We start from the raw sequence: 57,671 nt of genomic DNA, 5'->3' as shown, positions 1-57,671 counted from the left end.
CGCCACATGGGCGAGAAGAACGGGCCGCCCGCGGCCCGATGTGATGCAGCAAGCCCGCGTTTTTAACCCCGGGGGCAGCGATGGCTGCAACGACCGCGGCTCACTAACGCGGGGCGGTCCCGCGGCTGCAACTGCCGCGGTTCCCTAACGGCCCGGCGCGGAGGTGGCCGCACTGTTACGGCATGACGCGGTTTCCGGGTCTGTTGCGGGCGGGGTATGGCGGCACTGGTACAATCAGGGCACGTGACTCAAACGCACCCAACCATGAGGAGGTCCGCATGTGCGGAATCGTGGGCTACACCGGGCGTGACCAGGCGGTTGGCTACCTGCTCGAAGGCCTCTCCACCCTCGAGTACCGCGGCTACGACTCCGCCGGCGTCGAGGTCGTAGGCGCAGACGGCGAGCTGCATGGCGTCAAGTGCGCAGGTCGCGTGGCCACGCTCGTCGAGCGCTGCGAGACCGCGAACCTCGTGGGGACCTGCGGCATCGCGCACACCCGCTGGGCCACGCACGGCGCCCCCACGGACAAGAACTCCCACCCGCACCGCGACTGCACGGGCCGCATCGCCATCGTGCACAACGGCATCATCGAGAACTTCCGCGAGCTGCGCGGCTATCTGCAGCGGATCGGCCACACGCTCGTCTCCGACACGGACTCCGAGGTGATCGCCCACCTCATCGAGGACGCGTGGGCGGGCCCCTGCAGGGGCGACCTCGTGACCGCCGTGCGCCACGCGTGCCGCCGGCTCAGGGGCTCGTGGGCGCTCGCCGTCGTGTGCGCCGACGCCCCCGGCGAGATCGTCTGCGTCCGCAACGGCTCGCCGCTCGTGGTGGCCTCGACGGAGCGGGGGGCCTACGCCGCCTCGGACGTGACCCCGCTCGCGGGCGTGACCTCCCACGTGATCCAGCTCGAGAACGGCCAGTTTGCCCGCCTCGAGCAGGGCGGCGCCGTGACCGTCTACGACGAGGAGGGCCTCGTAGTGGACGCCCCCACGACGGTGGACATTGACTGGGACGCCTCCGCGGCGACGCTCGGCGGCTATGCCGACTTCATGGCCAAGGAGATCGCCGAGCAGCCCGAGGCCATCGAGCGGCTGCTCTCCGGCCGCCTCGGCGAGAAGGGCATCGTGCTCGACGAGCTCTCCATGAGCGAGCGCGAGCTTGCGGCCATCGACCGCGTCTACCTCATCGCGTGCGGCACGTCCTATCACGTGAGCCTCATCGCGCGCACCCTCATCCAGACCTGGGCCAAGGTTCCCGTCATCTGCGACTACGCCTCCGAGTTCAACTACGAGCAGGACGTGCTCGTGACGCCGCACACCCTCTGCGTGATCATCACGCAGTCGGGCGAGACGGCGGACACCCTCACCGCGGCGCGGCGTATGAGGGGGATGGGCTGCAAGGTCTTTGCCGTGACCAACGTGCTCGGCTCCACGGCCGCGCGCGAGGCCGACGGCGTGCTCTACGTCCAGGCGGGGCCGGAGGTCTGCGTGGCGTCCACCAAGGCCTATACCGCGCAGATGGTGGCGAGCGCCCTTCTCGCCCTGCGCCTCGCCCAGGCCAAGCGGCAGATGGACCTGCCCGAGGTGGGGCGCCACTACCGCGACCTCTGCACCCTCCCGGACCTCATCCGCGAGGTCATCTCGCGCTCCTGGCAGGACAAGCGCGCTGCCGTGGTCTTCCGCCGCGCGCACTCGGCGCTCTTCCTCGGCCGCGGCGTCAACGCCACGACGGCCTACGAGGGGTCGCTCAAGCTCAAGGAGATCAGCTACCTGCACGCCGAGGCCTATCCGGCGGGCGAGATGAAGCACGGGCCCATCGCCCTGCTCGAGCCGGGCTTCCCGGTGGTCGCCATCGTGCCGGCCGACCGCGTGCACGACAAGACCGTCTCCAACATCCAGGAGGTCATCGCGCGCGGCGCCACGTGCGTGGCGGTTGCCACGGACGGCGACGAGGCGGTGGCCTCGCTCGTCGAGCACGTCCTGTGGATCCCGCCGGTGGCAGACGAGCTGCTCGTCCCCATCGTGGCGGTGGTGCACCTGCAGATCCTCGCGCGCTATGTGGCTCGGACGCGCGGCTGCGACGTGGACAAGCCGCGCAACCTCGCGAAGTCCGTGACCGTCGAGTAGGTGGCGCGGATGGCGACGGCAGGCATAGGGGTCGACATGCTCGAGATCTCGCGCATGGAGCGCGTGCTCGAGCGCCGTCCCAGCTTCGCGCGCCGCGTCTTCACGGACGAGGAGCGCGCCTACTGCGAGAAGAGCGCGCGTCCGGCGGAGCACTACGCCGCGCGCTTCGCCGCGCGCGAGGCCGTGCTCAAGGCGCTGGGCACGGGCTTTTCCGGGGGGATTGGCCTGCGTGACGTCTCGGTGACGCGCGATGAGGCGGGCCGGCCCCGCGTTCTTCTCGCCGGCCGGGCGGCCGAGGTCGCGCGCGAGAGGGGCGTGCGGGAGATCGCGCTCTCGATCTCGCACACGAGGGACGTGGCAGTGGCGAACGCGCTCGCGGTGACCGACGAGGTGCGCCCCGCCCCGCCCGAGCGCGATGACGCCGCGCGCCAGCTGGCCGCCTCCTTCAAGGAGGCCCGCGCGGTGCTCGACGAGCTCGAGCGCGTCCAGGAGGGCCTGCTCGACGACATGGCGCGGGGCGGCGCCCCTGGCGCGGGCGACCCCGAAGACCCGGTTGGACAACCTTCTCTCGAGGAGTGATTCATATGCAGCCTGTGCTTAACATCGAGGACGTGAAGCGCGTCGAGGTCGCCCTCACGCGAGAGGGCGTGAGCGTCTCCGAGCTCATGCACCGCGCCGGCTTTGCCGCGGCGCAGGAGGTCGTCGAGCTGGGGGACGTGGACAACGTCGTGGTGCTCGTGGGCCTGGGCAACAACGGCGGGGACGGCTGGGTGGCCGCCGAGGCGCTCCACTCGCGCGGCATCAACGTCAAGGTGGTCACCCCGATCGAGCCGGACGAGCTCGCGGGCGACCTCGCGCGGCAGGTTGCGCAGAGCGCCGTGAAGTCGGGCATCAGCCCCGTGGTGGGACCTTCCCGAGACGAGCTCGAGGGCCTGCTCGAGACGGCCGACGTCGTGCTCGACTGCATGCTCGGCACGGGCTTTCACGGCGAGGTGCGCGCCCCCTTTGACATCTGGATCGAGTGCGTGAACGCCTGTCCCGCGCGCGTGGTGGCGGTCGACGTGCCGAGCGGCCTCTCGGGGCAGACGGGCCATGCCGCGCGCTCCTGCGTGATCGCCGACATGACGGTCACGATGCTCGCCCTCAAGCCGGGCCTTCTCGCCGACGACGGGCGCGACGTCTGCGGCGCCATCGTCGTGGCGCCGCTCGCGGAGCAGACCGAGCGGCTCGTGATCGAGGCGGACCCGGTGGCGTGGCGCACGGACCTCGCCGACTACCTGGGCGTCCTCGCGCCGCAGACGCTCTCCGTGGACAAGTTCTCGCGCGGCTCGGTGCTCGTGGTGGGCGGCTCGCGCCGCTTCCCGGGCGCGGCGGTCATGGCCGCGCGCGCCGCGGCCCGCATGGGCGCGGGGTACGTGACGCTTGCCGTGCCCGCCTCCGCCGCACTCGCCGCGCAGGCGCACCTGCTCGAGATCCCCGTGGTGCCCCTGCCCGAGGATGCCGAGGGGACCATCTCCGCGGACGCCCAGGACGTCGTGCGCAAACTGGCCGAGGGCGCCTCGGCCGTGCTGGTGGGCCCGGGCATGCGCGTCTCGGGCGGAACGTCGTCGATCGTCTCCGCCCTTCTCGGCCTCGACGTGCCCCTCGTCATCGACGCGGACGGGCTCAACTGCCTCTCCCGCCTCACCAACGGGGCGCTCCCGGACTTCCCCGAGATCACGAGGCGCCGCGCGCCGCTCGTGCTCACCCCGCACCGGGCCGAGCTCGGCCGGCTCGTGGGGCAGGCCTCCAACCCGCCCGACTCCCTCGTGGGCCAGCTCGATGCGGCCCGCAAGATCGTGTGGGCGGACGGCGGCTCCGAGCTCGTGGTGGTGACGAAGGGCTGCGCCACGGGCTGCGTGAGCGTGGAGCAGGCCGTGCTGCCCAAGCCCGGCCCCGCGGCGCTCGCCACGGCGGGCTCGGGGGACGTGCTCGCGGGCATGATGGCCTCGGCCCTCGCCCAGCGCGCCGGCGAGGACGTCGACCTCGCGCTGCTCGCCGCGTACGTGTGCGAGATCCACGGCTACGCGGGGTCGCTTGCCGCGGAGCGCGTGGGCTCGCATGCCGTCATGGCATGCGACCTCATCGACGTGGTCGGCCTCGCCTCGGACGCGGTGGAGGAGCACGCCTCCTATCCTGACGGGCTGGCCGAGTAGGCCGCGGTGCGAGGGGAGATGGCCATGGGCAGGGATTCCGTGAAGAGCCCGGACACCAGGTGGTCCTGGGTCGAGGTGAACCTCGCGGCGCTGCGGCGCAACGTCACGGCGTTCCGGCGCCTGATCGGGCGCGGCACGCAGATGATGTGCGTCGTCAAGGCGGACGCCTACGGCCACGGCGCGGTGCCGTGCGCGCGCACCATGCACGCCGCGGGCGCCAACCAGTTTGCCGTCGCCACCGTGCGGGAGGGCATCGCGCTGCGCGAGGCCGGCATCGAGTGGCCCATCCTCATTCTCTCCGAGCCGCCTGTCGACTGCGTGCGCACGCTCGTGGAGTACGACCTCATGCCCGCGGTCTACACGGCGGACTTTGCCCTCGCCCTCGGGGAGGCGGCCGCCGCCGAGAACCGCGTGGCCCGCTACCACCTCGCCATCGACACGGGCATGACGCGCATCGGCGTGCGCCGTGCGGACGTGGTGGAGCTGCGCCGCACGATCGACTTCCACCGCGGGCTGGAGTGCGCGGGCACCTTCACGCACTTCGCCACCGCCGACGTGCTCGACGACTGGGACTTCGCCCTGCAGCTCAACCGCTTCCGCGAGGCCGTGGAGGCGCTGCGTGGCGCGGGGCTCGACACCGGGCTCGTCCACTGCGACAACACGCCGGGGACGATCCTTCACCCGGAGTGCCGCTTCGACATGTGCCGCGTGGGCGTGGGCCTCTACGGCCTGCACCCCGCCGAGACCACCTTCGGGCAGATCGATCTCGAGCCGGTCATGAGCGTGCGCGGCCGCATCGTCCGCGTGCTCTACCCGAGCGTGGGCGACGGCGTGGGCTACGGCCTCACGTATCGCGTTCCCAAGCAGAACATCCAGATCGCCACCGTTCCCATCGGCTACGCCGATGGCCTCGCGCGCGAGCTCTCCAACAACATGGACGTCCTCGTGGGCGGGTGCCGCTGCCGCCAGGTCGGCAACATCTGCATGGACCAGTTCATGTTCGCGGTGGACGTCAACGGCGCGCGCTCGTATCGCCCCACGCGGCCGGTCGAGTACGGCGACGTGGTCACCGTCATCGGCGCGGACGGCGACGAGCGCATCACCGCCGACGAGATGGCCGCGCTGCGCAACACCATCAACTACGAGGTGGTCTGCGACTTTGGCATGCGCCTGGAGAAGATCTATGCCTAGGCGCTCCGCAGCTGAGAGAAGGGGGCTCGACCTCATGGCCGTCATGCACATACCCGGGCACGAGCACCAGAAGCCGCGGGAGGTCACGCTGCAGGAGATCCGCGACCTCATGGGCAACTGCCAGCTCTGCCCGCTGGGCGCCACGCGCACCAACCTCGTCTTCGGCGTGGGCAACCCGCATGCCCGCGTGATGTTCATCGGCGAGGGCCCCGGCCGCAACGAGGACCTGCAGGGCGAGCCCTTCGTGGGCGCGGCCGGCCACAAGCTGGACGCCCTGCTCAGCTGCGCCGGCCTCACGCGCGACGAGATCTACATCGCCAACGTGGTCAAGTGCCGCCCGCCCGGAAACCGCAACCCCAGGCCGGAGGAGATCGAGGCCTGCGCGCCCTTCCTGCGCGAGCAGATCCGCTCGATCTGGCCGGACGTCATCGTGTGCCTGGGCAACTTCGCCTCGCAGTTCGTGCTGCGCACCAACGCCGGCGTGACCACGCTGCGCGGGAGGCTCCACCAGACCGGGCACTTCGTGGTGTGCCCCACGTTCCACCCGGCGGCCTGCATCTACCACGCAGAGTGGCAGCCGCTGCTCGAGGCCGACCTCACGATGGTGGGGGAGTGGCTCGCCGCCCACCCCGCCGAGAACCCCGCCGAGAGTGAGGCACGATGAGCGAGAAGAGCTTCCGCACGCGCTCGCGCGAGGAGACGATCGCGCTCGGCGAGCGGCTCGGCCGCGCGCTCGAGCCCGGTGACGTGCTCGTGCTGACGGGTGACCTCGGGGCGGGAAAGACCCAGCTCACCAAGGGCATCGCCGCGGGCATGGGCGTGACCGACGACGTCACGAGCCCCACCTTCACCATCGAGATGGTCTACGAGGGCGCCGAGATGCCGCTCTATCACTTTGACCTCTATCGCCTGGACGACCCGGACCAGCTGGAGGACACGGGCATCTTCGACGTGCTCGGTGCCGACGGCGTGTGCTCGATCGAGTGGGGCGAGCAGTTCGCGGACGAGATCGGCGACGCGCGCGTGGACGTCTTCGTGACGCGCCTCGACGACGAGGCCGCACCCGGAGAGGAGCCGCCGCGCGAGGTGCGCCTCGTCGCGCACGATGCGCGAGGCGAGGCTCTTCTCGCTGCCCTCTCATCCTGACAAAGGCGCCGGGGGCGTTTGTCAGGATCGGCTGCTGCTCCGCCGCCAGAGGTGCGTCCGGCGAGAAGAGCAATCGCGGGCCGCAGCGGCAGGCGATTCGCGACACCCGGCAGGTCGCTCAAAATAGGAAAGATTCTCAATTGAGATTTAGTCTCAATATGCTATAGTGTCCCTGTCACGAGGGGAGGGTGGACATGCCAACGAGAAACACCGTGCAGCGCTCGATTATCGAGGACGTGCTGCGGCGCCTGGCGGACCACCCTACCGCCGACGAGGTCTATGAGGCCGTTTGCGAGGAGCATCCCACGATCAGTCGGGCGACGGTTTACCGTACGCTCAACAAGCTCTCCGACGAGGGGGAGATCGGGCGGGTGCGCATCAACAACGGCGCGGACCGCTTTGACCATCGGTCGTTTCCGCACTACCACGTGCGCTGCGTGCGCTGCGGCAGGGTGGACGACGTGATGATCGGGCCGCTCGGCGAGGGCATCGACGAGGCGGCGGCCGTGGCGTCCGGCTATCGGATCTGTGGCCACAGCCTGCAGTTCGACGGCGTCTGCCCCGCGTGCCAGCAGGAGGCACCTACGGACCGGCCATAGGGCCCGGGACGTGTGCATAGGAGAGGACGGCGAGGTCGAGGGGACCTCGCCAACCTGAGAAAACGAGGAGGTTTTACGATGGACAAGTGGGTCTGCAAGGTCTGCGGTTACATCTACGAGGGCGCCGAGCCGCCGGCGGAGTGCCCGGTCTGCCACGCTCCGGCCAGCCAGTTCGAGAAGGTCGAGGGTGAGCTTAAGCTCGCCGCCGAGCACGAGTACGGCATCTACGGCAAGACCGTGAAGGACAACCCCGACATCTCCGACGAGGACAAGGCGTTCATCCTCGAGCAGCTCAAGGCCAACTTCACCGGCGAGTGCTCCGAGGTCGGCATGTACCTCTGCATGGCGCGCATCGCTCACCGCGAGGGCTACCCCGAGATCGGCCTCTACTGGGAGAAGGCCGCCTACGAGGAGGCCGAGCACGCCTCCAAGTTCGCCGAGCTGCTGGGCGAGGAGCTTGAGCCCAACATGAAGGCCTCCACCAAGGAGAACCTGGCCTGGCGCGTCGACTGCGAGTTTGGCGCCACCGCCGGCAAGGTGGAGCTGGCCACCTGCGCCAAGAAGAACAACCTCGACGCCATCCACGACACCGTCCACGAGATGGCGCGTGACGAGGCCCGTCACGGCAAGGCTCTCAAGGGCCTGCTCGAGCGCTACTTCGGCTAATGGCTGGCCGGCCCAAGAAGAGGGCCGCCGGATCGAAGAAGGTCAAGCCCTCGGGGCCCGCGGCATGCGCGGTGCTCTGGGGGCTTGACCCCTCTTCCGAGAAGGGCGCGGCGGTCCGGGCGGTGCTCAAGGAGATGGGCGTGGTGGCGCGCACGGCGCTGCCGGAGCGCCTGGGCGATGCGGCGGGCGCCTTCGCGCGGCTGCCGGGGTTCCGGCCGGTGCCGCTTCCCTATGCCGGTCCGGCGCCTGCGGCGGAGGAGTTCGTACTTCTGTGTGGCCTCGCCGACGCGCAGGTGGACGAGTTTCTCTCCCGCTCGCGCGAGGCGGGATGCGCGGTGGGCCCCAAGGCGCTGCTCACCAAGACCAACCGCGCCTGGCCGCTCGTGCGCCTGATTGACGCTGTCTCCGCCGAGCACGCAGCCAACGCGACCTGACAAAGGTGCCGGGGGCGTCTGTCAGAACATTTCCTGACAGACGCCCCCGGCACCTTTGTCAGGTTGTGGCGGAAACTGCGCCGGTTGTGCGGCGGCCTCGCGATTGCGCCCCCTGCGACTACACTTAAGCTGCCGTTAAGCTGTCCAAAGTCAGGGGGGCGAAGGGGTATGGGCGAGCTGCTGCAGGCCTTCACGACCACGCTCGCGGCGAGCGTCGAGTCGCTCTACAACCTTGCCTGGGCAGCGGCGCTCGTTCTTCTCCTCACCAAGTTCCACGGCGCCGGCAGGCGGCTGCTCTGGCTCCTGCCGCTGCGCCTCGCGATCGCGCTGCCCGTGGTGTGGCTGCTCGGCACCGTGAGCGACCTCATCTTTCCCAACTCCATCACGTGGACCGTCGCACCGGCCGTGGTCTGCGGGGCCATCTTCTGGGACCGCAAGACGCCGGCGCAGCTCGTGCGCATAGGGCTCGTCATCTGCGCATGGCTCTACTCGCTCTCCGTTGCCGACATGATCAACGCGGAGCTCCAGGGCGGTATCGAGCTCGCGTCGGTCACCTCGCTCGCGTACATGCTCCTGCTGCGCACGGCCCTCGTCGTGCTGGAGCGCCACAACTCGCTCGATGATGACAACGTCTCGCTCTCCTTTGTCATCCCGGTACTCATCGTCTGCGCGTCGGGCCTCGCCGAGCGCGCCATCCTCTACCTCCGCTCGGACTTCGGCCTCGTCTACTACTCGGCGAGCACGCTCGAGAGCTTCCTCACCTGCGTCAACGGCCAGCTTGCGGAGCTCGTGGTGTACTGGGCCGTCCTGCGGCTCGCGCGCGAGCTGCGCGAGAAGGAGCGCATCCAGGCGGAGCGCCACCTCATGGAAGGCCGCTACCAGGCGCTCGTCGCCTATCGCGAGAGCGGGGAGAGCCTGCGGCGCCTCCGCCACGAGGTGAAGAACCAGTACGCCTACATCCGCATGCTGCTCGAGCAGAAGGACTACGATCGCGCGGAGGAGTTCTTCGGAGAGATGTCGCTGCGCGCCAACCCCACGTTCTCCATGGTGGCCACCGGAAACGACCTTGTGGACGACATCGTGAACATAGAGATCGCCAAGGCCCGTTCCGCCGGCGTGGAGATCAGCGCGCGCATCGCGGTTCCGCCCGAGCTGCCCTACGAGGAGATTGACCTCTGCAGCCTGCTCATGAACCTGCTCGACAACGCCATCGAGGCCTGCGCGGAGAGCGGCGAGAAGAACGTGCGCCTGGGGATCGTGGCCGACCAGGGGGCGCTTGCGGTGACGGTGGTGAACCCCTCCTCGCACGAGCCCCGGCGCAGCGAGGCGGGAACGCTCGTGACCACGAAGAAGGACCCCGAGGGCCACGGGCACGGCACCTCGATCGTGCGGGCGGTCGCCGAGAAGTACGACGGTGCCGCCGACTTTGCGTACTACGACGGAGAGTTTGTGGCTAGGGTTATGCTTGCGCTGCCCACGTAGGCGGCGCGTGGGGCGGGAGGCCCCGGGGACGGGAGGGACATGCTTCAGTATCACGTTGCCGTCTGCGACGACGAGCGCTTCGCCGCGGACGCCATAGCCACGGCCGCCGAGCGCGAGCTCTCCCTTCGCGGCGCGCAGGCCGAGCTCGAGGTCTACACTGTGCTCGAGGACCTGGCCAAGCGGATGGACTCCGTGGGCTTTGACCTCGTTCTTCTCGACATCGAGATGCCGGGCATCGACGGCATCCAGTTTGGGCGCGCGCTGCGCGAGATCGGCTTTGGGACGGACATCATCTACGTGTCCAACAGCGAGGACCGGGTCTTCGAGTCGCTCTCCCTGCGGCCGATAGGCTTTGTGCGGAAGAGCCACTTCAACCAGGACATGGCGGAGGCCGTGGAGACCTTCGTCCGCGAGCGCCGCAAGACGAGCACCAACCGCACCATCACCCTCAAGATGGCGCATGCCATGGGGACGTTCTCCGTCGATGACATCGCCTACGTGGAGGCGCATCGGCGCGAGAAGGTCGTGCATCTGGCCAACGGGCGCACCGAGGAGGTCCTCACGACCCTCGACGAGATGGGGGAGAAGCTCGCGCCGTTTGGGTTCTACCGCGTCCACAAGGGCTACCTCGTCAACTTTGCGCACGTGCGACAGCTCACGCCGCAGGGCTTCGTGGTGGGGCGCGACCTCGTGCCCATCGGCCGCTCCAAGGTGGCCGACGCCCGCCGCGCCTACATGGACTACCTGAACGACAAGAACTCGATCATGCTGTGATGCCTAAAAGGGGACAGGCCCCTTTTAGGCGACCCCATTTTAGGCGCCGCTCACCGGTGATTTCAGACCGTCTGCGACCAGCGGTTTATTGCAGTTGGTAACGTAAATCGCGCCGTTGGTGACCTGAGGGAACTTTGGTGCGACACGCTCTGCAGTCTGGCGCGCGCTCCGCTTGGCCACCTTTCAGCTTCCTATCGTAGAGCTCGGAGGCTTCTGGCCTCTCCCTCCCTTCCCTGGCCGGCCCCTGGGAGAGGGGATGGGGTCACGTCCCGCCGCAGGGCGGGTGAAGGGCGCCCGAGAGGGCCATAGGAAGGGAAGCAAGATGAGAAGAACGTGGAAGGGAATCTCGCGCAGGGGCTTTGTCCTGGGCACCGCGGCGGCCGCCGTCATGGCGGGGCTGGCGGGCTGCCAGACGTCTGGCGGCGGGCAGGCTCCGGCAACAACCGAGGAGTCCGTCGCACCTACGCCGGTGACGGAGGGCGAAATCTACTACAAGAGTGATTACGACTACTCCTTGGAGGGGGAGCAGAAGCTCGCTGCTGACCAGGCGGACTTCTTTTACCGCACGGTTCACGAGGGCACCGTTCTGCTCAAGAACGAGGGCGTCGTGCTGCCTCTCTCCCCTGAGGACGGAAAGGTGACGGCGTTCGGAAACGCCGGTCCGCGTTTCATGACCGGTCTCGACGACGCCATGAAGGACGCGGGCTTCACCTTTGACGATGCTGCGTGGAAGTTCTTCGAAGAGGGCCCCCAGAACTCGAACAGCTGGGAGGTCAACGAGAACTCCTGGACGGACATCGAAACTGCACCGTTCTTCTCCGAGTTGGGCGGCGTTGCCATTGTCTTTCTCGGCAGGACCTGCCATGAGGGGTGTGACGCCCAGTGGTACGAGGACCATGACTACTTGGCGCTCTCGCAGGAGGAGAAGGACATGCTTAACGGGGTCGCGGAGCTCCGTCGCGGCGGCACCTTCTCCAAGATGATCGTCTCACTCTCGATGTCGAACATCGTGAGCTGGGAGGACGGCCCCTGGTCCGATGCCATCGATGCTATCCTCTGGGTGGGCAACGTTAGCTTCACCAACTACGAGAAGGCCCTCCCGCTCGGGGGCGCGGCTTTCGCCGAGGTCCTAAGCGGTGCGGCCAACCCCTCCGGTCGCATGCCGGACACCATCTACAAGAACAACCGCCTCAATCCTGTCATGGTCAACTTCGGTCGCATCGACGCCGATCTCTCCCAGGTCTCTGACGAGAAGATTGAGGAGGTTACCCGCACCTACGACGAGTGGAAGCCCGGCAACGACATCGGTCACTACTGGCGTCGCAACTACGTGTACGCTGAGGGAATTTACGTGGGCTATCGCTATCCCGAGACGCGCTATGAGGACAAGGTGCTCGGCCAAGGCAACGCCGGGGACTTCGACTATGACGCCTATGTGGCTTATCCGTTTGGCTATGGCCTCTCTTACACGACTTTCTCGTTCTCTGATCTCGCGCTCGAGGAGACAGATGACTCCTTCACGGTAAGCGTGACCGTGACCAACACGGGGAACGTGGCGGGCAAGGTCTCTGTGCCTGTGTATGTGCAAAGCCCCTATACCGATTATGACCGCGAGAATGGTGTGGAGAAGGCCTCCGTTGAGCTTAAGGGGTACGAGAAGACGCAGGACCTCGAGCCGGGCGCCTCGGAGCAGGTGAGCATTACCATTGCACGAAAGGAGCTCGCCTCCTTTGACGCCAACGGCGCGAAGACCTACATCCTCGATGCGGGTGACTACTACTTTACTGTGGCCAATTCCGCGCACGAGGCTATCAACAACATCCTTGCCGCCAAGGGAAAGACGGTTGCGGACGGCATGACCGCCGATGGCGACCAGGGCATGGTCATGGTGTGGTCCAATCCTGACTTCGACGCTGAGAGCTGCGCCGTCTCGGTCACGGGTAAGGAGATAACGACCCTTTTCGACGAATGGGACCCGAATAAGAACTCCATGGTCGGTGCCCTCAACAACGTCACGTGGCTCTCTCGCTCCGACTGGGAGGGAACGTTCCCAAAGCGGGCGTCGAGCGTTGTCTACACGGAGGAGCTCGCAGACCTGGCCCTCCCCTTCACGTACCAGGCGGGCTCCGGCGACGCCTCGTCCGTTCCTACCCACGAGTTCGGTAAGACTGAGAACGACGTGGTTCTCGTTGACATGCACGGTAAGGACTACGATGACCCCAACTGGGAGAAGCTCGTCTCCAAGCTCACGTACGAGGAAATGGCGAACTTCATTATCAACTCCGAGAACCCCACGCCCATCGTGGGCAAGCCGGGCACGGAGAGCCGCGACGGCTCGCTTGGGTGGGGTGGCTCGAGCGGCGATGCCTGCGTGGCGTCTGGCCTTACGATTGATCAGTGGCCGACTAAAGACGTTGTTGCCGCAACGTTCAGTACCGAGATTAATGAGGGCATCGGCAGGTTTGCCGGCGAGGACATGCTCCACTCTTCCACGCGCGACGTCCGTAACGTTTCCCTCCTTGGGTGGAGCTGCGGCACGCATCGCGCCCCGTACTCTGGTCGTAACCTCGAGTACTTCTCCGAGGACCCGTATCTGGGCGGTCGCTCCTGTGCCGAGGAAACACGCGGCGTTCAGGAGAAGGGTGGTCTTGTTTATCTCAAGCACGTCGTTGGCAATGACCAGGAGGAGTTCCGCCACGCCGTAACCTCATGGAGCAACGAGCAGGCCATGCGCGAGATCTATCTCCGTCAGTTTGAGAAAGCGGTCGTCGAGGGCAGCGCTACCGGTCTCATGACGAGCTTCAACCGCCTTGGCATGACGTGGGCCGGCGAGAGCCCCGAGCTGCTTCACGAGTTCCTTGAGGGTGAACTGGGCTATACGGGAACCACCATCACGGATAACTTTGAGGGTTCCTTCATGGATGCCATCGATGGTCTAATCAATGGCAACCACCTGTGGCTCTTCGCGGGCAACTACGAGCACAATGTTGTCTGCAACGACATTCTTCTCCAGGACGACTACAAGAATGACCCCGTCATTCAGGACGCCTTGTTCGAGGCTGTACACCGAGCGCTTTATAACTTCGCCAACTCCTCGGCGGTCAACGGGCTGACGCACGACTCCACGTTTGGGACGGATACCCCACTGCTCGTTTCCAACTCCGAGAACGGCCTTGCACCGACATCTTTCTATGCAGACAAGAACTTCGTAGCGGACTACAAGAAGCCTCGCGAGCGTATGCGCGGAACGTGGGACTACTCTGACGAGAAGGGTCTCACGCTGACCGCCTTGGACGGGACCACTCTTGAGGTGACGTCCGAGAACGGGCTCTTCACTTGGAGCGTGCCGATTGCCGGACAGGAGGTCGCCAATACTGTTTCTGCCTACGAACTTGCCACGGTGTGCAACGAGAGCCTCGGTGGGATGTTTGCGACAGGCGACCAGCCCGCATACACCCTTTCATTTGCCGCTGGGAACGACGCGGTCTCCGGTAACGACCCCGCCCGGGTGACCTTCAGCCGTGGCGTGGCGGTGACGCTGCCCGAATGCCCCTACTCCGGAGAGCATCTCGAGTTCCAGGGGTGGACAATCGACGGCGAGACCTATGAAGCTGGCGCTGAGTTCGTGCCTGACATGTACGCTGATGCTACGGCTGAGGGGGCGTGGGGCGTCAAGGTGCTCGCGACCGCAGAGACGCTCGATGACTACCGATACACCTACGTACAGGCTGCGGGCGTCCCACTCGTGCTCTATGCCGATGGAACGCTCGAGCTGGGTAAGAGCGGATCCGGCTTCTACGCGGGCTCTTGGGAGGTTGCGGGATCTGGCTCCGGTGTCGCTACCCTCACGCTGATGAACGAAGCCGGTGCGGCCGTTGACGCCAAGGGAGAGGATGGCAAGCTCGTCTACGCGCAGGAGGGCTTCATCAACGACTGGCACCAGCCCGATCGCGGCTATGGAAGCGGCGTCTTCAAGGCGGGCCTTACTCACCGGATTGACCTCTCTGAGTTCATCGATGCGTATAACGCAGAGTTTGGGACCTCGTATGACTCGGTTGATGTCAAGAGTGGATCCGCTGCGTTCGCGGAACAAGTGAGCGAAGACTAGAGCACAACTTGATGGGTCGAGCCGGGGCGAGGGGTCCTTCTCGCCCTGGCCCGGCCCCATGCGTCATGAACGGAGAATCACCCCATGTCAGACAGCAAGACTAAGAAGAAGGGCGGCGCGGGCCGCATCGTGCGCCGCGTGATAGGCGCGGTGCTCGCCGTGGTGTTTGTCGCCCTCATCGTGGCGGCCAACGCCATCCTTCCCAACTACACGCAGGTCATCAACTCGTATCTTGGCGTCGAGCAGGGCTGGGACAACTCCGGCGTCAACACGGAGGGCCTTGACCTGGAGTACAACAAGGCGGACTACAGCCGCGAGGACCTTGCCACGCACGAGCAGGAGCTCGACAAGCAGATCGCGGCCGAGGGCATCGTCATGCTCGAGAACCGCGACGGCGCGCTGCCGGTGGCCGAGGGCACCACGCTCTCCTTTGTCGGCGGCAACTCGCGCTCCCTCGGCGCGGGGTCGGCGGGCATCCTCGCGTCCACGATGGGCGTCGAGGGCGAGACCGTGGACGCCGTGACGCCCGCGATGGAGGCGGCCGGCCTCAAGGTCAACCAGACGCTTGTGGAGTTCTACGCTTCCGGCGAGGGCTCCGAGTACGTGATGGGCCCGGGCTCCGTGAGCTACGGCGACGACGAGGACTTCTCCATCAACGAGTGCCCGCTCTCCGTGATGCAGGACGCCGGCGTGCTCGACTCGCTCGAGGGCACCACGCCCGTCTTCGTGCTCAAGCGCGTGGCCGGCGAGGGCCGCGACATGCCGCGCTCCATGTACAACCACGCCTCGAACGCCGAGGACCAGGCGCGCACCTACCTGGAACCGGACTCCACAGAGCTCGAGATCCTGCAGTACCTGAACGACAACTTCGACAACACCGTTCTTCTCGTTACCTCAAACAATGCCCTTGAGCTGGACTGGCTCGAGCAGTTCCCCAACATCAAGTCTGTGCTCTACGCGCCGTCCTTTGGCACCTACGGCATCGAGTCCCTCGCGCGCGTGCTCGTCGGCGACGTGAACCCCTCCGGCCGCACCAAGGACACCTTCGCCGCCAACCCGCTTGCCGCCCCCGCGGCGCAGAACTTCGGCGACTACCAGTACCTTGACGAGTCGGGCGAGCTCACCAAGTACAACTACGTGTCCTACGAGGAGGGCATCTACGTCGGGTATCGCTACTACGAGACCCGCTACGAGGACGCCGTGCTCGGCCAGGGCAATGCCGGCAACTTCAACTACGACGCCGAGGTCTGCTATCCCCTGGGATATGGCCTCTCCTACACCACCTTCGAGTGGTCCGACTTCCAGACCAGCTGGGACGGCGACGAGTGCACCGCGCGCGTGACGGTGACCAACGCCGGCGACGTTGCCGGCAAGGACGTGGTGGAGCTCTACGCGCAGTCCCCGTACACGGACTACGACCGCGCCAACGGCGTGGAGAAAGCCGCCGTCACCCTGGTGGGCTTTGCCAAGACGCAGCTCCTGGAGCCCGGCGAGTCCCAGACCGTGGAGATCAGCTTTGACGAGTCCCAGCTGGCGTCCTACGACTACCAGGGCGCCAAGACGTGGGTCCTCGACGCGGGCACCTACTACGTGACCGCCGGCCGCAACGCGCACGACGCGGTGAACAACGTGCTCGCCGCCAAGGGCGCGGCCGTCGAGGGCAACGTTGCCATGGCGGCCACCTACGTGCCCGACAACGCCGAGGTGGACACCACCACCTACGCCACGGACACGCTCACCGGCGAGGAGGTCACCAACCGCCTGGACGACGCCGCGGGCGGCCTCACCTACCTCACCCGCTCCGACTGGACGGGCACCTTCCCCACGCACGACGGCGAGCCCACCTCGCAGGTCTCCACCTGGGGCAACGAGATCAACGGCGACGACGGCGTGAGTTACACCTACGGCAAGACCGCCTCTGCCGACCTCATCGCCCAGCTCGACTCCACCGACTCGGGCAACCCCGACGTCCAGGCGTGGGAGGGCGACCTCGTCTACGGCGCCAAGAACGGCCTCACGCTCATCCAGATGCGCGGCCTCGCCTATGACGACCCGGCCTGGGACGACCTGCTCGACCAGCTGACGCCCGAGGACTACGACGTCCTCATCACGCAGGCGGGCTACGGCACCGACTACATCGCCTCCGTGGAGAAGCCCGCCGGCACCGACGCTGACTCGACCTCCGGCTGGAGCTGGGGCGGCATCGGCATGACCTTCTGCAACCCCGCCATGGTCGCGCAGACCTGGAACGTTGAGCTTGCCTACGAGCTGGGCCTCTGCATCGGTAACGAGTCGCTGCACGGTGGTGCCACCGGCTGGTACGCGCCTGCCATGAACATCAACCGCACCGCCTTCTCCGGCCGCGCGGGCGAGTACTTCTCCGAGGACGGGTTCCTCTCTGGCGCGCTGGCCTCCCAGGAGGTCAAGGGCGCTGCCGAGAAGGGCGTCTACACGCTCATCAAGCACTTTGCCTTCAACGACCAGGAGAACCACCGCGGCGACCGCACCGGCCAGTTCTCCATGGCGACCTGGCTCAACGAGCAGTCCGCGCGCGAGCTCTACCTGCGTCCCTTTGAGATGTGCATGAAGGTGGGCGACGTCGAGGTCAGCTACGTGAAGGACAACGGTGACGGCGCCTACGAGAACGCCACCACCACGATGGCGGCCTGCCAGGGCCTCATGACCGCCTTCAACCGCGTTGGCGCCACGTGGGTCGGCGGCGACTACGACCTCATCACCGGCATCGTCCGCACCGAGTGGGGCTTTGACGGCTGGATCATCACGGACAACGCGGACACGGGCGTCTTCATGAACGCGGGCCAGATGATCGAGTCCGGCGCGGACTCCAAGCTCACCGCGAGCGACCCCACCGACACCTGGACCTTTGACGAGAGCGACGCCACGCAGTACCGCTACGCGCGCGACGCCGTGCACCACCTGCTCTACGTGATGGCCAACACGCACTGCATGAACGGCGCCATGCCCGGCAGCCACTACACCTCCGGCGTGGGCGGCATGCAGAAGGCCGACCAGATCCGCTGGGGCATCACCGGCGTTGCCGCCGTGGGCCTGGTGGTGATCGCGGGCCTCACCGTCCGCGGCATCCTCAAGTCCCGCAAGGCCACCCCCGTTTCCTGACAAAGGTGTCAGGGTCGTTTGTCAGGTTTTCATCGGGGCGGCGGTCCGCATGGGCCGTCGCCCCGCTTCGTGGGCGTCGGGCATGAAGGAGGCATGATGAGGCAGGTCAAGGGCATTGTGGCGTTGCTGGCAACCGTGGCCGCGGCCGTGGTACTCGGGCTGGCGGCGTGCGGCCTCTCCGGCCACTTCAGCGCCGAGGACGCGGCGGGCTATGAGGTGAGCGAGCTTGAGCTCCATAACGGTGACGCCACCATATACGGCCAGCTCTATAGGCCTTCCCGCCCGAGGGAGGGTACTCCGTTCGTTGTGGTCTCCCATGGCTTTGGGGGAACCTGCGACGGCACCGCCGCGTATGCCCGACGCTTCGCCGAGGCGGGCGTGGCCTGCTACGCGTTCGACTTCTGCGGCGGCTCTGCGCACAGCAGGAGCGACGGCGACATCCGGGACATGTCCGTGCTGACGGAGGCGGACGACCTCGAGGCCGTAATGGACGGCCTGGTGGACCAGGGGTATGCGAGCGCGGGCGGCATCTGCCTGATGGGGGAGAGCCAGGGCGGCCTGGTCTCCGCCCTCGTTGCCGCGCGCCGCCCCGAGGACGTTGCCGGCCTCGTCCTGTTCTACCCCGCGCTCAGCATTCCCGATGACGCGCGCGAGCGCTTCGGGGACGCCACGGCCGTCCCCGATGAGGTGGAGGGGATCTTTGGCATCACGGTGGGCGGGCGCTACTACGAGGACATCCTCGGCCTCGACCCCTTTGTGCAGATCGGGGCCTACGCGGGGCCGGTCACGATCTATCACGGCGACAAGGACGACGTGGTGCCGATTGGCTATTCCCAGCGTGCGGCCAAGACCTACGAGAACGCCGTGCTTCACGAGGTCAGCGGCGCCGCCCACGGCTTTAGCGACGGGCAGCTGGACAGGATCTGCGCGGAGGCGGCCGATTTCATGGCGGCGCTCTACCGTCCGCGGCCCGAGGTTCTTCTCGTCGGGGGCTTTGACCTGCTTGACCTTCGTTGACTTCGCTGATTACTTTGCCGGAGCTTGTTCTGGGCTCTCCGCGTTTGCGCGAGCAAACTCCGGGTCATGCGCGTACCGGGCGGAGCGGCTACACTGGATGGGTTGAAACACCGAGCGAGAAGAGCCGCAATGAGCGAGAAGAACCTCGAGACCGCCGAGAAGATCGTCCTGGCCATAGACACCTCTACGGACATGCTGGCCTGCGCCGTCGGGCGCGTGGGCGCGGACGGAGCCGTGACGGTGCTGGCCGCGCGCGACCATATGTGTCGCCGTCAGGCCAACGTGGAGCTGGTGACCACGGCGCAGCAGGCGCTCGCCGACGCGGGCCTTGCGATGGGCGACCTGGACGCCGTGCTCGTGGGGCGTGGCCCGGGCTCGTTCACGGGCGTGCGGATTGGCATTGCCACGGCCAAGGGCCTTGCGTGCGGCGCGGGGCTTCCGCTCTATGGCACCTCCGCGCTCGACGCGATGGCGTGGTCGGCGTGGTCCGCGGGCGCGCGCGGCGTGCTCGCCGTGGCGGGAGACGCCATGCGCGGCGAGGTCTATCCCGGCATCTACGAGCTTGACGAGGCCGGTGCGCACCGCACCTTCCCGGCCGAGACCGTGCTCAAGGCGGATGCCTGCGTGGCCGCGTGGGCGGAGCGGGCCGATGCCGCCGGGCTTACGCTCACGGGCAACGGCCTGGCCAAGTACCGCGCCCGCTTTGAGGCCGCGGGGCTCGCGTCCTTCTCGCCCGAGAGGGCGTGGTACCCCACGGGCGAGGGGCTCTTGCGGGCTGCCGTGGAGGCTGGGGTCTTTGACGAGCAGCCCGGCGACCCGGCGCTGGTCCTGCCCATCTACACGCGCCTCTCTGACGCCGAGGAGGCGGAGCGCACGCGCCTTGGCCTCAAGAAGCCGGCGTCCGTCGAGCTCACCGGCGTGGACGACGCGCTTGCGGGCATCCACCTGCAGCTGCGCCCCATGACGGTGAACGATACCGCCGCCGTGGCCGCGCTCGAGGCGGCCGCCTACGAGGGCGCGGCGCACACGCCGTGGACGGAGAAGATGTTCTACGAGGAGCTCTCCCAGCCCGGTCGCAGCTGGTGGGTCGCGCATGACCAGGGGACCGTCATCGGCTTTGCGGGCGGCGTGCTCGCCGGCGCCGACTTCGAGGTCGAGGAGGTTGTCGTGGACGCGGCGCGCCGGCGCGAGGGCATCGCCACACGCCTCGTGGCGCGCGTGGCCTACGACGCGCAGATGCTCGGCGCGCAGACGATCTCGCTTGAGGTTGACGACAAGAACGAGCCCGCCCGCGCGCTCTACGGTGCGCTTGGCCTTGTGGAGGAGGGCCGTCGCCCGGGCTACTACGGCGCCGGCCACGATGCGCTCATCCTGCGCGCGCCGCTGCCGCTCGCGGCGGACGCCGTCATCGCGACCGGTCGTCCGGAGCCCGCGCCCTCCATCCGCCCGTGGCCCATCGTGCCCGGCGAGCGCACGCCCGAGGCCGCGGCCGCGCTGGCGGCGGCTGGCCCGCTCATCCTTACGATCGAGTCCTCCTGCGACGAGACCGCCATGGCCGTGACCGACTCCCATGGCGTGGTGTGCGCGAGCGTCGTGGCCACGCAGATCGACTTCCACGCGCGCTTTGGCGGCGTGGTGCCCGAGATTGCCTCCCGCAAGCACACCGAGGCCATCGTGGGCGTCTTCGAGGAGACGCTCGCGCGCGCCGGAGAGCACTTCGGCGTGGACACGCTGGCGCCTTCGGACCTCGCGGCTGTGGGCGTGACGGCGGGGCCGGGCCTGGTGGGTGCGCTCGTGGTGGGCGTGGCCTTTGCCAAGGGCCTCTGCGCGGCCGCCGACTTGCCGCTCATTGCCGTGCACCATCTCGAGGGCCACCTCATGGCCAACCTCTTCGAGACGCCGGACCTCGAGCCGCCCTTCGTGGCGAGCATCGTCTCCGGCGGCAACACCATGCTCGTGCACGTGCGCGCCTGGGGCGACTACGTGCTCCTGGGCGCCACGATCGACGACGCGGTGGGCGAGGCCTTCGACAAGGTGGCCAAGGCGCTCGGCCTGGGATACCCCGGCGGCCCCGTGATCTCCAAGCTCTCCGCGCAGGGTAACCCGCGCGCCATCCACTTCCCGCGCGCGATGATGCACAGCGGGGACTACAGCTTCAGTCTCTCCGGCCTCAAGACCGCCGTTATCACCTACATCGAGGGCGAGAACCGCGCCGGCCGTGCGATCAACCTGCCCGACCTTGCGGCGAGCTTCGAGGCCGCGGTCATTGACGTGCAGGTGGCCAAGGCGGTGACCGCGGTGGAGGAGACCGGCGTGACGGACTTCTGCGTCGGCGGTGGCGTGGCGGCCAACCCGGGCCTGCGCGCGGCGTACAAGGCGGCGCTGGAGAAGCGCGGCGTGCGCGTGACCGTGCCGCCCATGCGCGCCTGCGGCGACAACGCGGCGATGATCGGCATCGCGGCGCTCAGAAGCTACAACGCCGGGTCCTTCTCGCCCCTCACGCTGGACGCGGACCCCAACGCGCCGCTCGGCACCTGGTCCACGCCCGACGCCCCCGTCCCGCCCGTGTGGACCGTGCAAAAGTGACAGGCACTTTTGCACGCTTGACGCCTTGCCGAGAAGAACCGACCAGAACTCGCACGTAGTTCCGGAGCGTGCTGGTTGTGGTCACTTTGACCAGAAGAACCGACCGCAACCTGCACGTAGTTTCGGACGTGCAGGTTGCGGACGTTCTGGCGAGATGAGCCTACCCCTCCAAGGCGTCGATAACCGTGCAAAAGCGCCTGTCCCCTTTGCACGGTCTGCGCGTCTAGCACGCGCCGGACCCGCACATGAGCTCGATGATCGTCCGGTCGGTCTCGCGCATGCCCTGGGCCGCCAGAACGCCCACGTTGCGGATCGTGTTCTCCACGCCCTTGACCACGATTCCGTCGCCGCCGTAGAACTGCTTGCCCTGGCTCTGCATCTGCATGCCCAGAAGGCCGGCCTCCACCGCGCTCGCGATCTTGGCCGCGCAGCTCGCCTTGGCGCCGTCGCAGACCATGCCGGAGTCGATGGCGATGGCGTTGACCACGGTGTGCGAGATCTCTTCCGCGCGACCGCCGTAGAGGTAGGTGATGCCGGCCGCCGCGCCCGCGCCCGCGCTCGTGGCGCCGCAGTAGGCGGAGAGGCGTCCGATGCCGGTCTTGAGGTGGATGGTCACGAGGTTGGAGACCACCAGCGCCCGCAGCAGCTTCTCGTGGGGGACGCCCAGCTCATGTGCGTAGACGATCACGGGCACGCTCGCCGTGAGGCCCTGGTTGCCGCTGCCGGAATTGATGACCACGGGCAGCTCGCAGCCGCCCATGCGCGCGTCGGATCCTGCGGCGGCCCAGGCCTTGGCGCGGTTGGCCACGCCGTCGCCGTATGCGGAGAGCAGCACGCTTCCGATGTTGGCGCCCCACTCGCCCTCCAGACCCTCGCGCGCGATGGCCATGTTGCAGGCGATCTGTCGGCCAAGCAGCTGCTTCACGTCATCCAGCTCCACCGCGCCAGCAAACTCGACGATCTTCTTGATGGAAAGGCAGCCGCGGTCCGTCCCGGCGTCCTTCTCGCCTGCGGACTCCTCGAAGGGCTCGCTGAGAAGAACCTTTCCGTCGCGCTCCACGTGGATGACGTTGGTGTGCGAACCGGCGATCTCGCAGAGCGCCTCGTGGCCGTCACCCGAGACGCGCACCTGGATGTCGAAGATCCACGGGCGCTCGCTCGGCGAGACGCTGACCTCGTGCGTGGCGAGAAAATCGCGCATCGTGGCGATCTCTTCCCCGGTCACTCCGGCAAGCACCTCGAGCTTGGCGTCCGCGTCGCCCGCGACCACGCCCGCCGCTGCGGCGGCCTCGATGCCGCGCGCGCCGCCCGTGTTGGGCACGACGACGCTCTTCACGTTCTTGATGATGTTTGCCGAGGCGGCAACGCTCACGCGCTCGGGCAGCGCCCCGAGCGTCTGGCGCGCGAGCGCGGCACAGTAGGCCACGGCGATGGGCTCGGTGCAGCCCATCGCACAGACGAGCTCCTCCTCGAGAATGGCGACGTAGGCGTCGTAGGTCTCCTGGTCCATGGCACTCCTCCCGTGCAAAGGGCGTGCAAAGGGGACAGGCACTTTTGCACGCCCCGGGACCGTGCAAAAGTGCCTGTCCCCTTTGCACGCCCACCCGTTACGACGGTGTTTCTCAGCATACTATCAGCTCGCGCGACGGTCGCCGGCGCGCTATCCTCCCATGCCGTGCGCGTAACTTTCTCGCATCGGGTGCGCCCGCTTGCAAGGGGGAGGGGAATGGGTCCCCTCCGGTTGCGTCGCGCGGAAGGGGATTTCACACAAAAGGGAAAGGAACCACCATGAAGGCCACCCCCACGCACGTGTACGTATCTGAAAGAGTCTCTCGCCGCGACTTTCTCAAGCTGTCGAGCCTCGTGGCGGGCATGGGAGGCGTGATGGTCCTTTCCGGCTGCGGCCCCGCCGCGCAGGACTCCACCACGGATACCACCGACGAGCCGGCCGACGACGCCGCGGACACCACCGAGGCCGCCACGCTCGGCGACGGCGAGACCCTCCGCGTTGGCATGGAGGCCGCCTACGCCCCGTACAACTGGCAGGTCTCCGAGGAGTCCGAGTTCACCATCCCCATCGAGAACGTCTCCGGCGCCTACGCCGACGGCTACGACGTGCAGGTCGCCAAGCGCATCGCCGAGGCCCTGGGCATGGAGCCCGTGGCCGTGAAGCTCGACTTCGCCGGCCTCATCGACGCCCTCAACAACGGCCAGATCGACATCGTCTGCGCCGGCATGTCCGTGGACCCGGACCGCGCGCAGTCCGCCGACTTCTCCGACTCCTACATAGACGACGACATCGTCATGATCACCACGCAGGACTCTCCCTACGCTGGCGCCACGACCTTCGCCGACCTCGCGGGCGCGTCGGTCATGGGGCAGGCGGCCACCATGTACGACACGGTCATCGACCAGATCCCCGACATCAACCACATGACGCCGGGCGAGACCGTGCCCATCGTCGTGGAGAGCCTCGCCTCCGGCACGAGCGACGTCATCACCTACTCCATGCTCTCGGTGCCCAAGCTGCTCGAGACCTACCCCAACTTCGTGGAGCTTGAGATGGAGGACAAGTTCGAGGGCTCTGTCATGCCGGACAACGCAGCCATCGCCAAGGGCCAGGAGACTGTCCTCGAGCAGATCAACGAGGTCATCAACGCCATCCCCGAGGACGAGCGCCAGCAGATGTGGAACGACTGCATGGATCGCCAGCCGGCGTAGCGTGCAAAAGGGACAGTCACTTTTGCACATCGCGTAAGATAGGGGCGCGCGCCGCAGATGAGGGCGCGCGCCCGCACGCATGAAATACGAAGGAGATACAAGATGAGCTCCGCTCCCTCCGGCGAGCAGACGGCGAGAAGGACGCGTGGTCGCGTCGCCTCGTTCTTCCTTGACGACCATCGCTACGTCCTTCTCGGCACGAGCGCGGTGGCGCTCGCGGGCATGCTGCTCTCGAGCTCGCCCCGTCCGGCGATGAGCTTCCTCGCCCACGCGTTCACCGTCGAGCTCGTGATGTACTACGTGCTCGTTGCGTGGCTCGTGGTGAGCGCCGTCGCGCTGCTGTTCAAGCTCACGCACTGGAAGACCTACGCCGAGACCGCGCCCTTCACCCGCCCGGGCGTCCGCCGCGCGCTGCGCCTCGCCTCGTACGTGATCTGGGCAATCGTGCTTGTGCTCTTCGTTGACCGTGTGGTCATGGGCGTGGCGTCGGCGTGGGACGTTGCCGTGCAGGCCGCAAACTCGGCGGACCCGCACCGTCCCGAACCCATGCTCGAGAGCATGTGCTACATCCTCTACCAGGGGCGTGACACGTTCTTCACCGGCCTTGTCACCACCGTCGAGCTGGCGGTCTTTGGCACCGTGATCGCGTTTTTCCTGGCGCTGCTGCTCGTCTTTGCGCGCATCCAGACCATCGACCGGCCGGACAACGACTTCGTGCGCTTCTGGAAGGTCGTTGGCTCGGGATTTGCCAAGCTCTACTCCACCGTGGTCCGCGGCACGCCGATGATGGTCCAGGCCATGATCATCTACTACGGCGTCTTTGGCATCCTGCGCGTGACCGCGCTCACCACCACCCAGATCAACGGCATCTGGACGACGTTTCTCGCAGGCCTCGTGACCATCACGCTCAACTCGACCGCCTACATGATGGAGGTGCTGCGCGGTGGTATCGAGTCGGTCGACAAGGGCCAGACCGAGGCGGCGCGCTCCCTGGGTCTCTCTCAGTGGCAGGCCATGGCTAAGGTCGTCTTCCCGCAGGGAATCAAGTACGCGATTCCCGGCCTCTCCAACGAGCTCGTCATCAACATCAAGGACTCGTCGGTGCTCTCGGTCATCGGCACCTTCGACCTGATGTTTGCAACTACGACCGTGGCTGGCATCTACTATCAGCAGTTCCAGACGGCGCTCATCTCCACGGTTGCCTACCTCATCCTCACGATGCTGGCCACGTGGCTGCTCGGGCGCTTTGCGCACCGCTTCAACGTGAGCGCCGAGGTCGTGGGCAGCACGTCTGACACGCCCGTCAAGACCGAAGAGGTCAGTGCTGCGCCCCCGCGGGATGGCAAGAAGCATCGTCGCGGCCGGGGCCAGGGGAGGTAGGACATCATGAGAAACGCTTCCGCATCGAGCGCCGCCGAGCCGATGGTCCGCATCGAGGGGCTGCGCAAGTCCTTCGGCGACCTCGAGGTCCTGCGCGACATCAACCTCGACGTCATGCCTGGCCAGGTGGTCACGATCATCGGTGCCTCGGGGTCGGGCAAGTCGACGCTTCTGCGCTGCATCAACCTGCTCGAGACGCCGGATGCCGGCCATGTGTGGTTCCACGGGGCGGACCTCGCCGCCGAGCACGTTGACGTGAACCGCCTGCGCGAGAAGATCGGCATGGTCTTCCAGGGCTTCAACCTGTTCAACAACATGAACGTGCTCGACAACTGCACGCTCGCGCCCGTGACCCTCAAGAAGATGAGCAAGGCCGAGGCCGAGCGCGTGGCGATGGGACATCTGGAGGCGGTGGGCCTCGCGGACTTTGCGCGGGCGGACGTCAACAACCTCTCGGGCGGTCAGAAGCAGCGCGTCGCAATCGCGCGCGCCCTCTGCATGCAGCCCGACCTCATGCTCTTCGACGAGCCCACCTCCGCGCTCGACCCCGAGATCGTGGGAGAGGTCCTCGAGGTCATGCGTCGCCTCGCCGCCGATGGCATGACGATGGTCGTGGTCACGCACGAGATGGCCTTCGCCAAGAACGTCTCCGACGAGGTCGTCTTCATGGACAAGGGCGTCATCGCCGAGAAGGGCGCGCCCTCGAAGCTCTTCTCGTCCCCCGAGCACCCGCGCACCCGCGAGTTCCTCGCCCGCTACCTCGAGGGGTAGCGTGCAAAAGGGACAGGCACTTTTGCACGCTTGTCGGAGGTTTGAAGGGGTATAACATCTCTCACCAACAAGGTGAGGGGAGGCGCTATGCCCAGATTACCGAGACGTGTCGCAGAATCTGGCTTTTACCACGTAGTTCTTTACGCAAACGGTCGGCAGAACCTCTTTGAGGACGACGCCGACCGTTTGGCGTTTCTTGACATGTTGCTGGCAGCTGCGCGCAAGCACGGCGCAAGCGTCCTGGCATGGTGCCTCATGTCAAATCACATTCACCTGCTTCTCGAAGATCCGGGCGATTGCCTAAGCGAGCTAATGCGCTCCCTCGCCACTCGCTACGCCCACCGCTTCAACACGCGAGGTGGTCACGTCGGGCATGTGTTCCAGGGACGGTTTTACAGCAGTCCCGTCGAGGTCGAATCCTATCTTCTTGAGGCCATGCGCTATATCCACAACAACCCTGCGAAAGCTGGCATCTGCGCGGCCGCGGACTATCCGTGGAGCAGCTACCATGAGTACGTCGGTGCTCCCGAGTACGCCGACACCGGGCTGTTGCTTGAGATGCTCGGCAGCCGCGAGGCGTTCGTCAGGTTCTCCAGCTCTCCCGAGCGCGTTCGCTACCGCCCTCCAGCACGGCCAAGGCTTGCTGACTCCATGGCGGGGGAAGTTGCGCGCGAGGTTTTGGGACCGCTGACGGCATCTGAGCTCAAGAGCCAGGAGAAGGCTCGGCGCAATGCGCTACTCTGTGAGTTGCGGGAGGCGGGGCTGTCCGTGAGGCAGGTCGAGAGGCTTACGGGCATTGGCCGCGGCACCATCACGAGAGCAACGACGTAGCGTGCAAAAGTGACTGTCCCTTTTGCACGGAGGAGGTTGGGATGAGGGACGGGTTCGTCAAGGTCGCGGCGGTGACGCCGGAGGTGCGGGTCGCGGACGTCGCCTTCAACGTGGAGGCCTGCGTGGCGTCGGCACGTCAGGCTGCCGAGAAGGACGGCGCTGTCGTCATCGTGCTTCCCGAGCTCGCGCTCACCGGCTACACCTGCGAGGACCTCTTCTGGCAGGAGTCGCTCGTCCGCGCCGCCGAGGCGGGCCTCGCCGAGTTTGCCGCCCGCACCGCCGACCTTCCCGCCCTCATCCTCGTGGGCGTGCCCGTGCGCGCCGGCGGCAAGCTCTACAACTGCGCCGCCGCGGTCTCTCGCGGCGAGGTCCTCGGCCTTGTGCCCAAGACGCACATCCCCACCTACAACGAGTTCTACGAGGGGCGCCACTTCGTTCCCGGCCCCGCCGAGGTCACGCTCGTCCTGTTTGCCGGCAACCGGGACACCCTCTTTGGCACGAACCTGCTCTTTACCTGCGAGGAGCTCCCCGAGCTCGTGGTGGCGGCAGAGATCTGCGAGGACCTCTGGGTTCCCGCGCCGCCCTCCACGGCCCACGCGCAGGCAGGAGCCACGCTGATCTGCAACCTCAGCGCGTCCAACGCCATCGTGGGCAAGGCGGACTATCGCCGCAGCCTCGTGTCCGGCCAGAGCGCCCGCCTCGTCTGCGGCTACGTCTACGCGAGCGCCGGCACCGGCGAGTCCACGCAGGACCTCGTCTTCTCCGGGCACGACCTCGTGGCCGAGAACGGCCGCCTGCTCGCGGAGGGCAGGACCTTCGGCGACGGTCGCGCCGTCTCGGAGGTTGACGTGCGCCTGCTCGCCCAGGAGCGCACGCGCATGTCCACCTTCGAGTGCGCATCCTCGCCCGAGGCCGCGGGCTATGCGGTCGCGTCGTTCTCGCTGGGCGCGGACGCGGCCACGCGCGAGACCGCGCTCACCCGCTACGTAGGCCCGCACCCCTTCGTGCCCACCGACCCCGCCCGCCGCGCGGAGCGCTGCGAGGATGTCTTTGCCATCCAGGCGCACGGTCTCGCTAAGCGCCTCGCGCACACGCGCTCGCGCCGCGCGGTGATTGGTCTCTCGGGCGGCTTGGACTCCACGCTCGCCCTGCTCGTGGCCGTGCGCGCCTTCGACCTGCTGGGGCTTCCGCGCGACGGCGTCATCGCAGTGACCATGCCGGGCTTCGGCACCACCGACCGCACCTACAACAACGCCTGCGAGCTCGCCCGCACCGTCGGCGCGGAGCTTCGCGAGATCGGCATCGCCGCCGCGGTGCGCCAGCACTTCGCGGACATCGGGCACGACGAGTCTGTCCACGACGTCACCTACGAGAACTCCCAGGCGCGCGAGCGCACGCAGATTCTCATGGACGTGGCCAACCAGGAGGGCGGCCTCGTCATCGGCACGGGCGACCTCTCAGAGCTGGCGCTCGGCTGGGCCACCTACAACGGCGACCACATGTCCATGTACGCGGTGAACGCCGGCGTGCCCAAGACGCTCGTGCGCCATCTGGTGCGCTACGTGGCCGACACCTGCGGGGACGCGGACGAGGCGCGCGTCCTTCTCGACGTGCTGGACACGCCCGTCTCGCCGGAGCTCCTGCCCGCCACCGGAGACGGCACGATCGCGCAGAGGACCGAGGACCTCGTGGGCCCCTACGAGCTGCACGACTTCTTCCTCTACGAGGTCCTTCGGCGCGGCACCAACCCGGCCAAGGTCTACCGCCTCGCCCGCTACGCCCTGGGCGAGAAGTACGATGACGAGACGATCCTCTCCTGGCTCAAGGTCTTCTACCGCCGCTACTTCGCCCAGCAGTTCAAGCGCAGCTGCCTGCCCGACGGCCCCAAGGTGGGCTCGGCGGCCGTGAGCCCGCGCGGCGACCTGCGCATGCCGTCGGACGCCTGCGCGGCGCTCTGGCTCGCCGAGCTCGAGGCGCTGTAGCGTGCAAAGGGGACAGTCACTTTTGCACGGTGAAGACGTACTCGGTGCGGTCGTTTCCTGAGAAGCCCTGCTCGTAGGTCGCGCTGATTGCATAGCGGCGCCCGGGCTCGACATCAAACGTGAGGACGCCGTCCTCGAAGCTCGAGGGGACCTCGTCGCCCACCGAGCCCGCCGCGTCAAGTAGCGTGCGGAGCCGCCAGAAAAGGGGTGGGTCCGCTATCGAGCCGGCGGCGAGCTCCTCCTCGTCCCAGCTCCGCGCGCATGCCCAGAGCGGCCTCTCGTCAAAGAGCACGGTGATGGTTGCTTCCTCGGCCACCGACACCTGGGCCAGCTCGTCGACGCGCCACCCCTGGGGGTCTTGGCGGAGCTCCTCGATGCGCCTCTCGCTGCCGTTCATGAAGCTCCAGGTGTAGTTGCCCAGGGTGAGCGCGACGGCGCCGTCCTCCCCGGATGCCAGGGCCCGCGCCCCGGGGACGTCGGCATGGGGGACCGCGCTCGCCGTCATGCGGGAGCGTCACGCAGGATGCGAAGGTGACAACGACGATGGCCAGAATCGCGGCGATCGCGATGCCGCGAGATGCCCTGGGCTTCATGTCCGTACCCCATTCCGCCAATACGAGCTAAGGGGGAAGCCGTGCAAAAGTGCCTGTCCCCTTTGCACGCTACGTGACGGTGAAGACGTAGCTGACCTGCCCGGCATCGAACGCGACGTCGACCCGATAGCGCCATCCGGGCTCAACGGCGAACTCGAGCGCTCCGCCAGAGAGCGTGACGTCCACCGCCTCGGCGCCCTTCTCGAGGTCGCTCTCGGGGTAGCGCGCCGCCTCGGGCCAGCGGGAGTCGTCCGACTCGACCGGCGGCAGGTCGAAGGTCATGGTGACCTCGACGGTCTCTCCGGCGGCGACCTCGGGGAGGTCGGTCGCATCGATCTGGTTGGCGGCGGGCGCGTCGTTGGAGGCCGTCACCGTATCGCCGTTCTGCTCGTAGGACCACGTCCAGGCGTTGGCGAGCGGAAGCAGCGAGACGGAGGCCTCCTCGGTGCGGTACTCGAGCGTGGCGATTGCCGGCTCGGAGGGGTCCTTGGGCTGCCAGAGCTGCGCGGCGAGCTCGGCGTACTTCTCGGCGTCCTCGGGCGAGCCCTCCTCGATGACCTCCACCTTGGTGATGCCGGGATACTGCCCGGGATAGCTCTCGAGCATGATGCCGTTGCCGGTCACGCGCACAATGTTGCCCGTCGCGAGCTCGGGAGCGTCATCCGGTAGGGTGGGGTAGTAGGGCGACTCGGTCTCCCGGTCTATGAAGAGCGGCTCTCCGTTGCCCAGGAGGACGACCATCGCCGTGCTCGTGAACTCCTCCTGTGCGGACCCGTCAGACACAACGTCGATGAGGTAGTCCGCGCTCCCGTCCTCGAACTGGGCGGAGACGGCGTAGCGCCAGCCGGGCTCGACCTCGAGGGTGACGCCGTCGCTGGTGATTCCGGACACGGCCACGGGCTCGCCCTCCTCGGCATCGGCCGAGTAGCGCGCGACGTCCACGTCCGTCGCGGCCTGCGAGAAGTACACGCGCACCGTCTCGGCCCCCTCGACCTCGAAGTGCGGGACGCCCTCACCCACATCCATGGGCGCCGCGGCGTCGGAGGCGCCGCCGTCCCACGTGTAGCCGGACACGAGCATGTTGATGCCAATCATGGAGGAGCCCCGCCACCCGCTCTGCATGGTGCCGGGAGGCGGCTCCCAGGCCTGGGGAGCGCATGCCGCCAGGGTGGCCGCGAGGGGCAGGGCGAGCACGCAGAAGACGAGCTCTCTCAGGGCTTTCACGACGCGAGTCCTCATGGCTCCGCCCTCCCGTCCGGGGTGTGGTGAGCTTATCGTACCCTGAATGCCGCGCGACGTACCCCCCGCCTCGCGTTCCTGTCCGCGTGCGGCGAAAAGCGCGGGCAAGCGGCGCGCCCGTTCCTCCTGCTCCGCTGCGCCTCAGAAAATCTAAGTGCGAGTTGGAAGATTTTTTTACGCGAGGTGGTATAAGTTCGCACGGCTGGGTATTATTCTGAACGTTGGACAGGGCGGTGCACGACGTCACCCGCACCGCAGAAACACGCCCGTTCGGGCGCAAGAAGGAGGTTCCTTACTATGACTCTGAAGCCGCTTGGTGATCGCGTTCTCGTGAAGCCCGCCCCCAAGGAGGAGAAGACCTCTACCGGTCTCTACATCTCCAGCGGCGCGCAGGAGAAGCCGCAGCGCGGCCAGGTCGTCGCCGTGGGCGCTGGCAAGATGAACGACAAGGGCGAGCGCATCGCCATCGACGTTAAGGTTGGCGACGAGGTCTACTACGGCAAGTTCGGCGGCAACGAGGTGAAGATCGACGGCGAGGACTTCCTGCTCCTGCGCGCCGACGACATCTACGCCGTCATCGAGGACTAGAAACCGTGCAAAAGTGACAGTCACTTTTGCACTTTCGGAAAGGATCAAGAGAAATGGCTAAGGACATTCTTTTCGGCACCGACGCTCGCGCCAAGCTCGCCAAGGGCGTGAACACCCTTGCCGACGCCGTGACCACCACCATGGGCCCCAAGGGCCGCTACGTCGCGCTCCAGCGCTCCTACGGCGCCCCCACCATCACCAACGACGGCGTCTCCGTTGCCAAGGAGATCGAGCTCAAGGACCCCATCGAGAACATGGGCGCCCAGCTCGTGAAGGAGGTCGCCACCAAGACCAACGACGCCGTGGGTGACGGCACCACCACCGCCACGCTCCTCGCCCAGGTCATCGTGAACGAGGGCCTGCGCAACGTCGCCGCCGGCGCCAACCCCATCGCCATCCGTCGCGGCGTCGACAAGGCCGTGAACGCCGTTGTCGACCAGATGCGCAGCACCGCGCAGGAGGTTTCCACCAAGAAGCAGATTGCCTCCGTCGGCACCATCTCCGCCTCCGACCCCGAGATTGGCGCCAAGATCTCCGACGCCATGGAGGTCGTGGGCAAGGACGGCGTCATCACCGTCGAGGAGTCCCAGACCTTCGGCATCGACATCGACACCGTCGAGGGCATGCAGTTCGACAAGGGCTACATCTCCCCGTACTTCTCCACCAACAACGAGACCATGACGGCCGAGCTTGACTCCCCGTACATTCTCATGACCGACCAGAAGGTCTCCAACATCCAGGACATCCTGCCGATTCTCGAGGCCGTCCAGAAGCAGGGCGCCCCGCTGCTCATCATCGCCGAGGACGTGGACGGTGAGGCCCTTGCCACGCTGATCCTCAACAAGCTCCGTGGCGTCCTCAACGTCTGCGCCGTCAAGGCCCCCGGCTACGGCGACCGTCGCAAGCGCATGCTCGAGGACATCGCCATCCTGACCGGCGGCCAGGTGGCCATGAAGGAGCTCGGCGTCCAGCTCACCGACGTCACCGCCGAGATGCTCGGCCGCGCCAAGTCCGTCAAGATTTCCAAGGACGACACCACCATCGTCGGCGGTGCCGGCTCCAAGGAGGCCATCGACGAGCGCATCGCCCAGATCAAGGCCGAGTACGACGTGACCACCTCCGACTTCGACAAGGAGAAGCTCCAGGAGCGCCTCGCCAAGCTGGCTGGCGGCGTGGCCGTCATCAAGGTCGGCGCTGCCACCGAGGTCGAGCTCAAGGAGATCAAGCACCGCATCGAGGACGCCCTGCAGGCGACCCGCGCGGCCGTTGAGGAGGGCATCGTCGCCGGTGGCGGCGTGGCGTTCCTCGAGGCCTCCAAGGTCCTCGACGGCGTCGAGACCGTCGACTCCGACGAGAAGATCGGCGTGGAGATTGTCCGCAAGGCCCTCGAGGCGCCCGTGAAGACCATCGCCAACAACGCCGGGTTCGAGGGCTCCGTCGTGGCCGAGAAGATCAAGGGCCTGCCTGCCGGCCAGGGCCTTGACTCCGCCACCGGCGAGTACGGCGACATGATCGAGATGGGCGTGCTCGACCCGGTCAAGGTCTGCCGCGTCACGCTGCAGAACGCCGCCTCCGTGGCGTCGCTGATTCTCATCACCGAGGCCACCGTCTCCGACGAGCCCAAGAACACCACCATCGAGGAGGCCATCTCCGCGGCGGCTGCCCAGGGCGGCCAGGGTGGCATGTACTAGGCTCACGGCCTAACACGCTCGGTCCGGGTCGCCCCGGATGTTCCTTCGAGAAGTGCGCTGCGCGAAACTTCTCTCCGGAACATCCGGGGCGACCCTTCTCGTGTTGAGGTCGCAAAGGGCCTCGACCCTCTGAGGACTTGCTGGATACGGCAATGGGGCTTGAAGAAGCTCGCCCCGTGGCGCAAAGAGCGGTACTACCCCCGCTTGCAGACGAAGGACATGAGCGGGGTGTTCATGAGGTCCGCTACGAGGGGGCACTTGGTCATGAGGAGGAAGTAGACGTCCTTGCGCCCACAGCCGTCGACAAGCACCTCAAAGTTGCCCATGCCCTTGCTGATGACAAGGTCAGCGTCAAAGAACGCGCTCCTAAACTCATCGGTGCTGGCCGAGAGCACGGTGGTGGGGGTTGCCACGCCGCTGGAGAGCACTCGAGCGACGTTCGCCATGCCCACCTGCTCGGCGTCATCGAGCGTGACGTCGTTGATGACGGGTCCCCCGCGCACGCCATAGGTCACCTGGACGGTGGGGTTCTCACGCAGGATCTGTTCGATCAAGAGCTTGTCCAGGACGATCTCACCGCAGTTGTCGGCGAGATACATGATGGAGCGGGCAGAGCGTACCGCGTCGAGAAGAACCCCGGAGTCGTCAATCGCAAACGCAATCTCGGGGGCCCGGTCGATCAGCGCCGTCACATCCTCGCGCGTGAAGGAGTTCTTCCCGCCAAAGTCAACGAGGTTCCCAGCTACCGCATAGCGCAGGGCAAGCTGGAAGGGCTCGTCCGCGGTCAGGATTCGGTCGGCGCAGTCCTTCTCGCGGTCTAGCAGCAGCTGATTGTACGCGCGCTTGATGTCACGATAGGGGTCGTCGGTCCCCAGGAGCGGTGCCACGCGGGAGAGAAGCTCGCCCATGCGGTCCGGACGGATGCGCTCGCCGCCCATGCCTGCGATGACTTCGTCCTTGATGGCAAGCATCTGCCCGAGCGTCGCACCGTCAAGCTGGCAGAGCGCGGCGAGCTCGTGCATCTGCTTGGCGTAGCACTCCCGGCAGTCGGCCTTCTTCAAGGTGGTTTCCATGGCGCCCCCCGCGCATCGGCTTTCCAAAACGATAGCATGTGCGCGGTTGGAGGGTCCCCGCCGGCTTCTTCATTCCCGCCATTTCTCTGTCGGGGAGACCGCTCGACAGAGGGTTCTGCTGACGAGACTAATTAGGCAATCCAATCGGGTCTCCTCCCCCAGTGGGGAGGAGACCGACGTGCCCTCTCGCCCGGCGCCCCCATCGCCGCCGCTCGACCAAGGAGGGCCCTCGGGCATACTTTCACGGTTCCTGCGAGGACAACCACTGGTTGTTCTCGCCGGTAAACAAGTAGAATCGTAACTCGTCAGATGGTTGGTGGAACTCAACCGAGGGGGATGGCACAGTGGGAGCCACACGCAGGAACCCAAGGAAAGGACCGACTATGGACGAGAAGGACGAGACGCTGGGACGTCGCATCGCGCGGCTGCGTCTGGAGTGCGGCATGACGCAGGAGCGCCTTGCCATGAAGATGGGCGTGACGGCGCAGGCGGTGAGCAAGTGGGAGAACGACCTCAGCGCACCCGACATCATGCTGCTGCCGGAGCTCGCGCGCACGCTCGGCGTGACCGTGGACGAGCTGCTGGAGGGTCGCAAGGGCCAGGAGATTGCGTCTGCGGAGCCCGCATCAGAGCCTCAGACTGCACCAGAGCCTCAGCCCGCACCAGAGCCTCAGCCCGCGCCGTCGCGTGCGGATGGGCCCAGGCCCAAGAAGCTCCACATCCAGGTGGACAGCAGCGACGGAGACGTGGTGAACATCAACGTCCCCTTGGGCATGGCGAGCGCCGTGCTCGGCGCCAGCTCCAAGCTTCCCGGTGCCGTCAACCTGAGCCTCAACAATGCTGACATTGACGCGGCGCTCATCGCGGAGGCGATCAAGCACGGCGAGAAGGGCACGCTCGTCGAGGTCGACGGGGATGACGGTGACCACGTGGTCATCTCGCTGGAGTAGCGTGTCCGGACCTAGGGAGGGGCGACGTTGGACGAGAGGCGATTCACGGGCATCGCGCGCCTTGACGAGGCCGTCGCGCGCATCGTTGATGCTGCGGTTGCCGACGGTCTGTGCGAGGCGGTCGTCCTCAAAGGCTCGATTGCCCGCGGCGATGCGGATGAGTTCTCCGACATCGATCTCTATCTCGTCGTCTCTCCTCAGAATCGCGATGCCGCGCTGGAGCGACGCGAGAGGTACCTGGCGGCGTACGGCGACATCGTCTTCATCGAGGACGTTGACTTTGGGCTGCCTCAGAAGCTTGCGATTTTCTCCGACGCCCTCCATGTGGACCTTTACGTGGCCGAGCCCCAGCAGGTCGGCAACCTTGATCCCGTCGTCGCGGCATACGATCCGGCGGGCATCTTCAAGGACGTGACGCCTATGCGCGCGGACGTGACGGACGAGGAGCTCTGCCGGTGCTTCTCGTCTGCGATCTACTGCCTTGTTGAGGCGAGCTCTGCGTACGCGCGCAGAAACGACGCCTGGGCTGCAAAGATCATGAGCGATGCGGTGGGCTGGCTCTCCGTGCTGGTTCGCAGCCAATACGACCGGCGCTACGCGTTTCTCGGCCTGAAGAAGATCAACGAGCTCATCCCCGCAGAAGACTACCAGCTTCTCGAGGACATCTATGCCCGCTTGGGGCGCGGAGATTGTCCGGAAGCCGCGCGGGCCATCCTCAGCGCTCTCGAAGCATTTCTCGCCAACGCGGAAGACGACCTTGCCGCAAAGCTTGACGCACGCTTTCTCTCATGGGCCAAGGATGGCATGGGCACCCTGCTCTTTGCCGAACGCAAGGGCGTGCTGATTGCCGACGCGCCCATCTCAAGCCGCGTATCGAGTGCGGGCAGGTTTCCGGAGATGGGTCAGGGAGTGCGGCCCACTTCTTGAGTTTTGTGCTCGAGTGCGGGCGTCGAGCGCGCTCTAGCCCGCACTCGATGTCGGGGCACCAAGCGCGGACCGCGAGCTCCCAAACCGGCAGACGCCCTTCGGCGGCTCCTGACGAGAAGAACCTCGCGACAGCAAAAGGCCCCGCCGGTTTTCTAAGCGGAAGTTGAAGTGCGCTTCCGCGTGAAAACCGGCGGGGCCGTCAGGTCGGAGGTTCTTCTCGCTACCCGACGAGCGTCCTCGTGATGGAGGCCGCCGCGGTCTTGCCGGCGCCCATGGCCAGGATGACCGTGGCCGCGCCGGTGACGATGTCGCCGCCGGCCCAGATGCGCGGGTCGGAGGTGCGGCCGTCCTCGTCGGCGATGATGTAGCCCCACTTGTTGAGCTTGATGTCGCCGATCATCTTGGCGAACGGGTTGGCGTTGGTGCCGATGGCGGAGATGGCCACGTCGCAGGGGATCTCCTCGATGGCGCCCTCGATGGGCACGGGGCGGCGACGACCGGAGGCATCGGGCTCGCCGAGCTCCATCTTCTGCACGCGAACGGCGCAGACGGCGCCATCCTCGCCCTTGACAAACTCGAGCGGCGCCACGAGCGGCATGACCTCGACGCCCTCGGCCTTGGCGTGGTGAAGCTCGGCGCGACGGGCGGGCATCTCGGCCTCGGTACGGCGGTAGGCGATGATCGCGCGCTCGGCGCCCAGGCGCTTGGCGGTGCGCACGGCGTCCATGGCCACGTTGCCGCCGCCAAAGACCACGACGTTCTTGCCGTGCTTGGTGGGCGTGTCGTACTCGGGGAACTTGTTCGCCTTCATGAGGTTCACGCGCGTGAGGTACTCGTTGGCGAAGAAGACGTTGGGCAGGTTCTCGCCGGGCACGTTGAGGAACTTGGGCAGGCCCGCGCCCGTGGCGATGTAGATGGCGTCAAAGCCCTCGGCGAAGAGCTCCTCGGCGTCCGTGATGCGGCCGACGACGGAGTTGTACTCAAACTTGACGCCCATCTCCTCCAGGCCGTCGATCTCGCGCTTGACGACGGCCTTGGGCAGACGGAACTCGGGGATGCCGTAGACGAGCACGCCGCCGCCGGTGAAGAAGGCCTCAAAGACGGTGACGTCAAAGCCGTTGCGGGCCAGCTCGCCGGCGCAGGTGATGCCGGACGGGCCGGAGCCAACCACGGCGACCTTCTTGCCGTTCTTGGGAGCCATCTTGGGCTGGGAGGCCAGCTCGGGCTGGTCGCCGAGGAAGCGCTCCAGCTGGCCGATGGCCACCGGGTCGCCCTTCTTGCCGCGGATGCACTTGCCCTCGCACTGGTTCTCCTGCGGGCACACGCGGCCGCAGATGGCGGGGAGCATCGAGTCCTCGCGGATGATGTCGAGCGCCTCGCCGAACTTCTCCTCGCGGATCTTCTCGATGAACTTGGGGATGTTGATGTTGACGGGGCAGCCCTCGACGCAGAACGGCTTCTTGCAGTCCATGCAGCGCTCGGCTTCCGCCAGCGCCATCTCCTTGGTGAAGCCCTTGTCGACGGGGCGGAAGTCGCACGCGCGCTCGGCTGCCGGCTCCTCGTTGTCCGGCGTGCGCGGGGACTTCATGTCCGGAACAAAGCGACCGTTTACCTGTGGCATGCGCAGTTCGCCTCCTCATAGGCCTTGAGGGACTGGCCCTCCTCGGTGAGATACGCGGCCTGACGGGCGCGCAGGTCGTTCCAGTCGACCTTGGTGGCGTCGAAGTCGGGGCCGTCGACGCAGGCGAACTTGGTCTGCCCGTCGACCTCCACGCGGCAGCAGCCGCACATGCCGGTGCCGTCGACCATGATGGGGTTCAGCGACGCCGTGATCGGCGTGTTGTACTTCTCAGCCGTGAGGGCGGAGAACTTCATCATCGGCACGGGACCGACGCAGAAGACCTGGCTGACGGCCTTCTCCTGGAGCAGGCGCTCGAGCGGTGCGGTGACCACGCCCTTCTCGCCGTAGGAGCCGTCGTCGGTGGTGATGTGGATGTGGTCGGCCGGCAGGAGCTCGCGGAACTGCTCCTCGAGGAGCAGCAGGTCCTTGGTGCGGGCGCCCATGATGGCGTGGACCTCGTGGCCGGTCTCCACCAGGTGCTTGGCCACCGGGTAGGCGATGGCAAGGCCAACGCCGCCGCCGATGACGGCGCAGGGGCCGTCGGCCATCTCGGTGGGCATGCCCAGCGGGCCGGTGACGTCCTGGATGGAGTCGCCCGCCTCGTAGGTGGACAGCATCTCCGTGGTCTTGCCGATCACCATGAAGATGAACTCGACCCAGCCCTCCTCGGCGTTCCAGCCCGCGAGCGTGAACGGGACGCGCTCGCCCGTCTCGTTGGCGCGCACCATCAGGAACTGGCCGGCGTGCGCGTGCTTGGCCATCCGGGGCGCCTCGATGCGGAACTTGAACACCTTCTCAGAGAACTGCGTCTTTTCGAGGATCTTGTACATTAACCGAACTCCTCTCCTGCATTCCCTCTAGTTTGGCGGCCCGAACAGGGCCTTTCCAACGTCCCTCATTGTACCCGAGTGCCGGCGCAATCAAGCCCGCCGGGCGAGAAGAACGGCGGGCGGGCGTGAGACGGGGGCGGCGGGTGAGACAAGGGGGACAGGTTCATTTGTCTCACCCGCCGCCTACAGCGTTTGCTCCACGAGGTCGGCCGCGCGCTCCACGGCGAGCTCGAAGTCCTCGAGGAAGTTCCCCTTGAGCTCGCGCAGGACGTAGTCGGCCACGGCCATGCGCCCGGGCGGGCGGCCGATGCCAAACTGCACGCGCGCGAAGTTGCGGCTGCCGAGCTTGTCGGCGATGGAGCGCAGGCCGTTGTGCGCGTTGAGGCCGCCTCCCAGCTTCAGCTTGACCTCGCCGGCGGGTAGGTCCACCTCGTCGTGGACCACGAGGATCTCCTCCGGCCGCACGCGGTGGGCGCGCGCCAGCTTGGAGAGCGGCCCGCCCGAGGTGTTCATGTAGCTCATGGGCTTGGCGAGAAGAACCTCGCGCTTCTCGCCGTTCTTCCCGGTCACCGTGATCGAGGCGACCTGCGCGCCCGCCTCGGACTTCCAGTAGCGGACGCCTTGGCGCGCGGCCACGGCGTCGATGGTGGCAAAGCCGGCGTTGTGCCGGGTGCGGGCGTACTCGGCGTCGGGGTTGCCGAGGCCGCAGACGATTCTGATGGCGGCGGGCTTGGCTGGGGCGGGCATGGGACTCCTTGCGTTGGGACGGCCGGTGTCCGTCCATTGTAGGGCGAGCCGCGGGCGAGGGCGGCAGGCGGTTAGTGGTTGGGGGTCATTGCAGGTTCTTCTCGCCAGGGTGTTAGCATTGGAGGGTCGTTGCAACCGGGGCGTGCTTCCAGCCCGCAATCGCCGGCGTTTTCTATGCAGACGGGCATCCTGGGGCGGCAATCCGGGTCTCCGAGGGGCTTCTGCGCCGCAACAACTCCGATATGCTAACCGGAACGCGGCGTCGATCTGCAGTGACCGGCCTTTACTAAGCGCGGGGCCGCCCAAAGGCGACCCCGCGCTCTCTACAAATCACCGGTGGGGAACCTGCCCCATTTTCTCTGAGAGAAAAGCCCGTCCCCAAATGGGTTAGATCTCGGCGCCCTGGCCGCCGAAGATCTCGGAGACGGAGCGGCGCATGTAGACGCTGTTGATGGCCTCGGCGAGCTCGTTGGCAACGGAGACGGTCTTGATCTTGGAGCCCGGCTTGTTGGCGGCCTCGCAGGGGATGATGTCGGTGACGACGCACTCCACGAGCGGCGCGTCCTCGAGGCGCTGGATGGCCTCGCCGGAGAAGATGCCGTGCGTGGCGGAGACGTAGATGTCGCCGGCGCCCATCTCCTTGAGCTTACGGACGGAGTTGCAGAGGGTGCCCGCGGTGTCGATCATGTCGTCGTTGACGATGCAGGTCTTGCCCTCGATGTTGCCGATGATGCCCATGACCTCGGACGCGTTGTGCTTGGGGCGGCTCTTGTGGGCAATGGCGACCTCGCAACCCAGGTAGTCGGAGAGGCGCTTGGCAACCTTGGCGCGGCCCATGTCGGGCGAGACCACGACGGTGCTCTCCCAGTCGAAGTCCTTCTCTTTGAAGTAGTCGCCGATGAGGTAGAGCGCCGTGAGGTGGGTCACGGGGATGTCAAAGAAGCCCTGGATCTGGCCCTGGTGGAGGTCGACTGTGATGACCTGGTTGACGCCGGCGGCCTCGAGCAGGTTGGCCACGAGGCGCGCGGTGATGGGCTCGCGCGCGGAGGCCTTGCGGTCCTGGCGGGCGTAGCAGTAGTGCGGGAGCACGGCGGTGAACTTGGAGGCGGAGGCGCGCTTGGCGGCGTCGGCCACGACGAGGGTCTCCATGAGGAGGTCGTTGACGCTCGCGCCCGAGAGCGACTGGATGAAGAAGACGTCGTCGCCGCGGACGGACTCGTCAAAGCGGGCGTAGATCTCGCCGTTGGCGAACTTCTCGATCTTGAGGCCCTGAAGCTCGAGGTGCAGGATGTCAGCGATCTTCTGGGACAGCGCGGGGTTGCCGGTGCCGGTGTAGAGCTTGATTTCCTTCTTCAGCGGCATGGGCTCACACAGGTTCTCGTACATCTAGGCCTCACCTTTCTTGAGTCTCTCGAGGCGCCGGGCGGCGTACCCCTCTACGATGCGCTGCTCGGCGCGCTCGAGGTAGAGCGCGTCGGCAGGGACGTCCTTGGTGACGCAGGAGCTGGCGCCCACGAGCGCGCCGTCGCCGATGGTGACGGGCGCGACCATCATGGTGTCGGAGCCCACGAAGACGTTGTCGCCGATGACGGTGCGGTTCTTGTGCACGCCGTCGTAGTTGCACGTGATGGAGCCGCCGCCGATGTTGACGCCCGCGCCCATGGTGCAGTCGCCGATGTAGGAGAGGTGCGGCACCTTGGAGCCCACGCCGATGGTGGAGTTCTTGATCTCCACGTGCGTGCCCACGTGGGCGCCCTCGAGGATGTGCGCACCGCCGCGGAGGTAGGCGCGCGGGCCGCAGGTGACGTCCTTCTCGATGGTCACGTCCACGCCCACGGTCTCCTCCAGGGAGACGTGGTCGGCCACGGTGCAGTCCGTGAGGCGCGTGTTGGGGCCGAGGACGCACTCCTCGCCCACCGTGGTGCTGCCCCAGAGCATGGTCATGGGGAGAAGAACGGTGTCGCGCCCAACGGTGACGTCGGGGCCCACCCAGGTGGTGGTGGGGTCGAGCATGGAGACGCCCCCGAGCATGAGGCGCTCGTTGATGCGGTCGCGCGCGAGCGCCGCGAGCTCGGCGAGCTGCACGCGGTTGTTGGCGCCGAGGCCCTCGCGGTAGTCCTCGCAGTGGACGATCGTGGTGGCGTGGCCGTGGCCGCGCAGGATCTCCACCATGTCGGGGAGGTAGTACTCGCCCTGGGCGTTGTCGTTGCCGATCTCGCCCACGTGGGCGGCGAGAAGGGCACCGTCGAAGGCGTAGCAGCCGGCGTTGCACTCCAGGAGCTGCGCGTCCTGCTCGGGCGTGCAGTCCTTCTGCTCGACGATGCGCGCCACGGAGCCGTCCTCGGCGAGCTCGATGCGGCCGTAGCCGTGCGGGTCGGGCGGGGTCATCGTGAGGACGGAGGCGGCGTGGCCGCCGTCCGCCACGGACTCGGCGAAGGCGCGGACGGTCTCGGGCTCGATGAGCGGCAGGTCGCCGTTCAGGATGACGACGGGCCCGGCGTCGATGCCGGTCGCCTCGAGCGCCACGCGGACGGCGTGGCCGGTCCCCAGGCGCTCCGTCTGCTCGACGAACTCGACGTTCTTCTCGTTGGCAAGATGGTCCCGCACCTCTTGGGCGCCGTTGCCCACGACCACCACGATGCGCTCGGCGCCGGCGGCGCGCGCGGCGCGCGTGACCCACGAGACGAGCGGGCGGTCGAGAAGCTTGTGCATTACCTTGGGGTGGCGGGACTTCATGCGCGTTCCCTCGCCGGCGGCGAGGATGATCGCGGTCATGGGCATGGGCTGAGCCTCCAAGCGCTGTGTTGTCCCAACGTATAGTCATCATGATAGCTCAGGCGCGCGGAAATGCGGCGACGCGTCCGCCCGTTGACGCCGAATTCTTAGACGCTCCGGGAAAAGCGGCGCGCCTTGGGTTTGCGTCGGGAATATGTGGGTAACAGATAGTCGTTTTGTTATTCTGCGTGTCCTGCCGAGAAGAACGGCGGGGCAGGGAGGGGGCCGCCCCATGTGCACGGGGATTCGCTTCACCGACGCCAACGGCGCCATGTACTTCGGCCGCAACCTTGACTGGACCCAGGGCTATGGCGAGCGCGTGGTGATGACCCCTCCTGCGGCGCGCGTCCCGGCCGCTTTCGAGCGGCCGGATGACCTCGAGCGGGGGCACGCCGTCATTGGCATGGGCATCGTCGTGGGCGGCGTGCCGCTCTACTTTGACTGCGGCAACGACGCCGGCCTCGCCGTCGCCGGGCTCAACTTCCCGCAGAGCGCCCGCTACGCCGCGGCCCCGGCGGACGGGGGCGTGAACGTCGCGGCCTACGAGTTCCCCTACTGGGTGGCGAGGAACTTCTCGAGCGTGGACGAGGTGCGCGCCGCGCTTGCGCGCGTGACCGTCGTGGCGCGTGCGGTGAACGAGCGGCTGCCCGTCGCGAACCTCCACTGGATCGTCGGCGACGCCACCGGCAGCGTGGTCGTCGAGTGCCTCGAGGGCGGCCTGCGCGTGTGGGAGGACGACGTCGACGTGCTCACCAACGAGCCGGACTTCGGCTGGCAGCGCCAGAACCTGCGGAACTACCTGACGCTCTCCGAGGACGAGCCTGCGCCCGCCGCGTGGGGAGGGGCGGGCCTCGCCCCGTTTGGCTCCGGCATGGGGATGCGCGGCATGCCCGGCGACTACAGCGGCCCCTCTCGCTTTGCGAAGGTGGCGTTTGTGAACGCGCACTATCCCGTTCAGGACGGGGAGCGCGCCAACGTCACGCGGCTCTTCCGCACCCTCGGGTCGGTGGCGGTGCCGGACGGCTGCGCGCGCATGGGCGACGGCACCTTCGAGCGGACGCTCTACACGAGCTGCTTCTCCGCCGCGAGCCTCACCTACTATCACGCGGCCTATGACGACCTCGCGATCAGGGCGTACCCGCTTGCGGGGTGTGACCTCACGGGCACGGAGCCGGTGGTCGTGGAAGCGGCGGCGTAGCGCAGCGCGGCCCGGGCCCGCCCGGGCCCGGACAAAAGCAATCGAACAAGGAGAAGACCCATGAGCAATCCCACCTCAGCGGCGGGCGGGGAGGCCGCTGTCGCGTCGTCCCCCACGGCCGAGAAGTTCCTCGTCCTTCCCGTCATCATTCTGATCCTCGCCCAGATGGGCACGACCGGCGACAACGGCGCCCTGTCGCTCGCCGCCTCGGCCCTCGCGAGCGACCTCGGCGCCACGACGTCGGACATCCAGCTCGCCAACATGATCTACCCGCTCGTGGGTGGGGCCTTCATGATTGCCGGCGGCCTTCTGGGGACCATCCTCGGCTGGGCGCGGACGTTCCGCGCGGGCGCCGTCGTGTGCGCCGCGGGCGAGGTGGCGCTCGCGCTCGCGCCGAACATGGCCGTCTTCATCTGGGTGGGCCGCGTCCTCGTGGGGCTCGGCGCGAGCCTGCTCGTCCCCTCGATCCTCGGCCTCATCCCCGTGCTCTACGCCGGTCGCAACCGCATGGTTGCCTTCGGCTGCGTCGGTGCGGCATCCGGCCTTTCCGCCGTGCTGCCGCTCGCGCTGGGCATGGTCATGGAGAACGCCGGGATGAAGCCGACCTTCCTGCTGCTCGCCGCCTACTTCGCGGTGGTGGCGGCGCTTTCGCTGCGGCTCCCGCGCGCGGCGTCCGTGGGCGAGAGGCTCGCGTTTGATGGAATCGGCGTGACCCTTGCCGCGCTGGGGCTGTTCCTCTTCCTCATAGGCCTCTCCAACGTGTCCGCTTGGGGCCTCATCACCCCGTTCGAGCGCTGCCCGTTCACGATCTTCGGGGTCTCCCCGGCCTTGCCGGTGATGGCGTGCGGCATCGTGGTGCTTGCGGTCCTCGTGCGGGTGGAGCGCCGCGTGGAGGAGAGAAACGGCATCGCGCTCCTGCCGAGCTCCTTCCTGCGAACGCCGCAGGTGCTCGCCGGCCTTGCCGCCAACGCGATCATGTTCTTCTTCATGGGGGCGCAGTCCATCCTCATGGCGCCCTACCTGCAGCTCGTTGCCGGCTGGTCGCCCGTTGACGTGGGCGTTGTCTCAATCGTGACGGGCGTGCCCACGTTTGCCTTCTCGCTGGGCATCCCCAAGCTGCTTCCGCACGCCAACCCGCGCCACGTCATCCAGGCCGGCTACCTCGAGATGGCGCTTGCCCTCGGCGTCATGGCCCTCTCGGTCACGACGGACGGCGCCAGCGCGGCCGGCGTCTATGCGGGCGCGTTTCTCGCCGGTATGGGGGCGGGCACGGTGGCCTCGCACGCGAGCAACATCGTCGCCCTCGCCCTGCCGGAGCGCGACGCCTCCCAGTCGGGCGGCATCCAGAGCACGATGCGCAACGTTGGCCAGGCGTTCGGCGTGGCGCTGCTGGGCGCGGTGCTGCTCTTTGGGATGACCAACGCGATGCACGCGGGAATCGCGGGCGACGCGGCCCTCTCCCCGGAGGTGCGCGGGCAGCTCTCCGACATGAGCGTCGACCTCGAGAGCAACGACGAGCTCGAGCGGCAGCTCGACCAGGTCGACCTGACCCAGGACGAGCGCGACGAGCTGGTGAGGCTGGATGCCCAGGCTCGCTTTGACTCCACGCGCGCCGCCTACGCGGTGGGGGCCGTCATCGTGCTTCTCGGCCTCGCAACTACCCCGATGATCACGAAGCGCTAGGGACACGCGCCCAGCTGACGCTCGTGACAGTTGCCCCTGGCACTTTTGTCAGGTGCCCTCACGCGTCCGGGTCGACGATGTAGCGCAGCGAGAGGAGGAAGAGCGCGCTGATGGCGAGGCAGGCGAACTTGCCTGTTGCGTCAATCAGGAGCTTGCACGCCACGGCGCCGACGCAAAACGACGCGACGAGCCCGGCGTAGCGCGCCGAGCGGTGCAGCTCATGGCGGTCCTTCTCGAAGATGCCGTCGTAGAGCGTCTCTCCAAGGGAGCGCAGGTTGCCGGTGCAAAAGACGCTCGCGTACGCCGACCTGGTCCCGAACTGCCGGAAGTTCTCGTACGAGACGGCGGCGCAGAACGAGATGGCGCTGTTGACGAGCAGGTCGGGCATGCCCTGCGGCAGGAGCGCCACGACGGCAAACGCAACGGCCTCGAAGACGGCGACCCATCTCTGCATGCGGTGGGTCGCCCTTCCGTGCACGCGTACGAGGACGTGGCGGGAGAGCATGATGCCGGCCACGAAGGCCAGGATGGACACGAGGTAGTGCGACACGCCGAGCCATGCCCCCTCGGCGAGGTTCATGCAGAGCAGGACGATGTTGCCGGTCTGCCCCGTCGCAAAGACGTGGTCGTGCAGCAGGTACGAGTACGCGTCCATGAACCCGCCCGCACAGATGACGATGAGCCCGAGCCGCACGGGCACCTTGCCCCTTCTTGCCGTCGCCTGTTCCGCCATGCTCCCTCTTCCGCTCGACGTCGTGTCCGCCGCGTGTCATGCTAGGGCAAAACGTTCGCGCGGCGCGACAGTTTGCCGGAGGGAAACACGATGGGAGATGATCCTGCCATGACGGGCGAGGGGGGCGTCGAGCTGCGGCGCGACGCCGAGGGGCTTGCGCTCGTGGGTGACGGCATGGTGCTGCGAGCAGATTTCGCGCGCCTGCTGCCCCGGCTGCGCCCGGACCGCCTGGGGCGCGAGCTGCTCGTGCGCGCGGCTCGCGTGCGCGGCGTCTCTGATCCATGCGTCGTTGACGCCACGGCGGGGCTCGGGGAGGACTCGTTGCTTCTGGCGGCGGCGGGGTTTACGGTCACGATGTTCGAGCAGGACCCGGTGATCGCCGCACTCCTGCGCGACGCGCTCGAACGGGCGGCCCGCGATCCTCGGCTCGCGGGCGTCGTCGCGCGCATGACGCTTGTGGAGGGCGATTCGGTCCCCGGCCTGCACGCGCTGGGCTTCTCGCCCGACGTGGTGTTTCTCGACCCGATGTTTCCCGGGCGCACCAAGAGCGCGGCGGTGAAGAAGAAGTTCCAGCTCCTGCACCACCTCGAGCGGCCGTGCGACAACGAGGAGGAGCTGCTGGGGGCCGCACTGGCGGTGCGCCCGCGGAAGGTCGTCATCAAGCGGCCGCCCAAGGGGCCCTGGCTCGCCGGCACCAGGCCGAGCCATTCCGTTGCGGGCAAGGCCGTGCGCTATGACGTCATCGTGCCGCCGCGGGGCAACGGGGGGCCGGCCGAGCACACAGCGGTCCGTTTCTAGGTGTTTTTCGGCGGGAGATTCAAGTGCTGCTTATCCTATAGCATTTCGTGACCTGGGGTTTTGTGATGGGGTTGAGAGGCTGTACCCGAAGCGCCCATCAAAAAACACCTAGAAACGGAGCGCATGCCCGCGCACCGCCGTCAAGGGGGCGTCTCAGACCTTCGTCTAGCTCCTCTCCGGTAGAATCGAGACATCGATTCCCCGTTCAAAGGAGCTGGCATGGACCTCCCGAACAAGCGCCCGGACGACATGGCGCGCATCACCACTCCCGAGCTCGCGCAGGCCTTTATCGACGAGCAGGTCGCGGCCGTCCGCGCGCAGGTCGGCGACAAGAAGGTCCTGCTTGCCCTCTCCGGCGGCGTGGACTCCTCCGTGGTGGCCGCGCTGCTCATCAAGGCCATCGGCAGGCAGCTCATCTGCGTGCACGTGAACCACGGCCTCATGCGCAAGGGCGAGTCCGAGCAGGTCGTTGACGTCTTCAAGAACCAGATGGACGCCAACCTCGTCTACGTGGACGCCACGGACCGCTTCCTCGACCTCTTGGCCGGCGTGGCCGAGCCCGAGCGCAAGCGCAAGATCATCGGCGCCGAGTTCATCCGCGTCTTTGAGGAGGAGGCCCGCAAGGTCGCCGACGACGTGGACTTCCTCGCGCAGGGCACCATCTACCCGGACATCGTGGAGTCCGACGGCGTGAAGGCGCACCACAACGTGGGCGGCCTGCCCGAAGACCTGCAGTTCGAGCTCGTGGAGCCCGTGCGCCTGCTCTTCAAGGACGAGGTCCGCGTGGTGGGCCGCGCGCTGGGGCTTCCCGAGGGCATGGTTGAGCGTCAGCCGTTCCCGGGCCCGGGCCTGGGCGTGCGCTGCCTCGGCGCCATCACGCGCGACCGTCTGGAGGCGCTGCGCGAGGCGGACGCCATCCTGCGCGAGGAGTTCGCCGAGGCCGGGCTTGCCGGCAAGGTCTGGCAGTACTTCGTCGTGGTGCCCGACATGCGCGCGACCGGCGTGCGCGATGGCAGGCGCGCCTACGACTGGCCGGCCATCATTCGCGCCGTCAACACCGTCGACGCCATGACCGCCACGGTGCCCGAGCTTGACTGGGCGCTGCTCAAGAAGATCACCGACCGCATCCTCGCAGAGGTGCCGGGCATCTGCCGCGTGACGTACGATCTGACGCCCAAGCCCGTCGGCACGATCGAGTGGGAATAAGAAATTAAACTAAATTATGAGCGTCCCGTCGACTCCGAGCGGCGGGGCGCTCGCTTATCCGGCGAGAAGAACGGAGGCTCGATGGACCTCGCGGAAGTGCGGCGGCGCATGGCCGACGGCCGGCTCTACGCGTGCAACAGCCCGGAGCTCTTTGCCGAGCAGGAGCGCCGGCGCGACGTGCTGGACGCCTACAACGCCCTGCCGTTCAGCAGCTCGGAGGAGCGCGACGCGCTTCTCGCAAAGCTCGTGGCCGAGGTGGGCGAGGGCTGCATGATTGAGCCGCCGTTCCACGCCAACTGGGGCGGCGCCAACCTGCACCTGGGCAGCAACGTCTACGCCAACATGGGCCTCACGCTGGTGGACGATGCGGACATCTTCATCGAGGACGACGTGATGATTGGCCCCAACGTCACCATCTGCACGGCGTCGCACCCCGTCTCGCCGCGTCTTCGCGCCAAGGGCCTGCAGTACAACAAGCCCGTCCGCATCTGCAGGGGTGCCTGGCTCGGTGCCGGGTGCGTGGTGCTGGCGGGCGTGACGGTGGGCGCGGGCTCGGTGGTTGGCGCGGGCAGCGTGGTCACGCGCGACGTGCCTGTCGGTGTGGTGGCCGTGGGCAACCCGTGCCGCGTGCTTCGCGAGATTGGCGAGAGGGACGATTGCGTCTACGACCACGACAGGCCGGTCGAGGAGTTCTGGCTCGATGCCTGACGCCGACCTGCTTCGCGATCTGGCCGTTGCCGGCCGCTCGCTCGAGCGTGCCGAGAGGACCCGCCATGCTGCGGCAGGCGCCCATGACCCCACGGCCACGCCCTACTTTGTGCTTGAGGACCTCCTTGGCGGGTTGGACCTCAGCGCGGACTCCCATCTGCTCGACGTGGGCTGCGGAGCCGGTCGCGTGCTTGCCTACTTCGTGAGCGCAGGGCTGCCCGGGCGCGCGATGGGCGTGGAGCTGGACCCGGCGCTCGCGGCGGAGGCCGCCGCGTGGTCGGCGCGCTACCCCAACGTGCGCGTGGTCGCAGGTAGCGCGCTCGACCTGCCGCTTGCTGGCTTCACGCACGTCTACCTGTTCAACCCGTTTGACACGCCGGTGCTCACAGCGTTTCTCGACAAGCTGGAGCGCGAGGCCACGGGGCCCGTGACGCTCGTGCACATGTCGGACAACGGTGAGTGGCCCGCCTATGCGGGACGAGAGCGCTGGACCGTTCTGCGCGAGGGCGCCTTCGACCTGCCGGGCGAGGAGGGCGATTGCCCGCAGCACTTCACCATCAGAAGACTTGGGTAAATTGGGGAGCGGATGGGTACCGTCCGCCGGCTCGTTCTTCTCGCGGCGCATTTCCCGAAGTACAATATCCATGGAATGGAAACGTTTCCAAAATAGGGAACGGGGAGTGCGCCAGACAGAAAGGAACGCCCATGAGCACGTGGCTTGACGACGCCGTCTTCTACGAGATCTACCCGCAGAGCTTCAACGACACCAACGCTGACGGCATCGGTGACCTCCAGGGCATCATCGAGAAGCTCGACTACGTGCGCGAGCTGGGCTGCAATGCCCTCTGGCTCAACCCGTGCTTCGTCTCGCCCTTCGGCGACGCGGGCTACGACGTGGCGGACTACTGCCAGGTGGCCCCGCGCTACGGCACCAACGAGGACCTCGAGCGGCTCTTTGCCGAGGCGCACGCCCGCGACATGCACGTTCTTCTCGACCTCGTGCCCGGCCACACCTCCATCGAGCACCCCTGGTTCAAGGAGTCATGCCGTGCCGAGAAGAACGAGTACACCGGTCGCTACGTCTGGACCGATGACGTCTGGACGCCCGTGGGCGACGTGCCCGGCGTGAACGGCGTGCTGCGCGGCATCGCCGAGCGCAACGGTGCCGTGGCCGTGAACTTCTTTGCCTTCCAGCCGGCGCTCAACTACGGCTTCTACCGCGTGACCGAGCCCTGGCAGAGTGCGATGGACTCCCCCGAGGCCCTGGCCACGCGCCAGGCCATGAAGGACGTCATGGCGTTCTGGCTGGAGCGCGGCTGCGACGGCTTCCGCGTGGATATGGCCGGCTCGCTCGTGAAGGACGACCCCGAGCAGGAGGGAACGATCGCCCTCTGGCAGGACATGCGTGCCTTCCTGGACGCGCACTATCCCAATGCCGTCCTCATCTCCGAGTGGGGCGAGCCGGACAAGACCATCCGAGCGGGTTTTCACATGGACTTCCTGCTGCAGTTTGGCACGTCGCACTACCTGGACCTCTTCCGCTGCGAGCACCCGTGGTTCGCGCATGAGGGCGCGGGCGACGCGAGCGAGTTTGTAGCCACGTACCGCCGCAACATGGAGCTTACGGACGGCAAGGGCCTCATGTGCATCCCGTCCGGCAACCATGACATGGACCGGCTGCGCAAGTATCTGGACCCGGAGGAGATGAAGCTGGCGTTTGCCTTCATCATGTCCATGCCGGGCTGTCCCTTTGTCTACGCCGGCGATGAGATTGGCATGCGCTACCTGGACGTGACCTCCGTCGAGGGTGGCTACCAGCGCACGGGCGCGCGCTCGCCGATCCAGTGGGATGCCGCAGAGCCCAACTTCGGCTTCTCCGACGCGCCGGCTGACCAGCTCTATATCCCGCAGGATGCGGCCGGGGACGCACCCACGGTGGCGGCCCAGATGGCGGACGACGCCTCGCTCTGGCGTGAGGTGCAGCGGCTCATCGCGCTGCGCCGGGCTACGCCGGCCCTCGGCGTGAATGCCGCGGTAGAGTTCGTCTATTGCGAGAAGGACGCGTACCCGCTCGTCTACCTGCGCACGGAGCGCGCCGAGGGCGGTCAGCGCGTGCTCGTGGCGCTGAACCCGGCGGCGCGGCCGGTCGAGGTGCCGTGCGACCACGAGGCCGCGCGCGTGCTCTACACCCTCGGCGGCGCGGCCGAGCTCGCGGACGGCGCCCTGCGCATTCCCGCCTCCTCCGTTACCTTCTTCGAGCTCTAGGGCGTGGCGCGGGGACGGAGGGAGCTGCCACCGCTTCGTCCCCGTCTCACGTCTCCGGATTCTCCGTCTTGGCGCCTGGGCGCGGACCATGCGTCACGCAAAGTCTCGATGCTGCGGTGCGGGTGCGGCGGGAAGCCGGCCTTCCAGTCCGCGGGGTCGGCGCTGTCAAACGAGTCGAGCATCAGGATGGGGCCAAAGCGGCCCGTTGTCTGTGGGCCGAGCACGTGCACAAGGCTCACCCCGCTCCCGTCCTCCGCGTGCAATCCCCCTGCCTGCTCGATGGCGGTGCGTTACATCGGGTGCTTTCCATTCGCGTCTTGATGGGCCTGTACCTGACGGACCTCTGCCGATTCATATGCTAGTAAAATGCTCACATTTTGTGCTTCGGGCACGGAGGCGGAGCGCTGACAGCTCCTCCGTCCCCATGTCACGCGCGGCGCCTCAGCTGCCGCTCGCGCATCTCGCTCACCTCGGAGATTACCCAGAACGCTGCCGGGTCGACCGCGGTGATCATCTCGCGCATCCTCCACAGCTTGCGCCGGGGAATCACACTGAGGATCGCCTTGCCCTCCTGGCGCGTGTAGCCCTGCTCAATGGGTATCACGGTGACGCCGGCGTCCTGCTCGCTCAGGATGTTCTGGCGGATGGCCTCGTGCTCGCTGGAGAAGATGAGCAGCTGGACCTGCGAGCGGCCCATGACCATGACGCGGTTCATGACGAGGGTGAGCAGCGTCAGGGCAAGCACGCCCAGCAGCACCTGCTCGAAGTTGGAGAAGGGGAGCTGGCAGGCGATGACGCAGGCGTCGATCGCCCAGAGCAGGGCCGAGACGTTGGCGTGCAAGTACCTGTGCGCAACGAGGGCGATGACGTCGCTGCCGCCCGAAGAGCCGCCGGCGCGCAGGATAAGGCCGGTCCCCGCGCCCATGAGGGTCCCGGCGCAGACAGCGGCGAGCATGTGGTCCGAGGTGAGCTGCCCTAGGGGGAGGGTCTCGAGCACGGACATAGCGAGCGGGTAGGCAATCGTGCTGAAGATGGTCGACGCGGCGAATCGGCGACCGAGGAAGAGCGCCCCAAGCAGGAAGAGCGCCCCATTGATGGCGAGCACCACAAGGGAGAGCGGCAGGGGCGCGAGGTGGGTGATCACGAGCGCCATGCCGGTCGACCCGCCGAGCACAAGGCCGTGCGGCACAATGAAGAGCGTGACGGCAAGGGCCACGAGCAGGTTGCCGAGCGCGATGGCCAGAACGTTGAGCAGCTTGTGCGACATGGTTCTCCGTAACGCGGCGCGGGTCCGGGCGCCTGTCATGTTACGCCCACTCGCGCAGAAGGGCGCGGTAGTGCCCCGCGTAGCGGCTCCCGCGCTGCCAGATGAGCGAGAAGTCGTGCTCGATGGAAAGATCGGCCGGCGTCACGTCGGCGAGCTCGCCAGACGCGAGCTCGCGCTCCACCGCCACGCGGTAGAGAAAGCTCACGCCCGCGCCGGCGGCCACGCATGCCTTGATCGCGGGGATGCTTGCGAGCTCGATGACGCCGGCGAAGTCGTCCACGGAGAGCTCGCGCGCCGCAAGGTGCCGCTCGAGGATCTCCCTCGTGCCCGAGCCTGGCTCGCGCAGCACGAGTCGCCGGGCGAGAAGATCGGTGACGCTCGCAGGGCGCTCCCCGGCGGCCGCTACCGCCAGGTACGGTTCTGTCGAGAGGACCTCCCCCTCGAAGGACGTCTGGTCGAACGGGCCCTCCACCAGCGCAAAGTCAATCGTCCCGGCCTCGATGAGCCCCACAAGCTCCATGGTGTTTCCCGTTCGCAGGTAGACGTGGTCGTCCGGGTGGCGCCTCATATGGCCCGAGAGCACGCGCGGCGCCACGTAGTCCGCTATCGTGCGCGTGCAGCCGAGGCGCAGCGGCGGGCGCGCGTTCTTCTCGCCTTTCAGGGCGTCGAGCTCCGCGCGCAGCCGGGTCTCGTCGTTGGCCGCGACGTCCAACGCGCGATAGAGCAGCCTTCCGGCCTCCGTGGGCTCAACGCCGCGGCCGGTCTTGGCAAAGAGCGCGCAGCCGTAGTGCGCCTCCAGCTGGCGGATGTGCTGCGAGACGGCCGGCTGGGTGACATGCAGCTGCTCTGCGGCGCGCGTGAAGCTGCCGGTGCGGCAGACGGTCAGAAACGTGTGCGTGCGATAGTCGAGCATGCAGGTCCTTCTCGCCAAAATCTTATGGGTTCATAAGCAAACCGATGGTATTGATTATATCCGTGAGGCGTAGCCTTTCCTCGAAGACGCAACAACGAGGGGGTCACGCGCATGGAGCTCATCAAGGACTTTGGAAAGACGTGGAAGGGCGTGCTGTTTGCGCTGGTCATCGCCGTGCCGGCATGGCTTCTGGGCAAGCGGTTCGAGGTCGTGGGCGGTCCGGTCTTTGCCATTCTCATTGGCATGGTGCTCGCCCTGCTGGTCCCCGCCGAGAAGGGCGCGCCGCTCGCCGCCGGCATCAAGTTCACATCCAAGAAGGTCCTCCAGTACGCCGTGATTCTCCTGGGCTTTGGCCTCAACCTCGCGCAGATCGCGCAGGTGGGCACCATGTCGCTGCCCATCATCCTCTCCACCATCACGACGTCGCTTGTGGTCTCCTATGCGCTCTGTCGCGCGCTCAACATCCCGGGCAAGATCTCCACGCTCATCGGCGTGGGCTCTTCCATCTGCGGCGGCTCGGCCATCGCGGCCACCGCGCCCGTGATCGAGGCGGAGGACGAGGAGGTGGCCCAGGCCATCAGCGTGATCTTCCTCTTCAACGTGATTGCGGCGCTCGTGTTCCCCACGCTCGGCGGCATGCTCGGCCTCACCAACGAGGGCTTTGGTCTCTTTGCAGGCACCGCGGTGAACGACACCTCGTCCGTCACGGCCGCGGCGGCCGCGTGGGATGGCATGCACCCCGGTGCTAACACGCTCGACGCCGCCACCATCGTCAAGCTCACGCGCACGCTGGCCATCATCCCCATCACGCTGGCGCTCGCGTTCTGGCAGGTCCGCCAGGCCCGCCGCGCGGGCGGCGAGGCGAGAAACACCTTCAGCCTGCGGCGCGCCTTCCCGTTCTTCATCGTGTTCTTCGTGCTGGCGAGCGTGGTGACCACGGTGTTTGCGCTGCCGGCTGCCGTGACCGCCCCGATCAAGGAGCTCTCCAAGTTCTTCATCATCATGGCAATGGCGGCCATTGGCTTCAACACCAACGTCGTCAAGCTGGTACGCACGGGCGGCAAGCCGATCCTCATGGGTCTTTGCTGCTGGGTGGCCATCGCGGCCGTGAGCCTGGGCATGCAGCACGTGCTCGGCATCTGGTAGGCGCCCGGCGAGCCGGCTTTGGTGCGCCGAGACAGAGGATCCGGACAGAAACCACCTCTTGGGAGGTACTTTCTGTCCGGATCCTCTGTCTCGGTGATTATGTGACGGAATAACCCGTCCCCAAATTACAGGCGGCGGATGGCGGCGATGAGGGGTAGGTGCGCGTTGATAAGGTTCACGATGGGGCCAACGGCGAGCGCGGCCACGATCGTGCCCAGGCCCAGGCCGTTGATGCATCCAAAGAACAGCAGGGAAAGCGCGCAGGCGATAAGTACGAGCGTGGCGTCAAAGCAGAGCTTGCAGGTGCCGAACGGGCGGTCAATCTTGGACGCAATGGCGCGCACGATGCCCTCTCCGGGGACCACGATGACGCGCGGCGCCACCTCGATGGAGAGCCCGAACGCCAGGATGCAGCAGCCGAGCGCGAGCGAGCCCAGCTGGGCGGGCAGCGCGGCGGGCGCGAGCCAGGAGAGCAGCCCCATGCTCACGTCGATGAAGGCGCTGAAGACGAGGTTCGCCACGACCTGCAGCAGCTGGATCGGCTGGAAGTCACGTCGCAGCAGCACTACCTGTGCCACGATGTAGACCATGTTGAGCACAAAGGTGAACTCGCCAAAGGTTGGCTGGAAGCGCAGGTCGAGCACGTAGGGAATGCTCGAGATGGGGGAGGTGCCGAGCGCCGCCTTGGTGATGAACGCGATGCCGAACGAGTTGACGATCAGGCCTGCCGCAAAGCAGAGGTAGCGCAAGGCCAGCCTGCCCGCCTCCGCCCGAGAGACGCTCGACCTGATGCTCGCAACCAACTCACTCATGTGCATCCCCTCGCTCTTCTCGCTCAAAGCTCTCCGTGACGCGGGCGAGCAGCCGCGAGAGCGTCTCGCGCTCCTCCGTGCTCATGCCCGCGTGTGCGATTCCGTCGACCTCGGCGCCGCAGCGCGCCACGAACTCGGCCGCGTCCCAGCCCGCGTCCGTCAGGCGCACCTCGAGCGCGCGGCGGTCCCCCTGCTTGGCTCGCCGCTCGACCAGGCCGGCCGCCTCCATGCGGGCGAGCACGCCCGTGACCGTGGCACGGTCCATCATGCAGGCCTCGGCGATGTCGCGCTGCAGGCAGCCCTCGTTGTCGGCAACGTACTCGAGGACCTTGGGCTGGCCCGGCAGCAGGCCGCGCTCACGGACGCGGGCCATCATCGCGCGGTTGGCATGGCTCTGGGCCATGAGCAGCTGGTGGTGGATTGTGTCAAGCTCCACGGCGCCCCTGTCGTCTGGGTTGTTCGTATTGCAATAGTTAGTATACAAACAATTATGGCGGATGCGTGATCGAGGCGTCGTGCGGAGATGGGCCGGAGCAAAACGCCTGCCTGAACGGGCGGCGAGGCCGAAACAGAGGACGGGCCCGCCGCGGAGGGATGCGGCGGGCCCTAGGGGGGACTATGTCCTTCAGGTCCGGATTTCGGCCAGAGGCCTGGACCGAGGGGCTAGGACAGGGTGAAGGTGTACGCGCCCACCTCGTAGGTGGTGCTGCCTGTGAAGCCGGCGACCACCTCGGTGTGCGCGGGAAGCGTAATGGTGCCGTCGCTGATCGTGGCCTCAAAGGGCTCGCTGCCGTTCATGGTGACGGTCAGCGCGTCATTGTCGGCCTCGACGATGGTGCCCGTCTCCACGACGCTGCCGTCGGCGTTGGACACGGTGAGCGTCTTGTGGGAGTAGTCCACTACCAGCGTGGCGTCGGCGTCGGTCACCGCGCCGTTCACGATCAGCCCATAGGTGCCGGCGTAGGTGTCGGCGACCAGCTCCTCGACAGTCACGTCGAAGGTGGCGGTGGCGCCCAGGAAGGAGGCGGTCACGGTCTTGGTGCCAACGGTTTCGGAGTCGTAGCCGCTGTAGCTCACGCGGCCGCCCCAGATGCTCTCCTCGGAGCCGCTGCCGCGGACGGCGGTAACCACGAGCGCGGACGGGTCGAAGGCGTCGCCCGTGTAGAAGGTGCCCAGCGCGGAGGCGTCGACAGTGAGGCTCTGGGCTGGCGCGTACTGCTGGCCGTAGATGTTCATGTTGCGGGTCATGAAGCCGCCATAGAGGCCCAGGCTGAAGCTGGCCTCCCAGCTGTAGTCGCCGTGCTCGGTGTCAAAGATGTGGATGTCGGTGTCCTCGCCGGTGGCGGGGTCCGTCGCGCGGGTTGAGCCGTCGGAGCTCTGCGTGCCGGTGAGATGGATGACGAAGTCATCCTCGCCGTCGGCGTTGGTGGTGTACCAGTAGCCGTACACGTAGGTGACGCCGGGGGCGACGGAGGTGGTCGGGCCGCTCAGGGACCCGTACATGGAGCCGTCCTTGCAGAGATACATGTCCATGCAGGCCGGGTCAACGGAGGTGCCAAAGCCTTCGGTGTACTGGCCCTCGAAGAAGTACGCGACCTCGCCGTTGGCCTCCTTGGCCTCCCAGTCGGCGCGCGGGGTGGCCACGAGCTCCTCGATGGTCTTGTCGGCGAACTCGTTGTCGGCGGCGCTCATCGTGGCGGCCTCTCCCGCGGAGGCCCCGGAGCCCAGGCTGGCCAGGGCTCCGTTGCCAAGCGTGGCGTAGACGGTGCCGGCAACGGCAACGACCACGAGCGCGACGGCCACGGGGACCATGCGCTTGGAGGCGGCGCGATCCGCGGCGGAGACGGGCTGCTCGAGGAAGCAGGCGATCACGCAGAGCAGGCAGCTCGCAAAGGTGCCCGCCATGTACATGACGCAGAGCCCCGCGTTGCCGCCGGCGTAGGTCACCTGGTTGATCACGTCGGCAAAGACCAGGTAGAGCTGCGTCACCATGAGGTACAGGGCGACGCCGTAGACGACGGTCTGGACAAGGGCGCCAAAGCGCACGGGGACGAGCGTCAGGGCGATGCCCACTGCGACGCCCGCGACGAGCGCCAGGCCGGGCATGATGCCCGTGTGACCCAGAGGGGCGGCGTCAGCCTGCGTCGCAAAGAACGCGACGGCTGTTACCAGCGCAACGAGCGCCGCCACCAGGCAGAGCAGGCTGCCAAGGCCCCTGCTCTTCATACGTTCAACCAGCATCTGTTCACACCTCCGCTAGTTCTTCTCGTTAGGGTTCTTGCCGCTGGGGTTACCGGCCTCCACGGGCTTGGTCCCCTCCTTGCGGGCGTTGACGGCATACATGACCGCAGCGCCGACGGTTGCCGCGGCGAGCGCGCCGTCAACTCCGTACAGGGCCATCTTCCACCACGGCATGGAGTCGTTGACCACGGTGTCCGCGGAGAGCGTGCCCATGGAGGACTGGAGCATGACGTAGTAGACGTAGCGGTTGGAGTCGATGACCTTCTGCAGCAGGTCGCCGTCGTCGGTGGACTCGATGAGCTCGCCGACGGCCGTGGGGCGCGCGGTGTCCAGGCAGAAGATGTTGTTGCCGGCCATGAGCATCTCGGGCGCGGAGGAGTACTCGGAGGCGGTGAGGGCGTCGTCGATGATGAAGCCCCGGTAGTTCCACTCGGTGCGCAGGATGTGCTCGATGGGCTTGCTTGCCGCGGCGTACATGAGGCCGATGCGGTTGTAGGACTGTCTCTTATACACATCT

At 67.1% G+C, this 57,671-nt stretch carries 48 protein-coding genes; 32 read left to right on the top strand and 16 right to left on the bottom strand.

Annotation, left to right across the window (positions count from 1 at the left end; translation table 11 throughout):
* Positions 1-278 precede the first annotated feature (278 nt).
* The 15 genes from glmS (at position 279) to tsaD (ending at position 21,465) form a co-directional block, all read left to right on the top strand.
* On the top strand, positions 279-2,129 hold the full coding sequence (glmS, locus tag H6A23_RS08435) for a glutamine--fructose-6-phosphate transaminase (isomerizing) (protein ID WP_204831753.1): 1,851 nt from the start codon (positions 279-281) through the stop codon (positions 2,127-2,129).
* A gap of 9 nt (positions 2,130-2,138) precedes the next feature.
* Positions 2,139-2,708, top strand: a complete 570-nt coding sequence (gene acpS / locus H6A23_RS08430) for a holo-ACP synthase (protein WP_204831752.1) — start codon at positions 2,139-2,141, stop codon at positions 2,706-2,708.
* Positions 2,709-2,713: 5 nt separating this feature from the next.
* Positions 2,714-4,324 carry an NAD(P)H-hydrate dehydratase gene (locus H6A23_RS08425; RefSeq protein WP_204831751.1) on the top strand — a complete coding sequence of 537 codons (1,611 nt, stop codon included), beginning with the start codon at positions 2,714-2,716 and terminating at the stop codon, positions 4,322-4,324.
* A gap of 24 nt (positions 4,325-4,348) precedes the next feature.
* The gene (gene alr, locus H6A23_RS08420) at positions 4,349-5,515 is read left to right on the top strand and encodes an alanine racemase (RefSeq protein ID WP_435793493.1); all 1,167 of its coding nucleotides are present in this window, start codon (positions 4,349-4,351) and stop codon (positions 5,513-5,515) included.
* Positions 5,516-5,549: 34 nt separating this feature from the next.
* The gene (locus H6A23_RS08415) at positions 5,550-6,179 is read left to right on the top strand and encodes a uracil-DNA glycosylase (protein WP_204831769.1); all 630 of its coding nucleotides are present in this window, start codon (positions 5,550-5,552) and stop codon (positions 6,177-6,179) included.
* A complete protein-coding gene (gene tsaE / locus H6A23_RS08410) occupies positions 6,176-6,661 on the top strand; it encodes a tRNA (adenosine(37)-N6)-threonylcarbamoyltransferase complex ATPase subunit type 1 TsaE (RefSeq protein WP_204831749.1) in 486 nt (161 codons plus the stop codon). The genes H6A23_RS08415 and tsaE overlap by 4 nt, the downstream gene beginning before the upstream one ends.
* Before the next feature lie 194 nt (positions 6,662-6,855).
* Positions 6,856-7,260, top strand: coding sequence for a Fur family transcriptional regulator (locus tag H6A23_RS08405; RefSeq protein WP_204831748.1), 405 nt, complete (start codon positions 6,856-6,858; stop codon positions 7,258-7,260).
* A 78-nt stretch (positions 7,261-7,338) separates the two neighbouring features.
* A complete protein-coding gene (locus H6A23_RS08400; protein WP_204831747.1) occupies positions 7,339-7,926 on the top strand; it encodes a rubredoxin-like domain-containing protein in 588 nt (195 codons plus the stop codon).
* Complete coding sequence (locus tag H6A23_RS08395; RefSeq protein ID WP_204831746.1) at positions 7,926-8,360, top strand: DUF3783 domain-containing protein; 435 nt, start codon at positions 7,926-7,928, stop codon at positions 8,358-8,360. The genes H6A23_RS08400 and H6A23_RS08395 overlap by 1 nt, the downstream gene beginning before the upstream one ends.
* A gap of 168 nt (positions 8,361-8,528) precedes the next feature.
* Entirely contained in the window at positions 8,529-9,842 is a 1,314-nt protein-coding gene (locus H6A23_RS08390) for a sensor histidine kinase (RefSeq protein WP_204831745.1), read from the top strand.
* A 39-nt stretch (positions 9,843-9,881) separates the two neighbouring features.
* Entirely contained in the window at positions 9,882-10,616 is a 735-nt protein-coding gene (locus tag H6A23_RS08385) for a LytR/AlgR family response regulator transcription factor (RefSeq protein WP_204831744.1), read from the top strand.
* Between the two features lie 322 nt (positions 10,617-10,938).
* The gene (locus tag H6A23_RS08380; RefSeq protein ID WP_204831743.1) at positions 10,939-14,724 is read left to right on the top strand and encodes a glycoside hydrolase family 3 C-terminal domain-containing protein; all 3,786 of its coding nucleotides are present in this window, start codon (positions 10,939-10,941) and stop codon (positions 14,722-14,724) included.
* Between the two features lie 84 nt (positions 14,725-14,808).
* Positions 14,809-17,862 carry a glycoside hydrolase family 3 C-terminal domain-containing protein gene (locus tag H6A23_RS08375; RefSeq protein ID WP_204831742.1) on the top strand — a complete coding sequence of 1,018 codons (3,054 nt, stop codon included), beginning with the start codon at positions 14,809-14,811 and terminating at the stop codon, positions 17,860-17,862.
* Positions 17,863-17,958: 96 nt separating this feature from the next.
* The gene (locus H6A23_RS08370) at positions 17,959-18,879 is read left to right on the top strand and encodes an alpha/beta hydrolase (protein WP_204831741.1); all 921 of its coding nucleotides are present in this window, start codon (positions 17,959-17,961) and stop codon (positions 18,877-18,879) included.
* A 129-nt stretch (positions 18,880-19,008) separates the two neighbouring features.
* The gene (tsaD, locus tag H6A23_RS08365; protein WP_204831740.1) at positions 19,009-21,465 is read left to right on the top strand and encodes a tRNA (adenosine(37)-N6)-threonylcarbamoyltransferase complex transferase subunit TsaD; all 2,457 of its coding nucleotides are present in this window, start codon (positions 19,009-19,011) and stop codon (positions 21,463-21,465) included.
* Positions 21,466-21,688: 223 nt separating this feature from the next.
* Here the strand turns inward: tsaD and H6A23_RS08360 are convergent, their stop codons facing one another.
* The gene (locus H6A23_RS08360; RefSeq protein ID WP_204831739.1) at positions 21,689-22,975 is read right to left on the bottom strand and encodes a serine dehydratase subunit alpha family protein; all 1,287 of its coding nucleotides are present in this window, start codon (positions 22,973-22,975) and stop codon (positions 21,689-21,691) included.
* Positions 22,976-23,253: 278 nt separating this feature from the next.
* Between H6A23_RS08360 and H6A23_RS08355 the strand changes: the two genes are divergently transcribed.
* From H6A23_RS08355 to H6A23_RS08335, 5 genes are all read left to right on the top strand, one after another.
* A complete protein-coding gene (locus H6A23_RS08355) occupies positions 23,254-24,186 on the top strand; it encodes a transporter substrate-binding domain-containing protein (RefSeq protein WP_204831738.1) in 933 nt (310 codons plus the stop codon).
* A gap of 102 nt (positions 24,187-24,288) precedes the next feature.
* The gene (locus H6A23_RS08350; protein WP_204831737.1) at positions 24,289-25,566 is read left to right on the top strand and encodes an amino acid ABC transporter permease; all 1,278 of its coding nucleotides are present in this window, start codon (positions 24,289-24,291) and stop codon (positions 25,564-25,566) included.
* A 6-nt stretch (positions 25,567-25,572) separates the two neighbouring features.
* Complete coding sequence (locus tag H6A23_RS08345; RefSeq protein WP_286165914.1) at positions 25,573-26,337, top strand: amino acid ABC transporter ATP-binding protein; 765 nt, start codon at positions 25,573-25,575, stop codon at positions 26,335-26,337.
* Between the two features lie 87 nt (positions 26,338-26,424).
* Entirely contained in the window at positions 26,425-27,168 is a 744-nt protein-coding gene (locus H6A23_RS08340; protein ID WP_204831736.1) for a transposase, read from the top strand.
* A gap of 41 nt (positions 27,169-27,209) precedes the next feature.
* Positions 27,210-29,150, top strand: a complete 1,941-nt coding sequence (locus H6A23_RS08335; RefSeq protein WP_204831735.1) for an NAD(+) synthase — start codon at positions 27,210-27,212, stop codon at positions 29,148-29,150.
* A 16-nt stretch (positions 29,151-29,166) separates the two neighbouring features.
* On the opposite strand, the gene H6A23_RS08330 is transcribed toward H6A23_RS08335, so the two are convergent.
* Both H6A23_RS08330 and H6A23_RS08325 read right to left on the bottom strand, forming a co-directional pair.
* Positions 29,167-29,655 (bottom strand): hypothetical protein, encoded by a 489-nt coding sequence (locus H6A23_RS08330; protein WP_204831734.1) that lies wholly within the window; start codon positions 29,653-29,655, stop codon positions 29,167-29,169.
* A gap of 157 nt (positions 29,656-29,812) precedes the next feature.
* On the bottom strand, positions 29,813-30,967 hold the full coding sequence (locus H6A23_RS08325; RefSeq protein WP_204831733.1) for a hypothetical protein: 1,155 nt from the start codon (positions 30,965-30,967) through the stop codon (positions 29,813-29,815).
* Between the two features lie 312 nt (positions 30,968-31,279).
* Between H6A23_RS08325 and groES the strand changes: the two genes are divergently transcribed.
* Positions 31,280-31,570, top strand: a complete 291-nt coding sequence (groES, locus tag H6A23_RS08320) for a co-chaperone GroES (RefSeq protein WP_075278909.1) — start codon at positions 31,280-31,282, stop codon at positions 31,568-31,570.
* Positions 31,571-31,623: 53 nt separating this feature from the next.
* Positions 31,624-33,261 (top strand): chaperonin GroEL, encoded by a 1,638-nt coding sequence (gene groL, locus H6A23_RS08315; RefSeq protein WP_204831732.1) that lies wholly within the window; start codon positions 31,624-31,626, stop codon positions 33,259-33,261.
* A gap of 194 nt (positions 33,262-33,455) precedes the next feature.
* On the opposite strand, the gene H6A23_RS08310 is transcribed toward groL, so the two are convergent.
* The gene (locus H6A23_RS08310; protein ID WP_204831731.1) at positions 33,456-34,334 is read right to left on the bottom strand and encodes a damage-control phosphatase ARMT1 family protein; all 879 of its coding nucleotides are present in this window, start codon (positions 34,332-34,334) and stop codon (positions 33,456-33,458) included.
* A 383-nt stretch (positions 34,335-34,717) separates the two neighbouring features.
* Between H6A23_RS08310 and H6A23_RS08305 the strand changes: the two genes are divergently transcribed.
* Both H6A23_RS08305 and H6A23_RS08300 read left to right on the top strand, forming a co-directional pair.
* Positions 34,718-35,284, top strand: a complete 567-nt coding sequence (locus tag H6A23_RS08305; protein WP_204831730.1) for a helix-turn-helix domain-containing protein — start codon at positions 34,718-34,720, stop codon at positions 35,282-35,284.
* Between the two features lie 27 nt (positions 35,285-35,311).
* Entirely contained in the window at positions 35,312-36,211 is a 900-nt protein-coding gene (locus H6A23_RS08300) for a nucleotidyltransferase domain-containing protein (protein ID WP_204831729.1), read from the top strand.
* Between the two features lie 220 nt (positions 36,212-36,431).
* Here the strand turns inward: H6A23_RS08300 and gltA are convergent, their stop codons facing one another.
* The 5 genes from gltA to glmU all read right to left on the bottom strand — a co-directional run bounded on the left by gltA (position 36,432) and on the right by glmU (position 42,190).
* Positions 36,432-37,832, bottom strand: coding sequence for an NADPH-dependent glutamate synthase (gene gltA, locus H6A23_RS08295; RefSeq protein WP_204831728.1), 1,401 nt, complete (start codon positions 37,830-37,832; stop codon positions 36,432-36,434).
* Positions 37,820-38,662 (bottom strand): sulfide/dihydroorotate dehydrogenase-like FAD/NAD-binding protein, encoded by an 843-nt coding sequence (locus H6A23_RS08290; RefSeq protein WP_204831727.1) that lies wholly within the window; start codon positions 38,660-38,662, stop codon positions 37,820-37,822. The genes gltA and H6A23_RS08290 overlap by 13 nt, the downstream gene beginning before the upstream one ends.
* 183 nt (positions 38,663-38,845) lie before the next feature.
* Entirely contained in the window at positions 38,846-39,409 is a 564-nt protein-coding gene (gene pth, locus H6A23_RS08285; protein ID WP_204831726.1) for an aminoacyl-tRNA hydrolase, read from the bottom strand.
* 387 nt (positions 39,410-39,796) lie between these two features.
* A complete protein-coding gene (locus H6A23_RS08280) occupies positions 39,797-40,795 on the bottom strand; it encodes a ribose-phosphate diphosphokinase (protein WP_204831725.1) in 999 nt (332 codons plus the stop codon).
* Positions 40,796-42,190, bottom strand: a complete 1,395-nt coding sequence (gene glmU / locus H6A23_RS08275; protein WP_204831724.1) for a bifunctional UDP-N-acetylglucosamine diphosphorylase/glucosamine-1-phosphate N-acetyltransferase GlmU — start codon at positions 42,188-42,190, stop codon at positions 40,796-40,798. It lies immediately after the preceding gene.
* 226 nt (positions 42,191-42,416) lie between these two features.
* On the opposite strand from glmU, the gene bsh reads away from it, so the two are divergent.
* Positions 42,417-43,382: a choloylglycine hydrolase gene (bsh, locus tag H6A23_RS08270; RefSeq protein WP_204831723.1), complete on the top strand. Its 966-nt coding sequence runs from the start codon at positions 42,417-42,419 to the stop codon at positions 43,380-43,382.
* Positions 43,383-43,442: 60 nt separating this feature from the next.
* Entirely contained in the window at positions 43,443-45,065 is a 1,623-nt protein-coding gene (locus H6A23_RS08265; protein ID WP_204831722.1) for an MFS transporter, read from the top strand.
* A gap of 58 nt (positions 45,066-45,123) precedes the next feature.
* Here the strand turns inward: H6A23_RS08265 and H6A23_RS08260 are convergent, their stop codons facing one another.
* Positions 45,124-45,798 carry a YoaK family protein gene (locus H6A23_RS08260; protein ID WP_204831721.1) on the bottom strand — a complete coding sequence of 225 codons (675 nt, stop codon included), beginning with the start codon at positions 45,796-45,798 and terminating at the stop codon, positions 45,124-45,126.
* A 90-nt stretch (positions 45,799-45,888) separates the two neighbouring features.
* Here H6A23_RS08260 and H6A23_RS08255 point away from each other — a divergent pair, with 90 nt between their 5' ends.
* The 5 genes from H6A23_RS08255 (at position 45,889) to H6A23_RS08235 (ending at position 50,775) form a co-directional block, all read left to right on the top strand.
* Complete coding sequence (locus tag H6A23_RS08255; RefSeq protein ID WP_204831720.1) at positions 45,889-46,596, top strand: class I SAM-dependent methyltransferase; 708 nt, start codon at positions 45,889-45,891, stop codon at positions 46,594-46,596.
* A gap of 219 nt (positions 46,597-46,815) precedes the next feature.
* Positions 46,816-47,802, top strand: coding sequence for a glutamine-hydrolyzing GMP synthase (guaA, locus tag H6A23_RS08250; protein ID WP_204831719.1), 987 nt, complete (start codon positions 46,816-46,818; stop codon positions 47,800-47,802).
* An 81-nt stretch (positions 47,803-47,883) separates the two neighbouring features.
* Positions 47,884-48,510 (top strand): sugar O-acetyltransferase, encoded by a 627-nt coding sequence (locus tag H6A23_RS08245; protein ID WP_204831718.1) that lies wholly within the window; start codon positions 47,884-47,886, stop codon positions 48,508-48,510.
* Positions 48,503-49,084 (top strand): class I SAM-dependent methyltransferase, encoded by a 582-nt coding sequence (locus tag H6A23_RS08240; RefSeq protein WP_204831717.1) that lies wholly within the window; start codon positions 48,503-48,505, stop codon positions 49,082-49,084. The genes H6A23_RS08245 and H6A23_RS08240 overlap by 8 nt, the downstream gene beginning before the upstream one ends.
* Positions 49,085-49,215: 131 nt before the next feature.
* Positions 49,216-50,775, top strand: a complete 1,560-nt coding sequence (locus H6A23_RS08235; protein ID WP_204831716.1) for an alpha-amylase family glycosyl hydrolase — start codon at positions 49,216-49,218, stop codon at positions 50,773-50,775.
* A gap of 427 nt (positions 50,776-51,202) precedes the next feature.
* On the opposite strand, the gene H6A23_RS08230 is transcribed toward H6A23_RS08235, so the two are convergent.
* Complete coding sequence (locus H6A23_RS08230) at positions 51,203-52,042, bottom strand: YitT family protein (RefSeq protein WP_204831715.1); 840 nt, start codon at positions 52,040-52,042, stop codon at positions 51,203-51,205.
* A 40-nt stretch (positions 52,043-52,082) separates the two neighbouring features.
* Positions 52,083-52,955 (bottom strand): LysR family transcriptional regulator, encoded by an 873-nt coding sequence (locus H6A23_RS08225; RefSeq protein ID WP_204831714.1) that lies wholly within the window; start codon positions 52,953-52,955, stop codon positions 52,083-52,085.
* A gap of 111 nt (positions 52,956-53,066) precedes the next feature.
* Here H6A23_RS08225 and H6A23_RS08220 point away from each other — a divergent pair, with 111 nt between their 5' ends.
* On the top strand, positions 53,067-54,101 hold the full coding sequence (locus H6A23_RS08220; RefSeq protein WP_204831713.1) for a YeiH family protein: 1,035 nt from the start codon (positions 53,067-53,069) through the stop codon (positions 54,099-54,101).
* A 125-nt stretch (positions 54,102-54,226) separates the two neighbouring features.
* On the opposite strand, the gene H6A23_RS08215 is transcribed toward H6A23_RS08220, so the two are convergent.
* The 4 genes from H6A23_RS08215 to H6A23_RS08200 form a co-directional block, all read right to left on the bottom strand.
* Positions 54,227-54,913 (bottom strand): YczE/YyaS/YitT family protein, encoded by a 687-nt coding sequence (locus H6A23_RS08215; RefSeq protein WP_286165913.1) that lies wholly within the window; start codon positions 54,911-54,913, stop codon positions 54,227-54,229.
* On the bottom strand, positions 54,906-55,349 hold the full coding sequence (locus tag H6A23_RS08210; RefSeq protein WP_204831712.1) for a MarR family winged helix-turn-helix transcriptional regulator: 444 nt from the start codon (positions 55,347-55,349) through the stop codon (positions 54,906-54,908). Before H6A23_RS08210 ends, H6A23_RS08215 begins: the two co-directional genes overlap by 8 nt.
* 227 nt (positions 55,350-55,576) lie before the next feature.
* On the bottom strand, positions 55,577-57,154 hold the full coding sequence (locus tag H6A23_RS08205; RefSeq protein WP_204831711.1) for a bacterial Ig-like domain-containing protein: 1,578 nt from the start codon (positions 57,152-57,154) through the stop codon (positions 55,577-55,579).
* A gap of 15 nt (positions 57,155-57,169) precedes the next feature.
* Positions 57,170-57,671, bottom strand: a 502-nt coding sequence (locus tag H6A23_RS08200; protein WP_204831710.1) for a hypothetical protein, incomplete at its 5' end; no start/stop codon positions are given.

Origin of the sequence: Olsenella uli (assembly GCF_016900775.1) — a bacterium.
Taxonomy (GTDB): domain Bacteria; phylum Actinomycetota; class Coriobacteriia; order Coriobacteriales; family Atopobiaceae; genus Thermophilibacter; species Thermophilibacter uli_A.
This window is presented reverse-complemented; position numbering and strand designations above follow the sequence as displayed.

Bases quoted from the DNA above. Each gene is read 5' to 3' on its own strand.
- alr (WP_435793493.1), top strand. From the start codon at position 4,349: ATGGGCAGGGATTCCGTGAAGAGCCCGGACACCAGGTGGTCCTGGGTC.
- H6A23_RS08395 (WP_204831746.1), top strand. From the start codon at position 7,926: ATGGCTGGCCGGCCCAAGAAGAGGGCCGCCGGATCGAAGAAGGTCAAG.
- H6A23_RS08340 (WP_204831736.1), top strand. From the start codon at position 26,425: ATGCCCAGATTACCGAGACGTGTCGCAGAATCTGGCTTTTACCACGTA.
- H6A23_RS08230 (WP_204831715.1), bottom strand. From the start codon at position 52,042: ATGTCGCACAAGCTGCTCAACGTTCTGGCCATCGCGCTCGGCAACCTG.
- bsh (WP_204831723.1), top strand. From the start codon at position 42,417: ATGTGCACGGGGATTCGCTTCACCGACGCCAACGGCGCCATGTACTTC.
- H6A23_RS08280 (WP_204831725.1), bottom strand. From the start codon at position 40,795: ATGTACGAGAACCTGTGTGAGCCCATGCCGCTGAAGAAGGAAATCAAG.
- H6A23_RS08330 (WP_204831734.1), bottom strand. From the start codon at position 29,655: ATGACGGCGAGCGCGGTCCCCCATGCCGACGTCCCCGGGGCGCGGGCC.
- H6A23_RS08390 (WP_204831745.1), top strand. From the start codon at position 8,529: ATGGGCGAGCTGCTGCAGGCCTTCACGACCACGCTCGCGGCGAGCGTC.
- tsaE (WP_204831749.1), top strand. From the start codon at position 6,176: ATGAGCGAGAAGAGCTTCCGCACGCGCTCGCGCGAGGAGACGATCGCG.
- H6A23_RS08345 (WP_286165914.1), top strand. From the start codon at position 25,573: ATGAGAAACGCTTCCGCATCGAGCGCCGCCGAGCCGATGGTCCGCATC.
- H6A23_RS08360 (WP_204831739.1), bottom strand. From the start codon at position 22,975: ATGGACCAGGAGACCTACGACGCCTACGTCGCCATTCTCGAGGAGGAG.
- H6A23_RS08290 (WP_204831727.1), bottom strand. From the start codon at position 38,662: ATGTACAAGATCCTCGAAAAGACGCAGTTCTCTGAGAAGGTGTTCAAG.
- groES (WP_075278909.1), top strand. From the start codon at position 31,280: ATGACTCTGAAGCCGCTTGGTGATCGCGTTCTCGTGAAGCCCGCCCCC.
- glmS (WP_204831753.1), top strand. From the start codon at position 279: ATGTGCGGAATCGTGGGCTACACCGGGCGTGACCAGGCGGTTGGCTAC.
- glmU (WP_204831724.1), bottom strand. From the start codon at position 42,190: ATGCCCATGACCGCGATCATCCTCGCCGCCGGCGAGGGAACGCGCATG.
- H6A23_RS08380 (WP_204831743.1), top strand. From the start codon at position 10,939: ATGAGAAGAACGTGGAAGGGAATCTCGCGCAGGGGCTTTGTCCTGGGC.
- H6A23_RS08205 (WP_204831711.1), bottom strand. From the start codon at position 57,154: ATGCTGGTTGAACGTATGAAGAGCAGGGGCCTTGGCAGCCTGCTCTGC.
- tsaD (WP_204831740.1), top strand. From the start codon at position 19,009: ATGAGCGAGAAGAACCTCGAGACCGCCGAGAAGATCGTCCTGGCCATA.
- H6A23_RS08220 (WP_204831713.1), top strand. From the start codon at position 53,067: ATGGAGCTCATCAAGGACTTTGGAAAGACGTGGAAGGGCGTGCTGTTT.
- pth (WP_204831726.1), bottom strand. From the start codon at position 39,409: ATGCCCGCCCCAGCCAAGCCCGCCGCCATCAGAATCGTCTGCGGCCTC.
- H6A23_RS08240 (WP_204831717.1), top strand. From the start codon at position 48,503: ATGCCTGACGCCGACCTGCTTCGCGATCTGGCCGTTGCCGGCCGCTCG.
- H6A23_RS08355 (WP_204831738.1), top strand. From the start codon at position 23,254: ATGAAGGCCACCCCCACGCACGTGTACGTATCTGAAAGAGTCTCTCGC.
- H6A23_RS08215 (WP_286165913.1), bottom strand. From the start codon at position 54,913: ATGAGTGAGTTGGTTGCGAGCATCAGGTCGAGCGTCTCTCGGGCGGAG.
- H6A23_RS08255 (WP_204831720.1), top strand. From the start codon at position 45,889: ATGGGAGATGATCCTGCCATGACGGGCGAGGGGGGCGTCGAGCTGCGG.
- H6A23_RS08385 (WP_204831744.1), top strand. From the start codon at position 9,882: ATGCTTCAGTATCACGTTGCCGTCTGCGACGACGAGCGCTTCGCCGCG.
- H6A23_RS08225 (WP_204831714.1), bottom strand. From the start codon at position 52,955: ATGCTCGACTATCGCACGCACACGTTTCTGACCGTCTGCCGCACCGGC.
- H6A23_RS08235 (WP_204831716.1), top strand. From the start codon at position 49,216: ATGAGCACGTGGCTTGACGACGCCGTCTTCTACGAGATCTACCCGCAG.
- H6A23_RS08425 (WP_204831751.1), top strand. From the start codon at position 2,714: ATGCAGCCTGTGCTTAACATCGAGGACGTGAAGCGCGTCGAGGTCGCC.
- H6A23_RS08370 (WP_204831741.1), top strand. From the start codon at position 17,959: ATGAGGCAGGTCAAGGGCATTGTGGCGTTGCTGGCAACCGTGGCCGCG.
- H6A23_RS08400 (WP_204831747.1), top strand. From the start codon at position 7,339: ATGGACAAGTGGGTCTGCAAGGTCTGCGGTTACATCTACGAGGGCGCC.
- H6A23_RS08310 (WP_204831731.1), bottom strand. From the start codon at position 34,334: ATGGAAACCACCTTGAAGAAGGCCGACTGCCGGGAGTGCTACGCCAAG.
- guaA (WP_204831719.1), top strand. From the start codon at position 46,816: ATGGACCTCCCGAACAAGCGCCCGGACGACATGGCGCGCATCACCACT.
- H6A23_RS08375 (WP_204831742.1), top strand. From the start codon at position 14,809: ATGTCAGACAGCAAGACTAAGAAGAAGGGCGGCGCGGGCCGCATCGTG.
- H6A23_RS08260 (WP_204831721.1), bottom strand. From the start codon at position 45,798: ATGGCGGAACAGGCGACGGCAAGAAGGGGCAAGGTGCCCGTGCGGCTC.
- gltA (WP_204831728.1), bottom strand. From the start codon at position 37,832: ATGCCACAGGTAAACGGTCGCTTTGTTCCGGACATGAAGTCCCCGCGC.
- H6A23_RS08265 (WP_204831722.1), top strand. From the start codon at position 43,443: ATGAGCAATCCCACCTCAGCGGCGGGCGGGGAGGCCGCTGTCGCGTCG.
- H6A23_RS08335 (WP_204831735.1), top strand. From the start codon at position 27,210: ATGAGGGACGGGTTCGTCAAGGTCGCGGCGGTGACGCCGGAGGTGCGG.
- H6A23_RS08245 (WP_204831718.1), top strand. From the start codon at position 47,884: ATGGACCTCGCGGAAGTGCGGCGGCGCATGGCCGACGGCCGGCTCTAC.
- H6A23_RS08415 (WP_204831769.1), top strand. From the start codon at position 5,550: ATGGCCGTCATGCACATACCCGGGCACGAGCACCAGAAGCCGCGGGAG.
- H6A23_RS08305 (WP_204831730.1), top strand. From the start codon at position 34,718: ATGGACGAGAAGGACGAGACGCTGGGACGTCGCATCGCGCGGCTGCGT.
- H6A23_RS08350 (WP_204831737.1), top strand. From the start codon at position 24,289: ATGAGCTCCGCTCCCTCCGGCGAGCAGACGGCGAGAAGGACGCGTGGT.
- groL (WP_204831732.1), top strand. From the start codon at position 31,624: ATGGCTAAGGACATTCTTTTCGGCACCGACGCTCGCGCCAAGCTCGCC.
- H6A23_RS08405 (WP_204831748.1), top strand. From the start codon at position 6,856: ATGCCAACGAGAAACACCGTGCAGCGCTCGATTATCGAGGACGTGCTG.
- acpS (WP_204831752.1), top strand. From the start codon at position 2,139: ATGGCGACGGCAGGCATAGGGGTCGACATGCTCGAGATCTCGCGCATG.